Source organism: Caulobacter sp. GW821-FHT11E10, assembly GCF_058808375.1.
The window spans coordinates 274,459-329,970 of the sequence record NZ_JBXARP010000007.1 but is presented as its reverse complement, the minus strand read 5'-3'; the positions used below and the strand labels follow the sequence as shown (position 1 = coordinate 329,970).

The window sequence follows — 55,512 nt, the reverse complement described above, 5'->3', positions numbered from 1 at the left end:
AGGCGATCGACAGACCGAACACGATCTGGATCAGCCGCCGAAAGCCGCCTGAGGTTTCGCCGAACGCCAGCGACAGACCCGTCACGATGATCACGATCACCGCCACGATCTTGGCGACCGGCCCCTCGATCGATTCCAGGATCGACTGCAGCGGCGCCTCCCAGGGCATGGAGGAGCCGGCCGCGCGCGCTGGCAGCGCGTAAAGCACACTGCCAGCTGTGAGGGCCGCGCAGCCGAGCCGGTCGAGCATCGTGCCGGCCAGCAGCCGGCGTTTGCGGCGTGCGGCCGCATGAGGCGAGGTCATTGCAGGTCTCCTGGGGGTGAGAGCACGTAGTCGCCGTCGGCGAGCGCCTCGACGGCGGCCAGATCGATCAGGCGGCGCGGTCCGTCCCGTCCCGACAGGACCGCGACGATATCGACCGTCTCGGCGATCAGGGCGCGGGGGACGACGGTGGCCGCTTCCTGGATCAGCTGTTCGAGCCGGCGTAGTGCGCCGAGCGCCGAGCCGGCGTGAATGGTGGCCACCCCGCCTGGATGACCTGTCCCCCAGGCCTTGATCAGGTCGAGCGCCTCGGGACCGCGCACTTCGCCGATGATGATCCGGTCTGGGCGCAGGCGTAGGGTGGAGCGCAGCAGCTCGGTCAGGGAGGCCACGCCCTCCTTGCTGCGCAGCGCCACGGTGTTGGCCGCGAGGCAGCGCAGTTCGATGGTGTCCTCGATCAACACGATCCGTTCGCGGCGGTCGGCCAGTTCGGCGAGCAGCGCGTTGGCCAGGGTGGTCTTGCCGCTGGAGGTGGCGCCGGCGATCAGGACGTTTCGCCGGCCAGCGATCGCGGCCTGGAGCACGGCGGCCTGCCGACTGCTCATCACCCCGGCGGCGACATAGTCGGCCAGGCGCATGGCCCGGACAGCCGGCTTACGGATGGCGAACGTCGGGGCGACGACGACGGGCGGCAGCAGGCCTTCGAAGCGTTCGCCGCCTTCCGGCAACTCGGCCGAGATTCTCGGTGAGCGCGCGTGAACCTCGGCGCCAACGTGATGAGCGACCAAACGAACGATCCGTTCGGCTTCGGCGGCGCTGAGCACCGCCTCGGTCGCGATGAGCCCCTCGCCAAGTCGGTCGACCCAGAGCCGACCGTCGGGATTGAGCATCACCTCGATAATGTCGGGCTCGCCGAGCCAGGCGGCTATAGCCGGCCCGAGCGCCGTGCGCAGCATGCGCTGGCTGCGCTGCGCGGGTTCGCTGTTGAGGAGTTGGAGCGACACTGGGGAGCCTCGGCATGGGGCGGAGGCTTTCTAGAGAAGGCTGACCTTCCGGCGACGCAACAAGCCCCTTGGGTTCGGCGTGGGCTGGCGGGCAAAGACAGGCGATGGCGTAGGCGGGCCGGGTTTGCGAGGAGGCAGAACTACGGAGAGCCTGAAAAACGCCTATGGCTCAGCTTGCGAGGCAGGGCGTTGGCCGTGATGGTAACGGCGTGGTTGAGCGAATGGATTTCACCGACAAGATAAGGGCGCTGGTCATCACCGAGCTGGCCCTGGCCAATCGCGATCCGGAGCGGATCGAGCTGGTTATCGCCCGACTGACCGAACTGCTCGGCGCGGCGCTTGTTGTGGCCCATAGGGATGATCGAAGGGCGCTCGATCAAAGATGCTCCGCGCTCGAAGGCCAGATCCATCGCGAAGCCGTTCTCAAACTTGAGATGCTCAAGGCGCTCGGCGCCGACCGATGGGACGACGAGCCTCCGGCCTAGGGATCCATCAGATCATCAACCTGGGTTCCAGCGATGTCCTGCGACAGGGTCCTGCCCTTGGCGATCCGCCGTCCGAGCGCGGCCAGGAAGTTGTCATAGCGCTCACGCCCCTTGGCCTGCTGCGCCGCCAGCGCCGCCTCGGGGAGCGCCAAGGTGTTAGCCAGCCAGAACCTGACGAAGAGCCCGATGGCTTCGTTGGCGATGAGACCTTGCTGTTCGAGACGGTCGGCCTGCCGCGACAGGCGATCTAGCCGCCGGCTGAGCGCGGCCTCGAGTTGCTCGGCGCCATCGGGCGACAGGAACGATTCAAGCGCGGCCTCGACGACCAGCGCTTGGGAAATGCGCTTGCGGAGCGCGTAGTCCGCCAAGCGGCGCGCCAAGCTGGGGGGAAGGCGGAACGTGTGCTTGCTGCGCACCCTAGAGCTCCACACCATCGTCGGGATCGAGCGCGGCCAAGCGGGCGGTCCCGGACATGCGTTTGTCGACGCGAACACTCGCGGCGTCGAGATCCGCATTGGGACCGACATCCTCGAACGCGAACTCGTCGGTGAAGGTGGGGAGCTCATTCAGGGTCGGCGCCAGTTCGAGCGTGCGGGGCGCAGGTCCCTCGCCAGCGCCTTCAACCGGGGTTGACGGTCCGGCTTCGGCCAAGCCGTCTACCGGGATCGCAAGCCTTGCCCAATCGTCACGCCGCGATTCCGCCGCGCGCCAGGGCGATGGCGGCTGGAGGATTCGTCCAGCCAGGCGCGGATCCTCGAAGTAGCGGGCCTTGTGGGCGCGAATTGGCGGCGAGCCCGCGAGCATAACCACCTCCTCGTCGGCTGGCAGCTGCATGATCTCGCCAGGCGTCAGCAGCGGCCGCGGTGACTCCGCCTTCGAGACCATCAGGTGACCAAGCCAAGGAGAAAGTCTGTGGCCAGCATAGTTGCGCATGGCTCGCTCCTCCGTGGCCGTACCCAAGGCGTCGGAGATGCGCTTGGCGGTGCGCTCGTCATTGGTGGCGAAGCACACGCGCACATGACAGTTGTCGAGAATGGCGTTGTTGGGCCCGTAGGCTCGTTCGACCTGGTTGAGGGACTGGGTGATCAAGAACGCCTTCACGCCGTAGCCGGCCATGAACGCTAGGGTGCTCTCCAAGAAATCGAGGCGGCCGAGGACGGGAAGTTCGTCCAGCATGAGCAGGAGGCGCTGCCGGGTTGAGACGCCCTGCAGGCTTTCGGTCAGTCGACGGACGATCTGGTTGAGGATCAGTCGGATCAGAGGCTTGGTGCGGCTGACATCCGAGGGCGGTACGACCAGGTACAGGGAACAGGGACCGCCATCGACCAAATCGGCGATGCGCCAGTCGCACCGCGCTGTGACCTGGGCGACGACCGGATCGCGGTAGAGGCCTAGGAAGGTCATCGCGGTGGAGAGCACGCCCGAGCGTTCGTTGTCGCTCTTATTCAAAAGCTCGCGGGCGGCGCTGGCGACGACGGGGTGCGGCCCGGCCTCGCCAAGATGCGGGGTGCGCATCATCACCGCCAAGGTCTGCTCGATGGTGCGCCTGGGATCGGAGAGGAAGGTGGCCACGCCGGCCAAAGTCTTGTCCGCTTCGGCGTAAAGCACGTGCAGAATGGCGCCGACCAGGAGAGCGTGGCTGGTTTTCTCCCAATGGCTGCGCTTGTCGAGCGAGCCTTCCGGATCAACCAGAATGTCGGCCACGTTCTGCACGTCGCGCACTTCGTTCTCGCCGCGGCGCACTTCCAGCAGCGGATTATAGGCCGACGACCGCGCATCGGTCGGATCGAACAGAAGGACACGGCCCAGTCTCGCGCGAAACCCCGCCGTCAGCGTCCAGTTCTCGCCCTTGATGTCGTGAACGATGGCCGATCCCGGCCAGGTCAGCAGACTGGGCACCACCAAGCCGACGCCTTTGCCTGACCGGGTCGGGGCGAAACAAAGAACGTGTTCTGGGCCTCCATGACGAAGGTAGCCGTCTTTATGTCGGCCAAGCATCACGCCTTGGTCGACAAGCAGCCCCGCTTTTCGGATTTCGGCGGTTGTGGCCCAGCGCGCGGTCCCGAAGGTGCCGGCCCGGCCCTGTTCTCTCGCACGCCAAACGGACAACGCGATGGCGACGACCGCCGACAGCAGCCCGCCACTCGCCGCCACGAGAGCGCCCCGCAGGAAGACGGAGGGCGCATAGGCGTCGAAGGCGAACCACCACCAGAAGAACGCCGGCGGCGAATAGACGCCGTAGTCGCCCAGTCTGAACCAGGGCGGACCAAGCTGTGGCTGATGGCCGAGTGCATCGGCGGTCAGTTGGGTCGCCGCCCAGGTCGTCGCCAGGACGATCGCGCCCACGACAACGATCGGAACCCAGAGAATTCTGGCAGGCGACATGGCCGTCTCCACACAAGCGGAGACAGACCAATTGCGTCAGGCGGCAGGGACGCCAGGGCCAAAAAGCGCCCATCGCGCCCTGGCGTGCAAAGACAGGCGATGGCGAAAGCCCGTCCTTTGACCGCGCGCCGGTGTAGCGCTAACCGATGGAGACCTTGGTCGGGGAGCCTAGCGGCATGTCCAAGCGCTCGCGCCAAAACCCTGGGAGTCCTCGCACGACTTTTCCAACTCCCCGACTAGGATGGGCAATCTTTGAATTTGAGACGGCCGGAGGCATGATCGGTTCTCAGATCGCGCCCGAGGCGTCGCGGGCTTCCGGCGGCTTCCATGCGTTCTTAAGTCGGTAGGCGTCTTCGTAGGCGAAGCTCTCAACCCTCTGTAGGCCCCACTGGGCGTAGCGCCGCTGCGAGCATGCCCGGCCCACCCATTCACGCAAGTTGGCCGCTTTCTCACTCACGTACCCGTCGTGACCTGCAAGCTTCTCCAATTCGCGGGTCAGCCTATCGATCTGACCAACCAAATCCGGCCGGGGCCGACCGCCAAAGCCGGGCTCGGTCAATTTGAGAAGTTGCTCGACGATTTCATCGTATCGGTCAGCCACGTTTGATCTCCAAAGGAAACGGCACTCGAACACTAAACTTGAGTCGTCGCGGGCACAGGCCGGGTCGGATAGCCCAGGCACAGCGGTGCTGATTGGCCACGCAATTCAGATAGACACCACGCATTGCGTGGGTGTAGGCTTGATTGCGTGGAGAAGGTCATGGCAAGCTTGGAAGCCCCGTCGTCGCAGGATATCCGACTTTTTCGCGCCCAGCTCGACATGAGCCGTGCCGAGCTTGCGAGCCGTTTGGGGGCTGGCGTGCGCACCATCGAGGACTGGGAGGCCGGGCGGCGCACCGCGCCGGTCATGCTCCGCTTGGCGCTCGCGGCGTTGGCCCGGGAGGTTCCGCCCTGGAACCCCGCGCCCGCCTTGACCCCTGAAGCCAGTGTCGAAGAGGCCGAGCTGGCCGTCACGGCGATCCTGGCCCGGCTCGGCGACGAGAGGGCCTCGCGGTTTGTTGATCGCTACAAGGACTGCGTCAGGGCCGAAGCGACACCGGCCGAGCGAGTACTTTGCGGTCACCTGATCGGCTTTGAAGACGGCTACAACGTCGCCGACCTCTGCGAGACCTGGAACAGTTGGCCACAAAGGGGGTGGCGGACGAGCTACGTATTCTGGCCGACGATGCATGGCGTCACTCCGACCGTAGGCGTCGAGTGTCGACATGACGATAAGGTCAGGGAGTTGGCGATCTTCGTGGATCAGCATCGACCCGGTGAGAGACTCCCGGAGAAGCTCCGCATCGAGACGGCGCTGGTGACGCGAGGGGTGCGCGTCCTCTCGTTTAGCGCCGCCGACGTGCTGACCGATGGCGAGCGGTGCAAAGACACCATCGAAGTGGTTGTGTCCGAGATGGTCGACGAAGTCCTCTACGAGGACGGTCAAATCGCAAGTCCCTGGAAACGTCCGGAGCATCGATAGAGATCAGGACGCTCTGGCCTGACACATCGCCGATTCCCATGCCTGACGACGACCAGCCCCACCAAGTCTCGATCGAACCGGACCTCGCCGCCCTGGAGGCCATGGCCGCCCAGCTAGAGGCCAGCGGGCGCTACCGTCTGCTGCGCCGGTTCGAGTTCTGCAGCCTGCACACCGCCTTTGATCCCCAGACCCTCAAGCGCGGCATTTATCTCGACACCGAGACCACCGGCACAGACGGCCGGCGCGACGAGGTCATCGAACTGGCGATGATCCCGTTCGACTACGACCCGACCGGACGCCTCTGCGCGGTCGGCCAGCCGTTCGTGGCCCTCAACCAGCCGTCCAAGCCGATCCCGGCCGAGATCAGCAAGATCACGGGCATCACCGACGCAATGGTTGAGGGCCAGGCCATAGACCCGGTCACGGTCGCCGCCTTCATCGCCGAGGCGGTGTTAATCGTCGCCCACAACGCCGCCTTCGACCGCCCGTTCGCCGAGCGCCTGACCGACGCGTTCAAGTTCAAGGGCTGGGCCTGCTCAATGAGTCAGATCGATTGGAAGGGCCACGGGTTCGAGGGAACCAAGCTCTCTTACCTCGCTGGCCAATGCGGCTTCTTCTTCGATAGCCACCGAGCCGAGAACGATTGCTTGGCGGGTCTGGAAATCCTCGGCCGCCCTCTGCCCACCGGCCGCACGGCGCTCTCTCACCTGCTTGAGGCCGCCCGCACACCCAGCTGGCGCATCGTCGCAGAGCGCTCGCCGTTCGAGATGAAGGACAGGCTCAAGACCCGCGGCTACCGCTGGAACGGCGACGAGGCCGCCGGCCCGAAGGCTTGGTACACCGATGTCACCGAGGCCGACCGCGAGGCCGAACTCCTCTATCTCGCCCAAGAAATCTACGGCTACGAGCCCAACCTCAGCCCCAGGCGCATCACCGCCTTCGAACGGTTCTCCGAACGGGCCTGAGCGCCACCTGCAAGGTTACCAAATCCCAGTCGCGACCGTGGTGGGCAAGGTCAACCGCAGCGGGGCTCCATGGCTGTCGCCCATCATGATCGACGCCTTCTGCTTGCCGGTTCGCTTTCCAAACCAATGATCCGCGACCCTTAGAAGGTCGCCATTGGCTTCGCGATCAAAGAACCGGTCGATCAGCTCCTCGGTCAGCTCGGGATTCGGCATACCGTAGAAGTCGCCCGGCGTGTCCAGTGCATCCAGCGCCAGTGCCTCTTCAGCAAGCGGCCGCTGCAGCATCTTTCGCGGCGTTCCGAAGGTCGCCCCATGCTCGGCGAAGGCTTCCGGGAAGATCGGTGCCATGAAGTCCACTAGGTGGGTTTCCGTCTGAACCCACATGTGAAAACCCCCACCATCCGAGCTCAGCCGTCCCTCGTTCTGGCGCCCGAAGAAGGCGACGTCGGGCCGGTCTCCCCCGTTGACACACAGTCCAAATGCGCCGGCCACGACCTGCGCCCTGATCTTGTAATGCTTGTTGAGAACGAGCGCGCCGAAGGCGGCGAAGAAGATGCAGGCCCGTTCGGCAGACCCGATATCGCGGATAACCCCATGTGCGACCTGGTAGACGCGGTTGTACTCACTCAGCGGCAGCAGGGGTCTGGCCATGGCGGGCTCGGGACGGCGTCGAAGGGGCGACCCAGGCTTACCTGCGCTGCGGACCAAAGACCATGGCCGCATTCGACCGGGTCGCAAAAGCACCCAGGACGACCGCGCTATAGCGCGTGCTTCTCATCAACGAACAGGGGCCTTAGCCCCACCGCCGCCAGGCCAGCCTGATGCTCGGGCCAGATCGCCTGGGGCACCGCCACCCAGAGCAAGTCCCGGGGACGGGTGACGGCGACATAGCCGATCCGTCCGAGCTCGGTCCGGACCCCCGCAAGCAAGTGCTCCAGGTGCGGCTTGGTGACGATGTAGAGCACCGCGTCCAGGCTCTCGCCCTTGGCGCCATGGACCGTATCGATCCGCAGCTTCCTGACCAGGGCTGGATCGAGGGCGCAGACCGGGGCGGCCGGCAACGCCTTGACCGCCAATCGGCGATTGAGATTGTCGGCCGGTTTCAATCCGGACTGGGCTTCGATGGCCACGAGCAACGCCGCGGTCGTTACTCGCAGACGCTGGATCCAATCGGTGTCGGCCTGCAAGGTCGCCGACGGCAGACCCTCGCCCGACGAACGGGCAAACTTCCAGACGAGGCGGCGGACCGCAAGCAGTTCGCCATGCCGTCGCGGGTCGGCCAAGTGAGCCGCAAAGCCGCGCGGCGGATCGTCGAGTAAGGACTGTTCCAGGGCCTCTGCGACTAGAGCAAAGGCGCGATGGACATCGCCGCCGCCGTCCCGTGCCGCCGAGGCGGCCGCCAGCAGTCGCACCGCGCCGGCGCCGACCTCATCACCTTCGCCGGTCAGGGTGTCGACGAGCTTGGCGGCTCGGCACAGAACCGCGCTCTTGGCGGGATCCAGGCCGCAGGCGGCGATGGCGTGACGGAACCGGTCGATCACCACGTCGTAGCGTTCAGGGTCGCAAGGCACGGCAAAGGCGCCGAACGGTGGCGCGTGCGACGCCCGGTCGGTTTCGCCCTGCACTCCGCACAGGGCGTAGGCCACTGCGGTAATCTCCGGAATCGAGCGGTAGTTCTTGGAGAGCGGGCGCGGCGCAGGACTGTGAGCCTGCAGATAGGCGCCGTCAGCGCCGGCATATTCGTAAATGGCTTGGTTGGGGTCGCCGATCAGGGTCACGGTTGCGCCGTGCCGGGCAATAGCCGAGAGGATCGCCTGTTGGACGGAGCCGACGTCCTGGGCTTCGTCGATCAGGATCTGCGGATACCGGTTGGCGAAAGCCTTGAGCAGCCGCGGTTCGGCCCGAAAAGCGCGGCAGCACCAATAGCGGCCTAAGTCGTGGGTGTAGGCGCCGGTCTTACCCAGCCGCTCGACCAGATCCTTGGCCGCGTCGACGTCCAGGTCGATCTGCTTGTTGAACACCTCCAGATAGAAGACGAACCGCCCGCGCACTACTTTGACCCGGATGTTCTCGACGCTGACCGGTGGCCAGCCCTTGGCGGGCGGAGGCAGGGTAAAGCCCTTGAGGAAGGGCTCAGAGCCGTTGACCAGGAAGGCGGCCCGCTGCGCGCCCATCGCTCGATAGGCGTGCGGCCGCAGGACGTTGGCTGTGATGAAGGCGTCGATGGTGTCGATCTCGACGGGGCCCAACGCCGAGACCGCCTTGGCTTGGCACAACGCCGAATAGTCTCGGCGAAAGGTCTCGACGGCGACGTTGGAGAACGACAGTAGGGCTACGCGGCCATTGGGCCGGCCCAGCCGCTCACGCACGGCCAACAGCCGATGCACGGCGGTTCGGGTCTTGCCGCTGCCCGCGCAGGCCAGCACAGCCAGCGGATCAAGGTCTGCAGCGACGACCTCCTTCTGCTGATCAGAGAGGTCGATCATCGGGCCTGCATCTGACAGGCGTGGGCGATGGCGTCTTTGATGTAGCCCGGCACTACGCAGGCCGCGTCCTTGGCCAGGAAGGCCTGGGCGAGGGCCTGGCCGTAGCGGCCCTTCTGCACATTGTTCTGCGGCCGCTCGAACATGCCGCAGAACACCGCCCGCGCGCGGGCTTGACCCTCGGGCAGGTCAACGATTGCTTTGGCCAGGTCCGCGCCGATGCCCGGGTGGATGTCTGTTAGCGCCGCCATCATGGTGGCGACATTATCCGGTTCGAGGGCCAGGTCGTATTCCAGGGTCTTGAGGCCATGACAGACCTTCACCAGCGCGTCCTGGCGCTTGCACATACTTGCGGTGTTAGCCGACACGACAACCGCGTCGCCGGCGGCCGGATAGAGGGCTCTGCCCTCGGCGTCGATAGGGTCGGCGTCGGTGATAGCGGCGACAGGCACTCGCAGGGCCTTCTCGCCGAACAACGGCAGGAAGCAATCGAAGTTGAGGCCCTCAACGCTGATGACGCTGACCCCGTGGTCGCGCAACTTGAAGCCCGCCTTCTCGGCTAGAACGTTGACCAGCATCAGCTCCGCGGCCCCCTCAACGAAGATGATCCGCCGCGCGAAAAAGATCTCCGCTCGGGTCACGTCGAGATAGCGCTCAAGCTTCTCCCGCTTGCCCTTCTCGAACGCGACTGTGCGCGGCAGGAAGGCCTCGACATGGTCGCCCTGGTCGACCAGGCAGATCAGCGTCTTGAGTTCGGCGATGCTGGCGAAATTGGGCGAATGACTGGTGACGAAGATCTGCACGGGCTTTTCGCCCTCGACTGCGGCCTGGATGCCGGTCAGGTAGCGCAGAAGGACGGCCTGCAGCTGCGGATGCAGGTGGGCCTCCGGCTCTTCGATTACTAGGCCCCGGAAGGCGGCGCGGGTGTTCTTGGCCATCTCGCTGAGGACCACGGCCATAAAGATCAGGTTATTGAAGCCCAGGCCGTTCTGCTCGATGTCCAAGGCGTCGACGCTGATCGACAGGCGGGCGGCTAGACGCTGGAAATCGCTAACGCTGAGCCCTACGTCGAGCACCTGGGCCAACTGGTCGCCCAGCATGGTGGCGTGGCGGCCGGCGATCGCTTCCTGAGTCTTGATGATGGGCGGATGCTTCTTCAGCGTTTTGTCCAGCTCAACTAGGGCGGCGTTGATGCCTTCGCGGCCTTCGTCGTCAGCCAGGATTTGGATCAAGCGCGCCAGTTGGCTGCCGCGACTGGGTTTGAGCCCGTGAGACGCATCGCGCAAGGCTGGGAGATAGACCCCGCGCAGGTGGTCGGCCATGTCCGTGGTCAGGCTGTTTTCTTTGTGTTCGCCGCACCAGCGTCTTGCCTGCAGACGGCCGGTCTTGTCGGGCGAGCCGTAGCTAACGGAAAAATGAGCCCGCATTTGATCCCCGCCGGCGGGGCGGACCGCAGGCATGAACTCGGACTCGTCGTCCAGATCCAGGCCCGCGAACACATACTCGAACAGAATGTCGCCCTCGGCCTTTCCGCCTTTGGGCCGGTGGATGTCCTCGGTGGTCATGCGTGGATAGGGCTCGTCGAGGCCGCCTAGGAGCGCGCGCAGCGCGTCGACGACGGCGGTCTTGCCGGCATTGTTGGGTCCGACAAGGATGTTGAGGCCAGGCTGGAACTCCAGCGTGACGTCCTTCAGCTTCCGGAAGTTGCGGACCCGAAGTTCAGCCAGATGCACGCCGTTCTCCCCCCGCGCCCCAGGCTTCACATCGCGCGCCAGAGCGTCGATTCGCAGTATAAAGGACAGCGCCGCTGGAAAGGCGAGCCTAGGACGGTCGAACTCGCGCAGGTAGCGGACGGGTCTGCAACTCCGAGGGCACGAAGCACCTGAACCTTGCCAGTCTCATGCGCCCCTACGTTAAGGCTCAGGTTGGCGCGTCAGAGCGTCCTCAAGGCAGGTGATGAGGGCTTCGCCCGTGAAGGGCTTCTTCAGGAAGCAGGCCGCGCCGAGCTCGAGGCCGCGCTGTCGAGCGCGCTCGTCGACGAAGGCCGTAATCAGGATGACGGGCGTGGCGACGCCGCGCTCGGTGAGGGCGATCTTCAGGTCGAAGCCGCTGAGACCTGGCATTTGGACGTCGCTGATGACGCAAGCGCTGTCTCCGGCATGGTCGGAGGCGAGGAAGGCCGCCGCGGAGTCGAAGGTCGCAACCCTGTGGCCGAGCGAACGGATCAGCGCCTCGAGCGAGGTGCGGACCGCCTCATCGTCGTCGACCACCGAAATCAGGGGAGCTTGCGACACCACTACATCCTCTACGGACGTCGGGCCGCTCCAGGCGCAGGCGACGTCGACGCGGGCATAAGTGCCGCAAACCTGCTGGCCGTGAAATTATACTCGGGTCTATGGCGTTATGACGCAGCCGTCGCCTTCAACCCCAGAAGCTCGGCCAGACGCGCGAACTCAAGCATCGATTTGGCGCCCATCTTCCGCATCGCCGTGCTCCGATGGATTTTCACGGTGATCTCCGAAAGCCCGATCTCGAAGGCGATCTGCTTGTTCATGAGGCCGCCGGCGACCAGGCCCATGACTTGGCGCTCGCGGGCGGTCAGCGTCTCGTAGCGCTGGCGCGCTTCCTCGATCCCGGTGCGCTGCTGGCGCTGGGTCTCGTCCTTGGCGATGGCGGCCATCACCGCATCGAGCATGTCCTGGTCGCGGAACGGCTTGGCCAGAAAGTCGATGGCGCCGGCCTTCATGCCGCGAACGGTCATGGGGATGTCGCCGTGGCCGGTCATCAGCACCACGGGCATGCGGATGTCGGCCGTATTGAGCTGAGCCTGGAAGTCGAGGCCGCTCACGCCCGGCAACCGGATATCCAAGACGAGGCACCCTTTGTCATGCGCATGTCCGGACTTGAAGAAGTCCTGCGCGGTGGCGAACACGCGGGTTGCTAGGCCAACGGAGCGAAACAAGCTGTCGAGCGCGTCGCGGACAGCTGCGTCGTCATCAACGATGTGGACAGTGGGCTCTGACATTTGGCCTGATAGCTGGACCAACCGCCGAGCGCCGTCAATAAAGGCCCGCAACCTTTGGTGAGGATGATGTTGAAGGCCTTCGACGCCGCCGAACAGACGGGCGTTTCGCAGGAGGACATGCGTGCGATCACCAATGCGGTGCCGGCGCTGATCTCGTTTTTCGACGCCGACCACGTCTGTCGTTTCGCCAACGATTTTCACCGTGAATGGTATGGGCGCCCGCCGGAGGATCTGGTCGGCAAGGCGATGCTCGATTTCATCGGCCCAGAGCTGTACGCCGCCCGCCGACCCTTCCTTGATCGCGTCGCGGCCGGCGATCAGGTCGCCTTCGACGCCCAGGTACCCCACCGCGACGGCGGCATGCGCGACGCGGCCATCCGCTACATGCCCAAGATGGGCCCTTCGGGCTTCGAGGGATTCTACATTTTGGTATTTGATGTCGCTCGGCGAAAGCAGGAGCTGGCGGGCATGCTCGACCTCGCCCACGACGCCATCTTCGTGCGCGACCTGCAGGACAACATCACCTTCTGGAACCAGGGGTCTCAGGAGCTGTACGGCCACAGCCGGGAGATTGCTCGGCTCTCCAACGCCCATGATCTCCTTCAAACCCGCTTTCCCGCACCCCTCGACGAAATCAACAGCCAGCTCCTGGCCACCGACCAGTGGCAGGGCGAACTGACGCGGCGCCTGGCCGACGGCCGCGAAGTGGTGATCTCCACGCGCTGGTCGCTGCGTCGCGACGAGACCGGGACACCGGTCGAGATCCTCGAAACCGGCCGCGACATCACCGAAGGCCGCCGGGCCGAGGCGGCCCTGCGCCGTAGCGAATATCGCTTCCGCAACGTGTTCCACGCCATGAGCGTATCGTTCTGGGAGCTCGACTTCTCTGCTCTGGGCGGGATCCTCGGCCGGCTCAGGAGCGATGGCGTGACGGATCTGCGCGCCTACATCGCCGACCACCCGGGCTTCGTGCGCAAGATGATGGAATGTAGCCAGGTCGTGGACGTCAACGACAAGTCGCTGCAGCTGTTCAACGCCACTCGCGACCAGCTGGTCGGTCCCGTCGCCCGCTTTTGGCCGCCGTCGAGCGAACATATCTTCGCCGCCAGCGTCATGGCCTCCCTGGAACGCAAGTCCCACTTCGAGGCCGAGACCAAGTTCCGCACGCACGACGGCCGCGACTTCGACGGCCTCTTCACCTGCTGTTTCCCGCGCGAGCATTTGCAGCGGGGCACGACGCTGGTGGGCATCATCGACATCTCCGACCGAATTCGCGCCCAGGAAGATCTTCAGCGCGTGCAGTCCGAACTCGCTCATGCCGCTCGAATCTCGACCCTGGGCGAACTGACCGCCTCGATCGCCCATGAGGTCAATCAGCCACTCACCGCCATTGTCACCAACGGCGAGGCGGGCATGCGTTGGCTGCGGCGCGAAACCCCGGACCTGGAAGAGGTGCGCAAGGCGATCGACCGCATGATCGGAGAGGCCACGCGGGCGTCGGGCATCATCGGGCGGATCCGAACCATGGCCGTCAAAGGAGAACCCGAGAAGGCCAGGGTCGCGATCAACGGTCTCGTTGAGGACGCCACCCTCCTCGTTCGCCGCGAACTGGCGGCTCACGATGTGGCCTTGCAACTGCAGTTCGCGGCCGACCTGCCGGAGTTGGATGCCGACCGCGTCCAGCTTCAGCAGGTTCTGGTCAATCTGATGATCAATGGCGTCCAGGCGATGGGCGAGGCTGGCGGCCCCGAGAGAAACCTCACCATCCGTACCACGCTGGACGGCGACCGTGTCACGGTGTCGGTCAGCGACACCGGCCCTGGCGTTGCGCCCGAGCGCCGGGACCAGCTCTTCAACGCCTTCTACACCACCAAGTCCAACGGCATGGGCATGGGCCTGTCGATCTGCAAAACGATCATCGAGGCCCATGGCGGCGAGATCACGCTCGACGGAGAGGCCGCCCGGGGAGCGACCTTCCGACTGCGCTTGCCGGTCGCTCAGGCCGCGTCCGCTTCTGTCACCTTAGCGTTCGGGGAAACGTCAGGGTGATCAGGGCGCCGACGGGCGTGAACCGTCGCCTTATCGAGCCTCCGAGCTCATCGGCGAGCGCGTCGACGATCCGCCAGCCGCGGCCTGGCCGGGGCTCGCCCAAGCAGCCGCCGTTGTCGGCGACCCGACAGCGAACCTCCTCATTCTCGGTGAGATCGACACTCACGCGAATGGATCCCTGGCAGGCCAAATCGCCGTGCCGCACCGCGTTGGTGATCAGCTCGGAGACCACAAGGCCCACCTGCCAGCAGCGTTGCGCCTCGATCGCCACGGGCGCGTCGACGAACGTGAGACGGATCTCACGCTCCTCCAGCATGGTCCGAACCAGACTCGCGCAGAGATCCTGGAGATAGATCGACAAGTCTATGATGTCGGGGGTGACCGGTGGCTGCAGCGCGCGGTGGCTTTCGGCGTGGCGACGCAGGCGGGCCGCCGCGGCCGTCAGAGCTTCCCGCACTTCGACATTGGCGTTTCGCGCCGCCTCCCGCGCCAGGCTGGCCACGGCGAGGGCGTAATCATTGGCCACGCGATGGGCCAGTTCGTCCACAAACAGCCAGGCGGCGGCCGGTTCGTTTCTGGTCTGAGTGCTGGGGAACATGCGTGTCCGGCTCCACGTCAACCGCCCCTGTCGGACCGGCTGGGAGACCATCGCAGACGCGGCGGCGGCGATCTTGGATCCAAGCGCGTCGAATAGGATGGCTGCCCGCCGCGCTCAGCAGGCGCAAGGGCGAGGTGCGGTCCCAGCGCGCAGGTGACGCAGAATCGCGACGCTGACGAGGATGACCAGAGCGGCGGCCAAGGCAGCCAGACCCAGGGTCTGCCAAGGAACGTCGGCGACGAGGGCGACGCCGCGCCCGGCCAGGTAGCCCGGGATCAGGAAGACGCCGACCCACACCACGCCCGAAAGCGCGTTGGCGATATGGAAGCGCAAGACCGGCATGGCCATCATGCCGGCCATGATCGGAACAAAGGCGCGCAGCGGGCCGCCGAAGCGGCCGAGGAACAGGGTGGCGACGCCGTACTTTTGGGTGGCGGTGCGGGTTCTGGTCAGCAAGGTCTGATGGCGCGAAAGCCAAGGGTGGGCCAGCGCGCGAACACCCATGCGGCGTCCAAGGGCATAGGAGGCCGCGTCGCCCAGGATCGCGCCGGCCAGGGCGAAGACCACCACCTGGGTCGCATCCAGCACGCCGGTCGCCACCAACCCTCCGGCGACGACCAGCAGCACCGTCGCGGGCAGAAAGGCGCCGATCAGCACCATGGATTCGCCGAACGTGATCAAGCCGACGATGGGTCCCGCCCAGGCGCGATGTTCGGCGATGAAGCTCGAAACCGTATGGGTGAACCCGTCCATGATCTTGTCCTTGGGGTAAGCGGTCTTCGACCGCCGCCGGGGTGAAATGCGCGCTTATGGGTCTCTGATGAAGTCGAATAAAATCGTCCAAGTTGTTCGGCTTTTCCGAACATTGGCGCGAGGCCGGAGCCATGGTCCCAAGGTCTGGCTCAAGGTTCTTGAAGGATCGCGCGACCACCGGGACAGATGGCGTGGGACCTATGGGTTGGAGATCACACCCATCCGGCCAGACCGATAGTCGCCGACCGCGCGCTGCAGCTCCTCGGCCGAGTTCATGACGAACGGGCCGTAGCGAAGGATCGGCGTATCGAGGCGATCACCGCCCAGCACAAGGAGTTCCGTCCCCGCCGTCGCCGACAGGACGACGGGCTGGCCCGCCGTGAGGCGCGCCAGTTCGCCCTTCTCGACCGGCCGGGTGTCGCCGCCGACCAGGGCCGAGCCCTGCATGACATAGACGCCCAGTTCCTGGCTTGCCGTCGGCGTTACCAGGGAGTCGTCGGCGTCGAAGGATACGTGCAGGGCCAACGGCGCGCCAAACGTCTCGACCGGCCCAGTCACCGCGCCGACCTGGCCGGCCACCAGCCGCGCCCGCGTCGCGCCGCCTTCGGACGGCAGGAGCGGGATCTCGCCAGCGCCGATGTGACGGTAGGCGGGGTCAATGTGTTTCGAGCCGGCAGGCAAATTGATCCACAGCTGTACGCCGTGGGTGCGCTCGCCGGGCTTCATGGCCGCGATATCGGGTTGCTCGTCATGAACGATCCCGCGTCCGGCTCGCATCCACTGGACGTCGCCGGGCGACATGGTGCTGGCGTTGCCCAGGCTGTCCTTGTGCCTCATCCGCCCCTCGATCAGCAGCGTAAGGGTTTCGATGCCCGCGTGCGGATGGGCCGAGGCACCCTTGGCCTTGGCTGGGTCGAAGGCAATGGGGCCGAAGTGATCCAGGAAGATGAACGGCCCGACGCTTTCATAGCCCTGACCGGGGACGGCGCGCAGGACGTCTACCCCGTCGCCTTCGATGGTGTGGAAGGCGCGGTGGCGGCTTTGGATCTCTCGAACGGGTGACATGGCGGGCTCCTTGAGGAGCCTCAAGTGGCGTTGGCCAGCGGGGCTTTCACCGGGGAAAAAATCGAAGATCTTGTTCGAGATTTCCGCTCCTGGGATCAGCGCCATGACAGCGTGCGGCGGCGCCTGAAACGCTTGGCGAGCAGCCTGACCACGGTGACGAAGACGAGGAATTTCCAGATTTCCGCAAAGACGTTTGTACGGCGCATGATGCGGTCCTTTCGAGCAGCAGCCAGCGGCGGGGCGCCGCGAGGGCCGCCATCTGCCATTCACGGGACGCCGCAAAACAGCCGAATAAAGTCCCGGAAATCATTCGATGAAATCGAATGGCGGCCTAGCCGATCTTGATCAGGTTGTGGGTGATCAGGGCGCCGCCGAACTGTTGCAGCCGGCCACCCTCGGCGATCTTGCCAAGAATGGCCGGGAAGAAGCCGAGCGATGTGGCCAGCCTGGCGATCTCGCGGTTGGCGTTGTCGTCGTCGCCCGCCAGGAAGAGGACCCGATGGCCGCCGGCGAACTCCGGCGACGCGGCGAGCACGGCGGCCGGCAGGGTGTTGAACCCCTTGACCAGGCGCGCGCCGACAGCCGCCTCTGAGACGACCTGCGACGAGAGCCGCCCGCCAAGATCCATCGGCGTGAAGTTCGTGAAGTTGATGGCGTTGGTCGCGTCGACGACGATACGCCCTTTCCAGTCGGGAACCTGGCCAAGGATTGACGGCGCGGTGCCGAAGGGCGCGGCGAACAAAACAATCTGCGCTTCCAGCGCCTGATCAAGCTCCACCGGCGAGATGACGTCGCCCAGCTCCTGGACGAGCGGCTGCATCGAGCCGGCGCCCCGGCTGTTGGCGATCTGGACGCTCAGGCTCCTGGCGGCGAAGCGACGTGCGAGCGCCGAGCCGATCGCACCGGACCCGATGATGGCGATGGTCATGACGGAGGTTCCTTTCACAAGCGCGGCGAATGTGCGGATGCGCAGGGGCGTCGCCTTGGACGCCTCGTCGATATTTGACGCCCTCGGCGGGAACTGGCTTCCAAATCCGATCAGGGGACGGGCGCGCCTTGCCGAGCGGCAAATCCCTGGCCAAGTCTCGGATCGACGAATGCGTCGAACAAACACCGCATAACCCTTCGAGATTTTCGATGAGCGATCCGGGTAACCCAACCCTCGACCAACTGGCGATCCTGCTGGCCGTCGTCGACGGCGGCAGCTTCGGCGCCGCCGCCCGCCATCTCCGGCGCGCGCCCTCCGTCGTCAGTTACGGCGTCGCTAACCTCGAAGCTCAATTGGGCGTCGTGCTCTTCGATCGGGACAACAGCAAGCGCCCGATTCTGACCGACGCCGGGCGCGCCGTGGTCGCCGAGGCGCGTTCCATCATCGGCGGCGTCGCCGGACTGAAGGCCAAGGTTAAGGGGCTTGCGCTAGGCGTCGAGCCGGAAGTCCTGCTCGCGCTCGACGTCATGCTACCGGCCGAGCGTGTCGTCGACGCCCTGCGAGCCTTCACGGAAGCCTATCCCGCCGTGACCCTTCGCCTCTACACCGAGGCGCTAGGCGCGGTCACGCAGATGGTGGCCTCCGGACGGGCCAGCCTTGGGGTCAGCGGGCCGTTGGAGGTGAGCACGGGCGGGATCGAGCGCATCGGTATTGGATCGGTCCAGCTCGTCCCAGTCGCCGCTCCAGATCACCCGCTTGCACGGGCGGGACGCAATCCACCGGGCGCGGGCCGAGACCACGTTCAGCTCGTTCTGACCGACCGTTCAAACCTGACAGAAGGCCAGGATTTCGCGGTGGTCGGCAATCGCACCTGGCGCCTGGCCGACCTTGGATCAAAGCATATGCTTCTGCGCGAGGGCATCGGCTGGGGCAACATGCCCGAACCGATGGTCCGCGAAGACCTGGCCAATGGGCGGCTCGTCGCGCTCGATATGCCCGACGCGCAAGGCGGGCCCTATCGCCTCCAGGCCATCTATCGCAGCGACTCTCCGCCGGGGCCCGCGGCGCGGTTCCTGATCATGCGCTTCGAGCAACAGGCTGAGACGGCGGCGGACGCGTAGGCGCGGCGGCGGTTAAACCTGCGCCGCCTTTTCCATACCCGGGTATGAAGCGGCCAAACACCGGGAGGCCTCGGAGCAAGCGCGGGTGCAATGGCGACCCGGCCTTGGCCTGGAGAACAGTGACCCCAGACTTCGGAGCCCAAACGGGCGCGTCAGTAAGGGATCACCGCCATGTCCTTCCTTTCCATCGACACCGCCAACGCCGCGCCGGTTTCGGGAATGCTCGCCATGCAGATCCTGGACGAAGAGCGTCGCAGCTTCGCCGACCTGCGCGAAGTGCTCGAAGCGCTCGACCGGACGCTCGAGCCCGAAGCCGCGATGGCGCGCGCTCTGGTGGCCAAGGCCTCTGCGATCGTCTCCGTGGCCACAGGGCCGAGCGAAGACGGACTGGCAAGCGGCGGTCTATCGCCATGGCAGGCCAAAAAGTTGCGCAAGCACATTGAGGCCAACCTCGATGCGCCGCTGACCAACACCGAACTCAGCGCACTGGTCTCCCTGAGCTCAAGCCACTTTGGCAAGGCCTTCAAGGTCAGCTTCGGCGACACGCCCCATGCCTACATCACCCGTCGTCGCCTCGAGGCCGCCAAGACCATGATGCTGGCCGGTCGCGAAGCGCTGAGCCAGATCGCCTATCAGTGCGGCTTCGCCGACCAATCGCACCTCTGCCGTCTGTTCCGCCGCGCCACCGGCGCGTCGCCGAAGGCTTGGCGCCGTCAACACCTGTTGGCGGCCTGACTGCGGGCGATCTAGACAATCGTCCGATTGGGCGTTGAGCTAGGCAAATGACAATCCCAACCCCAAGCCGCTCAAGATCGTTCGAGAAACTGTCGCGGCCTCGGGGCGTGGGGCGATGAGGGTCTGGCGATCATTCTCTCATCGCGCCTCTGGCTATGAGCGGCTTCTTAGTGACGTTTTGCAGAGCGTGGACGAACGCGATGCCGAACTTCTGTGGCCGGTCGATCAAGGCACGCAAGTGCTTGTCAGTGACTACTCGGGCCAGCATCGGCAAGCGACCCACGAGGTCTATTCGTTCCTGATCACGACCTGGGACAAGCTGCAAGCATGGCTGCCGCTACGCGCCTCGTTTCGTGCGCAGTGGTTGCCCGATGGCCGGCGGCTGTCCTTCAAGCAATTGCGGGAGGGAATGCGACGGCGAGCCTATCCGCGCTTCCTCGAGCTGGTTGGAAAACTGCCCGCCAACCTAATCACGGTCATGATTGATAATCGGGTTGGCAGCTTCATCGAGGGCGGCCCAAGGGCGCTTGCGGAAGTCCTGGATGATTGCTTCTTGCCCGACCAAACCGACGCGGGGATCGAGAAGATCTACCGGTTGGCGCTCCTGGTCGCGGTGCTCCAGGCGGGTCTGCGTAACGAAGACCAGCCGTCCCTCTGGATCAGCGACCACGACGAAACACTCGACAGCTATGATCGACGCGAACGCTTCAGCCGCCTAGCCAGCTACCTGACGTTTGGTCTCACCGGATGGCGCAAGCCCGCGGATCAGAACTTCGTGACGACCGAGGCGCTCAACATGCCTGATTGGGTGGAGGACCTCGCCGCCATCCCTGATATCGCCGCCGGCGCCTGCGCCCAATTGAGCGATATCCTACCACTCTTCATGGGCGGCAAGGCTTGGACAGTTCCGATATCCCATGGCGAGAATCCGGACTGGCGCGCAACGCTCTTCGGAGACTGGCTCTCTGCTCCTCATGGCGAGCTTCGCCACGTACTTCTTCGCCTCGCGCCGGATGAGACGGGGGAAATACGAGCATCGGTCCAACGGTTTGTCCGGCGTCCGGCGGTTCTCCCATAGCTAATCGTCAGCGAGCGACGGATCAGCTGGGTTTGATCTGGTCGAACGACGACACGCCCAGTTGCTGGAAGAGCATCAGGCCATGGGGCACGCCCCAATGGGCGGTGATCCTACGGTCCTGGACCTCGACGATGTCCATGATCGGAAATGCGATCTGTCGCCCCGTCGGGGCCAGGCCCATGAACGTGGCCTTGTGGGTGCCACGATAGGTCTTGAACGACGTGACGCGGCCGTCGGCGACGACCTGCAGGTGGACCTCGGCTCGGAAGTCGGGGAAGGCGTCGCGGAAGGTGTGGTAGATCCGCCGCGCCCCGGCCTTGTCGGGCGAATAGCCCGGAAAGGGTGTATGGTCGACGAAGTCCTGGTGGAACAGTTCTTCGAAGAGCGCGAAATCTCCGCCGCTCTGTACCTCCCGGATCAGGCGACCCACGATGGCGCGCGCTTGGGCGTCCTGGGGCGTATCGGTCTTTGAAGACGCCGACGCGCCTGATGCGGCGACGAGGGCGGCCAGGCCGCCAAGGGATCCGACCATCGCGCGGCGGGCGGGATCGAACGCGAACGTGCCGGTCATAGGGTGCATCCTTCGAACACTGGGCGGCTGATGATCCAGGGCTAACCCGGATCGCCGCGCCCGTTCTTGGATCATCCGGCGGCGGATGGGCGACGCAGGGTGTCTGACCCGCGCCGCCCCGGAGATCCCTCGCCGCCGTTTATTCGGCCGCCACGGCTTCTGGCTCAGCGTGGGCGCCGGCGCCGGCGCTAACCCGCCCACCGGCCAGGCCGATCAGGAGGCCGGTGGCGACCGCCGAGGCCGCGGCCGCCCACATGGCGCTCGTCACGCCGGCGCGATCGACGATCAGGCCCCCCACCAGCGCGCCCGCGCCGATCGAAAGCTGAGCCACCGAGACGAAGAGCGCGCCGACATTCTCCAGGCGGTCGGGCGCGGCGTTGAACATCCAGGTCTGCATGGTGATCGGCAGCATGCCGAACGCCAGGCCCCAGGCGAGCACGGCGATCACCGCCGCGATCGGGTTGGCGCCGGTCAGGGCCAGGAGCGAGACCGAACCGGCGGTCAAGGCCGCCATGGCCACGACCGAGACCCGGACGTTGCGGCTGGCGATCCAGCCCCCGACGATATTGCCCAGGAAGCCGGTCACACCGTAACCCAGCAGGACCGCGCTGAGCGCGGCGGCGGTGACGCCGCTGACCTGATTGAGGAACGGGGTGATGTAGGTGTAGCCGGCGAACTGCCCGATGAAGATCAGGATCGCCGCAGCCGACCCCAGCTGCACCATCGGCAGGCGCATAACATCGGGCAGGCCGCGAAGACCCCGGCTCGATTGCGGCTTGATGCTCGGCAGGACGATGGACAGGGCGAACGCCACCACGCCGGCCATGACCGCGGCGACCACGAAGGCCGACCGCCACCCGAAGGCTTCACCCAGCAGAGCGGCCGCCGGCACCCCAGCCACCGTGCCCACCGACACGCCCGAGAGGATCAGGGCCGAGGCCTTGGGGCCCTCGGCGCCCGGACGCAAGCGCGGACCCAGCGAGCCGCCGATCGTCCAGAAGCCGCCGACGGCCAGACCGAGCAGAACGCGGCCGATGAGCATCGTGACGAAGTTGGGCGCCAGGGCGACGACGAGGTTGGACACTGCCAGAAGACCCAGAAGGAACAGCAGGACCTTACGACGATCGAACCCGGCCGCCAGGCCGATGGTCGCCGGGGCGGCGACGGCGGCGACGAAGCCGGGCGTCATCACCGACAGGCCGGCAACGCCTTCGGAGATCCCCATGTCCTGGGCGATCTTGGGCAGCAGGCCCACGGGCAGAAACTCAGTAGTGACCAGAGCGAAGGCGCCGATGCCGATCGTGGCGACGGCCAGCCAAGAGGCGGCCGGACCCTGATGGTCCGGGACGGCCTCGGAAGTTGAGGGACCCATGGCGGGACTCCGAATGAGCGCCCCCGCCAAGAAGGCGGGGGCGTCGGCTCAGCCGAACTTGACGAGGTTGTGGGTGGGCAGCGGACCGCCCGGGAACTGGGCGAGACGACCGCCGACTTCGGCCGAGCCGAGGTCGAGAGGATAGAAGCCCAGGCGTTCGATCAGCGCGCCGACCTGAGCCTTGGCCCGAGCGTCGTCACCGGAGACGAACAGGATCCGACGACCGCCTTCGCTGCGCGGATCGCCCGCGATCAGGCCAGGCTGCAGGTGGTTGAAGGCCTTGACGACGCGGGCGCCCGGAACGAGGTCGGCGAAGACTTCGCTTGAGGCCCGACCGCCCAGATCGACGGGCCGGAAGAGCGGCGCTTCGATCGGGTTGTTGGCGTCGATGACGATGCGGCCCTTCCAGTCGCCCAGGCCTTCGAGGGCCTTGGGCAGCTTGGACCAGTTCACCGCCACCAGGACGATGTCCGCGCTGGCGGCGTCCTCACGCGTGCCGGCCTTTATCGTGGGACCGAGGTCCTGGACGAGCCCGGCCAGGCTTTCAGGACCGCGGCTGTTGGCGATCGTCGCCTCGATCCCCGCGCGGGCCAAAGCCCGCGCAAAGGCCGAACCGATGGCGCCCGCGCCGATGATGCCGATAGTCATGATCGTAATCCTTCAGCTAGAGGGCGACGGGTTCAGGCGGTGAAGCCGCCGTCGGCGAGGATGTCGGCGCCAGTGACGAAGGCCGCTTCGGGGCTGGCCAGATAGGCGACCAGGCCGGCGATCTCCTCGGATTGGCCGTAGCGACCCACCGCGATGCCCGGGCCGACGATCGCCGAGATGGGGCCATCGGCGGGGTTCATGTCGGTGTCGGTCGGGCCGGGATGGACGGTGTTGACCGTGATGCCCTTGGGCCCCAGGTCGCGCACCAGGCTGCGGTTGAAGCCGGCGACGGCGCCCTTGGTCAGCGTGTAGACCGAGGCGGTCGGGAACGCCGCGTAGCGGGTCATCGAGCTGCCGATGTGAATGATGCGGCCGCCGTTCTTCATGTGGCGCACCGCTTCCTGGGTGGCCACGAAGACGCCCGTGACATTGACCGCGATCATGCGTTCGTAGTCGGCGAAGGCGAAGTCTTCGATCGGCGCGTTCACCGCGACGCCGGCGTTGTTCACCAGAATGTCCAGACCGCCGAACGTTTCGACGGTCTTGGCGACCGCGGCGCGAACGGCGTCAGGGTTGCCGGCGTCGGCTTGGACGGCGACGGCCTTGCCGCCGGCGGCGGTGATGGCGGCGACGACTTCGTCGGCCTTGGCGGGCGAAGCGCTGTAGGTCAGGACGACCTGGGCGCCGTCGGCGGCCAGGCGCTTGGCGATGGCCGCGCCGATCGAGCGCGAGCCGCCGGTGACGAGGGCGGTCTTGCCGGCGAGGGTTTGGGCTTGGGTGGTCATGGGAAAGCTCCGTGGTTTGATGGAGCGAATATTGCGATCCCCATTCCTCTGGATTAGGCCTAAGTGGCTTGGATTAGTCTCAAGTCAAACTTGAAGGTCGCGGCATGGAAAGCCTGGCGAATCTGGAATCCTTCGTGCGAAGCGCGGAGATGGGCGGGTTTTCGGCCGCGGCCCGGCGTCTGGGCCTTACGCCAGCGGCGGTGAGCCGCAATGTCGCTACGCTTGAGAAAAACCTGGGCGTAAGGCTCTTCCAACGGAGCACCCGCAAGCTGACCTTGACCGAAGCCGGTGAGCGGTTCCTCGGCGATATCGGCGGCAACCTCGACGCTCTGCAGGGCGCCATCGCCGCCATGTCCGCCGACCGGGACGCACCGGCCGGTGTTCTCAAGGTCAGCCTCAGCCCGACTTTTGGCGAGCGGTACATGTTGCCGATGCTGCCGGAGTTCATGGCGCGCTATCCGGCCGTGCGCATCGATTGGCAGATGGAGAACCGGCAGGTCGACCTGATCGCCGAAGGCTTCGACGCGGCCATCGGCGGCGGCTTCGAGCTGGGGGCGGGCCTGGTCGCTCGGACGCTGGCGCCGGCTCACATCATCGCCGTGGCCTCACCGGACTACATCAGGGGAAAGGATCCGATCGTCGATCCGTCCGGCCTGATCGCACTGGACGGCATCGTCATGAAATCGGCTCGAACCGGTCGGGTCCGCGAGCACATGATGCGCGACGCCCACGGTCGGGAAATGGTCGCGCCCCTTCGCGACACCATCGTGCTCAACGACCCGTCCGCCATGCGCAAGGCCGCTCTGCTGGGCCTGGGCGTCTCGTTGCTGGCAGTGCCCGATGTCCTGCCGTTCCTGGAGTCGGGAGAGCTCGTTCGCCTGGCGCCGCGCTGGTACGCCGACGCCGGTCCGATCTCGCTCTACTACGCCAATCGCGTTCTGCTCCCGGCCAAGACCAGGGCCTTCATCGACCACGTCGTCGAGGTGTTTCGCAAGGAGCGTTACGCTGAACGGTTCGCCGGGAGCTTGGGCTAGACAAGTACAATCGCCCGGCCGCCTTGGGCGGTCGGGCGATCATTGGCGGGTACGGGCGTCGTCTAGGGCTGAGCCAGGGGACGGCCCCCGAACAACGGCGACGAGCGCCGCTTTCGCAGGGCGTCGACGCTGATCGCGCCACCGCCGAACGCGGCGATTTGAAGAAGGCCGCCGGTCATGGCCAGGTTCTTTAGAAAGTGGATCGCCTGGTTCTGGTCACCGAGCGCTCGGTGGAAAACGAGCGCCGTCGCTAGGCAGAAGGCCGCCAGGATCAGCGCCATCAGGCGCGTCTGGAAGCCGATGAGGAAGAGAAGGCCGATACCGACCTCGACGATCACGGCGGCCGCGTAGCCGACCTGAGGCGCTGGCAGGCCGACCGAGGCGATGTAGCCGATCGTCAGCGCCGGAGCCGCGAGCTTCGTCGCTCCGCTGAAGAGGAAGATCACGGCGATCAGCAGTCGACCAAGCGTTGGCGAGAGGGGGGCGAGTTTTTCCATGGGTGTCCTCCGAGGAGAGCTGGACCGGCCGAGCACCGGTCCCCGATCAGGCGGCGATGGTCGCCGCGGCGGCGGGCGGCTGGGTGGCCAAGAGCTGCAGCTCCCAGGCGAAGGCCACGCCGCCGCCGCCGCCGTGCTCGGCGAGAACGGCGGCCACGGCCGGGACCGTGTCCTCGCGCGCCCAGTCGCGCTGCCATTCACCCATCACCGCCAGCCAGGTGATGGGCTGGCCGCCGGCGCTCGCCATGCGGCGAACCGCCATCTCATGGGCCTCGAGCGTCACGCCGCCCGAGGCGTCGGTGACGAAATAGACCTCGTAGCCCTCGCCCAGGGCCTGGATCACCGGCATGGCCAGGCAGATCTCCGTCCAGAGGGCGGCGATCACCAGCTTCTTGCGGCCAGTCGCCCTGACGGCGTCCACGACGCGCTGGTCCTGCCAGGTGTTGATGAAGGTGCGATTGATCGGCTTCTGACCGGGGAAGACATCCTGGATGCCCTTGATCAGGAGGCCGCCGCGTTCCTCGACCACCGTGCTGAGGATCGTCGGCACGCCGAAGGCCTTGGCCGTCTTGGCCAGGCCGACGACGTTGTTGATGATCACTGTCGGCTCGTGGCTGTGCAGATTGGCGAACTGGAAGGGTTGGTGGTCGATGAGCAGCAGGACGCTGTCTTCAGGCGACAGCAGAGCGTCGAGACCGGTCTTGGGCATGGGGATGATCTCCTCCTTGGGGGTGAGGTCATCTTGGCGAGCCAGGGCCGGACTTATCGACGATCCGAGCGGTGGTTTGTCGATCTCGGTGGGATTGTCGTCACAAACTCAGGTCGTTTCGCCCGTCGTCACCACTTGGTTCATCTCGACCTTCGGATAGGTGAAGGTCTGAACGACCATGCCCTTGTCGTCGAGTAACTCGACGGTGTCGCCGCCATTGTTGAGCGATAGAGGCTGGCCGGCTCGGGTCAGACTCCGTTCCGCGCCGTCGGCCAGGATGATGCTGGTGTCGAAGGTCCAATAGGCTCCGCTGAGATCCCGAAGCTGCCAGCCGGCCAGGCTCAAGGGTGCCCCGCTGACATTGCGCACGGTGATCTGCTCGTTCTGCAGGTCCGGCCCCTCGGGATCGGGAAGCAGGGACACCAGCCGCAAGGGCGGGGTCATGATCGACGGCGGAGCCAAGGGCGCGGCGCGACCGTCGAACCAGATCGGCGCGGTCCAGGCGCGGTCCTCATCTTCATGTTCGGCGTCGGGACCAGACGATTGCGTCACCCGGACGAGCACGTACTCCCCAGCCTGGCGCGCATAGACACCATCGAGCGTCCAAACGCCGTCGCCCTGAACCCGATAGGATTGCACCGGCCGGAAGGCCGGGTCGCCGCCTGGCATGTCCTGGAAGACATCGATCCGATAGGCCGCATTGGGCTCGTCAGGATCGCGCAGCTCAAGCGAGAGGCCATACTCGGCATCGGCTTGCGGCGCGGCGACCACATCACCCATGACGGCCTGGCCGGAGCGGAAGATCACCTTGAGGTTCTTGTCTTCCGACGCAAAGGTCCGCCTCGCCCTTAAGGCCGAGAGGATCGCCGGCTTGGTAAGGCTGGCGGCATAGACGCCGACCCGCGCGTCGCTGATCGTACCCCATGTCTTGTAGTGGTTGTCGTGGCCGACGCTGGGGCCCAAACGAAAACCGACATTGAGATAGGCGAAGTACTGGCGCTCTTTGCTCTCGGCGCGGTGCAGGCCGCCTTCCTCCATCGCCGGTGCGTTCAGAACTTCGATCAGCGAGACCGCAGGCCCCAGCCTGGCCACCCAGCTCTCGTCAGGGCCAAGCTTTGCGCGACCATAGTCCGATTCAAAGCGCTGACCGCCGCGCGGATGATTGAACTGCACGACGGGCATGGCCCCCGCGCTGTCGGGGTTTTCCGTGAGCCACCTTAGCAGGTCGGCGAAGTCCCCGCTCTTGGCGTCGATGACGCTGGCCGCATCCAGCACGTTGACGTGGTTGCCGGAGCTGATGGTCGAAAACTCTTGACCGTAGAGCGCGATGAACTGGCCGTCCTTGCTGGCCCTGGCCGCCGCGGACTTCAGCGATCCGGTGTCGCTCCCTTGATAAAGAGCCGGTCGGGTGGCGATGAGCTTGTTGTCCCGTCGATCGGGCGTCGCGCCCATCTCGGCGTCTTTGTGATTGTGTTCGGTGACGGCGAAGAAATCGAGACCGGCGCCCTTGGCCATGGTGAAGGCCTCGCGCGGGACACCGCTGCCATCACTGTAGCTGGTGTGGGCGTGAAGATTGCCGAAGAAGATCTCGTCAGCGACCGCCGGTCCCGCGCCGACGCCGAGCGCGCCCGCGATGATCCAAGCCAATCCCTTGCGCATGTCTCAGCCCCCCAGCCTGACCGTGAGCGTCTCGCGTAGCGCGAGTTTTGGCAAGTCGCAAACCAGCGTTGTGCGAAGGCCGGCCGGCCCATACCCGGGTATGGCATGGGCAAACCCGGGCGCGATTCAAACGATACGGCAAGACAAGTTCGCCGGACGCCGGTGTTTGGCAATCTGACTCAGCGATCGGACGCCGCCGCATCTCCCCTCCCGGCGGGAGGTCCTCGCAAAATCGGCGTGTCTCCCCCGAACGCCGGGCGCGTCGTCCAGATTCGACGGGCCAAATCGTGCCGGCGGCGACTCCTGTCCCCCGCCCCGCCGTCGGCACGCCCCACTCGTCGGCGGCTGGAAACGAACCGATGTCCAAGACAATCATCCTGATCCATGGCGCATGGCTCACCCCCAGCTCGCTCGAGCTGTTCCGTAAGCGCTACGAGTCCCGCGGCTTCACCGTCCTGGCGCCGGCCTGGCCGCTGATGGACGCGCCGATCGTGGCCCTGCGCGACCGGCCCGATCCGCGCCTCGGCGATCTCACCCTGGGCCGCATCGTCGACCACTATACCGGTGTCATCGCCAGCCTCCCCGAAGCCCCGATCCTGATCGGCCATTCCTATGGCGGGCTCGTCGTCCAGATGCTTCTGGATCGCGGCCTCGGCGCGGCCGGCGTGTCGATCGAACCGGCCCCGGCCGCCGGCATCAAGCCCGGCCTCACCGCCTTCGCCGCCGCCTTCCCGGTCTTCGCGGCCTGGGCCGGCTGGCGTCGGGTGCTGCGGATGAAGCGCGCCGCTTTCGGAAAGTACTTCGCCAACGACTTGCCCAAGGCCCAGCAGGATGAGCTCTTCGCCCGCGAGATCGTGCCGGCGCCTGGCCGGATCTACTATCAATCCGTCCTGGGCCTTGGCTCGGCCATCGCCTGGAAGAACCCCGAGCGCGCGCCGTTGCTGTTGATCAGCGCCAGCGGCGATAGGACGATCGAGCCCTCGATGGTCCGCCAGAACCTCAAGCGCTATGCCGCGTCGCCCGCGCTGACCGCCTTCAAGAGCTTTCCGGGGCGCTCGCACTTCCTGATCGCCGCGCCAGGCTGGGAGGAAGTCGCCGACTATGCCCTGGGCTGGGCGCAGAACCCGACCCCGTCACCCGTCGCCGCCGCGGCGCGACCGCTGTCGGGCGCGCTGGCTACCCACTGAACCGAGGCGCTCTTATGCTCCAGCGGCCCGCCCGGCGTTTCGCCGGCGGGCCGCCTTGCATGAAGCCGACCACGAACGACACCGATGTCGCCCGGCGCGGCGTCGAGCAGGTGATCCTGCCCTCGGTGACGCCTGCAAGATGTTGCGGCCCTTAGGCTCACCACGAGGGGTAGGGATCCTCGGCGCTTCTAGGTGCGCTGGGTTACGTCCGCCAACAACCCATCCAGTTCGCCCTGAAGAAGCTCCCGACTGTCTTCAAGTCTGCCGGCGATCCGCAACAGGACGTCCCAGAAGTCACGGACGGCCGCCTCCGCACATTGGCGGGCGCTTGGCAGATCCGCGCCGCGATCGCCCAGTTGGCGAATGAGATCCAGGTCGGCGCCACTGCCGGGTACGCCGGCGTAGCCGATCATGGGGTCCGTCGATTGCGGCAGTGCGCCGACGGACTTTGCGTGGCTGACGGCGGCCGCGCCGCCGAAGAAATAGGCGGCGAACCGGGTCGCGTCGTGTCCATCCTGCGGGAGGGCGAGCCCTGAACTCGTCAACGCCTTCGCCGTCTTGGGGTCGTAGTGCAGGCGGACGGGGACCTTGCCCATCTCTCGTTTGAGAACGACGGCATGGCCGGCCTCATGGATGCAGATCGTGTCCATCGTTCCCCCTGGACCAAAGTCGCGCGAGCCTTACCGGATGCCGGGTTGGTTAAGCGTTACTGTGATGGAGGCCGGAGGCGACGGGCGCAGGAAAATCGCCAGCCCCGCGCAAAGACCGATCCCGTAGGCCGTCAGGGCGATGAGGCCCATCACACGTCGCATTGACGAGGTCCTCGCAGGGATGAAGGCGGCGATCCGATCGGCCAAGCCGACAAGACCGCCGCCCGACGCCCGGTCAGCGGAAGAAGGCGACGAACTCGTTGATCATGACCTGGGGCTGCTCTTCGGGAACGAAGTGACCGCTGTTGTCGACCTTGACCAGCTTGAGGTCCGGGGCCTTCGGCGGAAGGGCCGCCTGCAGCCAGGGATAGCCGATGCCGCCCAGGGCCAGGACCGGCATCTTCAGCGGGCCGTATGTGGCCTCGTCGTCGATGTCCTGGGCGAAGCTGCGATACCAGCCGTTGCCGCCTCGGATGGCGTCGGCGTTGTTATAGGCGGCGAAGTAGATTTCCCGGTCCGCCTTCGAGATCGAGGCGTTGTCGCGCAGCATGTAGTTGAACGACCAGTCCTGGATCAGATGGTAGCGCCCCAGCAGCAGCGCCTCGGGCAGCTCGGGGACTTGGTTGAGCGCGAACCACCACGGCCACACCGGATGGGCGTCGTCGACCTTGGCGCCGAACGACCCCTTCGGCGGGATCATCGGCAGCCCCTTCCAGCCTTCGGACGGGTGGGGCGTGTCGAGCAGGGCCAGCTTGATCGTGCCCTGCGGATAGTTGGCCGCATAGGCGTAGGCGACCATCGCGCCGATGTCGTGACCGGCGATGTTGGCCTTCTCATAGCCCAGCGACCGGATCAGGCCGTAGATATCGCCGGCCATGGTCTTCTTGTCGTAGCCGCCGGCCGGCTTGGCCGACCCGCCCATGCCGCGGATGTCCACGGCGATGACCGTGTAGTGCTTGGAGAGCTCGGGCATGACCTTGTTGAACTCCCACCAGGTCTGCAGCCAGCCCGGCATCAGCACGAGCGGCGGCCCCTTGCCGCCGATCACGTAGTGGATGCGCGTGCCGTTGACGTCGGCGTAGGCGCTCTTGAAGTCGCCCAGGCGCCTGGCCAGGTCGGCGTCGGAGACCGCCGGGATCACTCGGTCGGCGGGCGCGGCGAAAACGGGCGTCGCGGTCGTCAGCGGCGCGGCGAACGATAGGGCCAGGGCGCCGGCCATCAAGGCGCGACGAAGGCTCGCGCCGGCGCGGCGCGTCGAAGTCGGATAGATCATGTCAGGTCTCTTCGGTTGGGGAGCGGGAGAGCGGGACTTAAGCCGCGCGGAGCTTGGCGAAGCAGTTGCGCAGCTCGTCGACGAATAGGGCCGGCTGCTCGAGGGCGGCGAAGTGGCCGCCCTTGGGCGGGTAGTTCCACCAGATCAGCTTGCTGTAGGCGGCTTCACCCCAGCTGCGCGGCGGCAGGTAGACCTCGCCGGGGAAGACGCTGATGCCGACCGGGATGTCGAGCGGAATGGCGGTGAACGAGAAGCTGCGGTTCTCCCAATAGGTCCTGGCCGAGGACGCCCCCGTGTTGGTGATCCAGTAGAGCATGATCTCGTCGAGGATCTCGTCGCGCGAGAGCACCGTTTCAGGTACGCCGCCGCTTTCGGTGGCGTCGACATAGTGGTCGTACATCCAGGCCGCCTGCCCAAGCGGCGAGTCCGAGAGCAGGAAGCCCGTCGTCTGCGGCTTGTTGGCCATCTCGTGGAAGTAGCCCGACCGGGTGTCGCTGTAGAGTTTCAGCGCGGCGATCGCGGCGGCCTCCTGGGGTGTTGGTGACGCCGGGAGCTTGGCGGGCAGGACGATCGGGAAGTTGAGGTGGATGGCGTCCAGGCCCGCGACGTGGTCGCGCGCCATGAGCGTGGTGACGATCGCGCCCCAGTCGCCGCCCTGGGCCACAAAGCGCCCGTATCCGAGCCGGCGCATCAGCGTCGACCAGGCGTGGGCCGTCGTCTGGTGCGTCCAGCCGGGCTTGCTGGGCTTGCCCGAGAAGCCGAAGCCCGGGAGCGCCGGGATCACTAGGTGGAAGGCCTGGTCCGCGGTTCCCCCGTGCGCGGTGGGATCGGTCAGCGGGCCGATGACCTTCATGAACTCCAGCACTGATCCGGGCCAGCCATGGGTCATGATCATCGGCTTGGCCTGCGGGTGCTTGGAGCGGATGTGCAGGAACCAGATGTCGAGCCCGTCGATCTTGGTCTTGAACTGCGGATAGGCGTTCAGCTCTCGCTCGATCCGGCGCAGGTCATACTTGTCGCGCCAATGGGCCATCAGCGCCTTCATGGGCTCGGTGCGAATGCCCTGGCTGCGATCGGGAACGATTTCCGGGTCCGGCCAGCGGATCGCGGCCAGTCGGCGCTTTAGATCGTCCAGATCGGCTTGCGCCAGCGTGACCTTGAAGGGAACGACGGCCTCGCCGGCGGGCGCCGCAGCCAGGCTTTGCGGCGCGGGAGCCAGGCCCGCAAGCGCGACCAGGGCCAGGCCTGAAGCCACCAGGCTCCGGCGAGAGACGAGGGGCTCGTCCCGAAGATGATCTGTGGAAGATGCGGACGACATAGCGGGCTCCCGGCGAGGATCGAGGACGGGCCGCCCTCCGCCAGGATTTGGCGCGAGCGGCGGTGTCCCTCCTTCGTGCCAGCCGCCGGATCGGATGTGTTGAAGACGCCCACGCGAACTGGGACGAGAGCGCGGTAATGACGGTTTCTGCGGGCTAGAGCCTGCGCCGGACGACCAGGCCCAGCGTGCGCGGGGGCGCGCTCGTCACCTGGGTTCGGCCAAGGGTCACGGCGTTGGCGTTGGCGGTCGACAGCGCGACCTCGTCGAACAGGTTGTCGACATAGGCAAGCATCGACCACCGACCATCCTGGCTCTCGACGCCGACACGCAGGTTGGTCAGGACGGAACTGGGAAGCCGTCGGTAGAAGGCGTTGGTAGGCCGAAACTCCGAGTAGGACGCGCCTGAATAGCTCAGGTCCAACTGGATTGATCCGGTGAGCCCGGCGATGGGGCGCTCGTAGCGGGCCGAGGCGGTCGCGGTGGTCTTGGGAATGTAGGGGATGCGATCATTCTTGCGGCCGGCGGCGACCACGGCGGCGTTGATCTGATCTTCGGAGAGCGCCGCGTCCAGGGCGGTCAGCGCGCCCGTCAGGCTAAGGCCCCTCGCGGGACGGATCCGAGCCTCCAGTTCAACGCCCGAGATCTCGGCAGCGCCCGCGTTGGCGGTGAAGCGGAAGAGGCCGTCGGGGCGCGAGCCCAGCGCCTGCAGATTGCTCCAATCGCTTCGGAAGGCCGAGGCCTGGAGGTCGGCGCGGCCGGTCAGGCCCTCCAGCCGGGCGCCTGCCTCGTAGGTCCAGACATGGTCCGACCGATAGGCCACCAGAGCGTCGGGCAAGCCCAGAACCTGGTTCACGCCGCCAGGCCGATACCCCTTGCTGGCCTGGCCATAGACCAGGGCGCCCGGCGTGATCCGATAGCTGGCGTTGAACCGCGAAACCCACCCCGTCTCGCTGGCGTCGTAGCGCGCATAGGGCGTGGCCGGGGCGTTGATCAGGTCCAGGCCCAGCGGCGTCTGGCCCGCGCTCTGGCGGTCATAGCGAAACCGCCGCGCGCCGGCTTCCAGGCGCAGGCGCTCACCTACCTGCCAGCCAAGGTCGGCGAAGACGGCGGTCTGACGCAGCTGCTCGGAGATCTGCCGGATGAAGCGGGGCACGCGGCCCTCGATGACCAGGCCGTTGGCCGGATCGACATCCATCTGGACGTTGCGGACGTCGCCCTCGCGCTCGGCGTGAAAGACGCCGACGGTCCAGGCGAGCGGAGCGGCCGCCTTGGAGCTGGCCCGCAGTTCGAAGCTGTCGCTGTCGGTGGCTTGGCGCGGCTGGATGACGTTGGGAATGAAGCTGGCGACATAGGTGTTGAAGGCCGCCATCGTGGCCGTCGGGCAAGGCGCGCCGCCGCCGCGCAGACGCGCGCACATCGCCGCGTTGTTCAGATAGGTCGCGAAGAACGCGCTGGCGTCGGTGTTGAACTGGTCGAGCCGGCGATGGCTGTGCGAGGCCAGCCCCGTCACCACCACGTCGCCGAGATCCCACTTGGCCGTGAGGCTGTAGATTTCCTGTTTGTCGAGATTGGTCCGGCGAGCCTGGGCGTCGTCCTGATAGTCGCCGGCCTCCAGGACCCAGGTTGGAAGATCGCCGCGAGCGTCCTGATAGTAGGCGGCCGCGTCGATCGTCAGGTCTTGCCGCGGCGTCCAGCGCAGGAGGACCCGCCCGCCCCACCGGCGCGCCTCATTGACATCTTCTTCGCGGCGCGCGCGGCTGTCGATATAGCCGCCGCCGCCTTCTTGGAAGCCGACCAGACGCAGGGCCAGGCGCGCATCGATCAGGGGGAGGTTGAGCATGGCGAAGGCGCGTTCGCCAAGCTCGCCGCCGGCGCGGTGGTAGACATCGACCTGGCCGGCCGCGTCGGTCGAGAATGTGGGCTTGGCGAACAGAATCTTCACCGCGCCGGCCATCGCGTTGGAGCCATAGAGCGTGCCTTGCGGGCCCCGCAGCACCTCGATCCGCTCGACATCGAAGAGGGCCAGGCCCGGCGCGGAACCGCCCGCGTCGTTGCTGGCGCCGACCGATCCGGAAACCGCAACCTCGTCGTAGTAGAGCCCGACCGTTCCTTCGCCGATCCCCTGAACGCCGCGCACGGCCAAGCGCAGATTGGATGGGCCGCCATTGAGCACTGTCAGGCCGGGCGCCAGACCATTGAGACTGGCGATATCGACCACGCCACGGCTTTCAAGATCGTTCGCCGTCAGGGCCGAAACGGCGGCGGGCGTTTCGCGGAGCAGGGTTTCGCGCCGGCTGGCGGTGACGACGACTTCATTGACGCGGTCGCCTTGCTCCTCGGCCTGCGCAGGTGTCGCCAGGTGAGGCGCGGCTAGGGCCCCGGCCAGCAGCATCAGGTTCATCGCCTTCATTGGACGGCTTGTCCCCGAGCGCCGCGCGGCGCGATGGTCACGATGATCAGCACGCTCAGCGCCAAGGCGGCGACCATGACCCCAGCGATAGCGAAAGGACCTTGCGCCTTGAGCAGAGGCAGCAGGGCCAACGGCGCCAGGGCCGCGCCCAGACGATTGAAAGCCCAGGAGAGAGCCACGGCGAAACTGCGGATGCGGGTTGGGAAGACCTCGCCGGCCAGGATGTAGAGCATCGGCACGTACATCAGAGCCACGAGGTTGAACGCGAAGCCCGACACCATCAGGACGATGGGGCTGGCCCCCCAAGCAAAGACGATGATCGCCACCGCGATCAGGCCGGCGCAGAGGCTAAGGCCGAGGCGGCGATCGATCTTGTCGATGAAGGGCGTGGCCGCCAACGAACCGATGGGCGGCCCGAAAGCCGCCACCCCGACATAGAGCAGGGTATCGGACAGCTTGAAGCCCTTCTCCAGCAGGATGGGCGCACTGATGATCGGAAAACTGATCAAGGCCCAACCGCTTAGGAAGTAGAGCCCGAACATCACGCCCCACACCAGGCGCGAAGGCTCGGAAAACGGCGGCGCGGCTTGCGGCGTAGCCGGCCGGTCGCCCTTTCTGAACCGCACCAGCGGCGGAGACTCCAAGAACCGTCCCATGACGGCGTCGGCCTTGTCCTGCCGGCCGGTCGCCAGGAGCCATCGCGGCGATTCCGGCAGGGTGGCGAACGCCAGGGCCAATAGGGACGCGCCGCCGCCGCCAATCACGAACGCCCAGCGCCAGCCTTCCAGGCCAAGCGGCGCCAGCGGCGTCAGCTCCCGGACCAGGAAGATGGCCAGCGGCGCGCCAAGGGCGCCGACCGCACTCACCAGGATCAGGATTGGTCCCCTGCGCGCGGCTGGCAGGATGTCGGTGAGGTAGGCGAACATGACAGGCGGATAGGCCCCCATGGCCATGCCGCCGATCACGCGCAGGATGGTGACCCCCAGAAGACTTGGGGCCATCGACGCGGCCAGTGATGAGGCCCCCAGGAGCGCCATCAGCGCGATCAGCACGCTGCGCCGACCCAGACGGTCGCCGGCCTTGCCAAACACGGGCGCGCCGAGCAGGGCCCCGATGTAGATCGACGACAAGAGCCACGGCAGCTGGCTGGCCGTAGCCGGATCGGGATGCGCGCCGAAGACCGCGGACAGCACGCTCGTCAACGCCACTTCCCAGAGGTCGAAACTGAACCCCAGAGCGCAGATCGTGATGATCGCCACGTGCAGCCGCGACAGCGGAGCCGAGGGCGTTTGGTCCTCGGCTTTCAGGTAGGTCTCGGCGATCGACATGCTTACTCGCAAACCAGCGTCCAACGCGGCCATACCTTGCGCTCTAGTTCTACTGGTCAAGACGAGAGACGGGGCGCGCGCTAGCTTCTTCGTCGACTGTCCGCAGCCAGATCTGTTCTCGCCGCCAGTGATTGGGCGAACGGCCCAGATGGATACGGAAGAGACGTGACAGGTGCGACTGGTCCGCCATGCCGCAGGCCAAGGCGATCTGGCAAAGCGGATCGTCGCTTTCGACCATCAAGGCCTGGGCGCGTTCCAGCCGGCGGCGCGTGACATAGGCTTGCGGCCGTTCTCCGAAATTGACCTTGAAGGCTTCGGAAAAATAGCGGTCGCTCAGATGGGCGATGCGGGCCAGATCAAGCGTTCGGATCTTCTCGTGAAGGTGGGTTTCGACAAACTCCGCCACGCGCTTGGCCTGCCAGGGCGCCAGGCCACCGGAAGCCGGCGGCGCCAGGAGGGCCCCGCGCAGAAGGTCACGCGCCTGGCTGATGTGGTCGCGGACGGGCTTGTGTTCGTCGCCCAGGTGTCGGGTCGCATCGACCAGCAAATCGATGACGACGGTCAGGCGGGATGGGGGCGCCTCATCGCGCCTCATCCTCGGCTCAAGCTCCAAAGCCATGGACGACATCGTCCCCTCCTTCGCGTTCGACCGGCGCCCTTGTCGGTCAAATGCCACGGTGCGGCGCGGCTCGAGCGCAGGCCAGTCAAGACCTGCAAAGAGTTGTTGCGGGCGCTGCGCAACAGGCCCTCATAGCCTCCGCCACCGTTGCGCCAGGGTGCGACACAGGCATAGTTGGCCGACTGTCAAACGGAGCTGGCCATGCTTTCGGAAGGCGGCCAGGAGCACTGCTTTGGCCCTTATCGACTTTCCGTCGCCCAGAAGGCGCTGTTCGAGGGCGGCGGCGCGGTGCGGCTCGGCGGCCGGGCCCTGGACATCCTCACGCACCTGGTGAGCCGCGCCGGCGACGTCGTCAGCAAGGAAGAGCTGATGGCCGCCGCGTGGCCTGGCCATTATGTCGAGGAAGCCACCCTGCGGGCCCATATCGCCACGTTGCGCAAGGCCATCGGCGATGGCCAAGACGGCGCCCGCTACATCGCCAATATCCCAGGTCGGGGCTATTGCTTCGTCGCCCCCGTCGCCGAACGCGCCGCCCCGGTTTCGGACCCGACGCCGGCCCCGATTTCGGCGGGAGGCGCCAGAATTCCACCGGCTCTGCCGCGAATGATCGGCCGGAGCGCGGCCGTCGACGCCCTGGCCAGTCAGTTGCGCGATCGTCGTTTGGTGACGATCTGCGGTCCTGGCGGCATAGGCAAGACGACCGTCGCCGTCGCCGTGGCGCACCAGATCGTGCCGCGCTACGCCGATGGCGTCCATCTCATCGACCTGGCGCCGGTCGCCCACCCCGAAGCGGTGGTCAGCGCGTTCGCCGCCACCCTTGGCCTCAACACCGCGACCGGAGAGTCCAGCGAGGGGCTGGCCCGGGCCTTGGCGGGCAAGCAGATGCTGCTCCTGGTCGATAACTGCGAACACGTGGTGGAGACGGTCGCGGCGATCGTGGAGGAAATTCTGCGTGGCACACCGCACGTCGATGTTCTGGCGACGGGGCGCGAAGCGCTCGGCGCCGACGGCGAAACCGTCCATCACCTGCCGCCCCTTCAGACACCGCCATCGAGCGATTTCATCGGTCCAGACGATGCGCTGCAATTTGCTGCGGTCGAGCTCTTTGTCGAACGGGCCCAGGCCGGCGACGACGCCTTCGTGCTGTCGGCCGCCGAAGCGCCCGTCGTCAGCGTACTGTGTCGCCGGCTGGACGGCATTCCCCTGGCGATCGAGTTGGCCGCCGCGCGGATCGGCCAGCTGGGGGTGACCGGCTTGGCCGCGGAACTGGACCAGCGGCTTTTGACTCTCACTCAGATCAGGCGCTCGGCCCAACCGCGACACCGCACCCTGACGGCGATGCTCGATTGGAGCTACGAACGACTGGACGCGGCCGAACAGGACCTGCTGCGTAGACTCTCGGTCTTCTCAGGAAGGTTCACCGCCCGCGCCGCCGCCATGGTCTGCGGGACCGATCCATTCGACGGCGCGGTCATGGAGACCCTGCAGAGCCTGCGGGCCAAGTCGCTGGTGGCCGCCGAAACGGGCGGCGGGGCGGTGTATCGTCTGCTCGATATGACCCGTGCGTATGCGGCCGCCAAGCTGGAGGCGCAGGGCGAGGGGGACGATGTTCGACGGCGGCATGCCGCGCTCTGCCTGGACATCCTCGGCCGCGCCGAACGCGGTTGGCCTGAGCAGCTGCGCGACGACTGGATGGCCGAGTACGCGCCCTGGATCGACGATATCCGCGCCGGCATCGACTGGGCTTTCTCGGCCGGCGGCGACGCGGTCACGGGGATCGAACTCACCGCCGCCTCCGTGCCTCTGGCCTGCCAGCTATCCCTGATGCGCGAGTTTCGCGGGCGGGTGAACCGAGCGATCGTCGAACTTGAGCGCCTGCCGTTTCCCCTTCCCATTGCCGAGGTCCAGCTCAACACGTTCCTGGGCACGGTGTCCTTCCATGAGTCTGGTTCGGGCTCGATGATCACCTCGGCCTACGCCAAGACCGTGAGCCTTTCGGAGACCCTGAACGATCCCAACCACGACAAATCGGCCACGCTCGATCTCTTCCAATGGGCTTTCAGCCTGGGCGACTACCCAGCGGCGCTGAAGGCGGCCGAACATCTGGGCATGCTCGGTCGCGCCAGCTCAGATCCCATGCTGCAGCTGACCTCCGACCGGCAGATCGCCCAGGCCAGCCACTTCCTCGGGGACCACACGCGAGGTCGGACCTACGCCGAGCGCGTCCTCAACCATCCGACCCAGGGCATCCGCCTTCCGGTCGGCAGTCCGATGCAGTTGAACCGCAAGGTGTCCATGCGGATCATCCTGTCGCGGATCCTCTGGATCGAGGGGTTAGCGGATCAGGCCATGGCGATGGCGCTCGAGGCTATCGAACTCTCCGCGTCCGATCTTTCCCTGGCGCTGTCGCAAACCCTGGCGCTTGCGGCGTGCCCGATCGCCATCTGGCGCGGCGACATGGAGCTGGCCCTGCAACTGACCGAACGCCTTCGCCATCACGCGCGCGCTTCGGGGACGGAGTATTGGGCTAGCTGGGCCGAAGCCATTCTCCACACTCTCAAGGCCGATCCGCAGGACAGCCGGCTGCACGTCAACAGCCACCTGCTGGGCGCAAAGCAGCTCGACGGCTTGGGCGCTCTGGACTGGCGATATGCGAGCGCCGAATCGTTGGAACGGGTTGAGCGCGGTGTTGTGGGATGGTGCGCTCCGGAAATCCTACGCGCCGAAGGGCAGATCGCCCTAGTCAGCGGCGGCAGCGACGCCCGCCGTATCGCCGAAGGCTATTTCGAGCGTGCTCTGGACCTAGCCACCCGGCAGGGCGCGCTATCTTGGCGTCTTCGCGCGGCGACGAGCCTGGCGCGCCTCTGGGCGCAGGACGGTCGTGGCAAGGAGGGACTGCAGATGCTGGCCCCGATCTGCGATCAGTTCACCGAAGGGTTCTCGACCGCCGACATCCTGGCCGCCAAGTCGTTGCTCGAGACGCTCCGTGTGGCGGCATGAGGCGGACAGGTCGATGATGACGACAAGACCCGGCGCCGCGGTTGAGGATGCGCTCAATTTTGGCCCGTTCAGCCTTCGGCGCTCCGCCAAGACCCTGCGCGAAGGGGACAATCCGGTTCACCTCGGCGAGGCGATCTTCGCCATCCTTGCGGCGCTGGTCGAGCGCGCGGGCGAGCAGGTCACGCCGGATGAGTTGATCGTCTACTCTGGTCGCGCCGGCGATGGCGGCGCGGAAATGATCGAGGCCTATGTCCGGATCCTGTGCCGGCGCCTGGGTCTCGATCCCAGCGGGCGCGCCTACATCACCCGACGCTCGACGGGCTACTGCTTTGGCGCGTTAGTGAGCCGACAGAGCGTGCCGTCGACCCCGTCGCTGCGGGTGGTGAAGACCAGGAACAACCTGCCAGGACCCGGTGACCGTCTGGTGGGGCGCGACGAAGACATCCGCAACATCGCCGAACTGCTGGATCAGGCGCGCTTCGTGACCGTGGTCGGGGCGCCCGGCGTGGGAAAGAGCGCCGTCGCCGTCGCGGCCGCAGAAAGTACCAGCGCGCGCTTCGTCGACGGGGCGTGCTTCGTCGACCTCGGAGTCGTCAAATCACCGGACGGACTGGCGAACGCGGTGGCTATGGCCCTGGGTGTCGGCAGTCTCTCGGAGGACCCGTCCCCCAGCATCTTGGCCCATCTGCGCGACAAGCAGTTTCTTCTCGTGCTCGACGACTGCGCGGGAATCGCCGAGGCGGCGCCGTCATTCGCCGACCGCTTGCTGGAGGCTTGTCCTGGCGTGCGTTGCCTCACAAGCGCGCCGCGACCTTTGGGGGCCCCCGACGAGCGCGTCTATCGCCTCCAGGGTCTTTCCGTCGAGACGGGCGACGCATCGCCCGCCGCAGCGCTCATGAAACAGCGACGGATCGAACGCCTGATGGCGCCCGATCTGTCGGACATGGACTTCTATCCCTACGGCCGTCTGGTCGAGGCCTTGGCCGGCGCGCCGCTCGCCATAGAGCTTGTCGCCGCCGCATCGCCCGAGCACGTCGATGCGCTGGCTTCCCGCATTCCAGCCTACGGCAAGGACGGGCTGGGCCTCGATGTCGTCCTTGGATGGGCATTGTCGGCGCTTGATGAATCCGAAGCCGCCTTTCTGCGCCAACTCGCCAGCTTCAACGGTTTCATCAGCCTCGCAGCCGCCCAGTCCATGGCTCAGATTTGCGGGGTCTCGGACCTGGGCGCCGTCATGGGACGGCTGGCGGGGATGCACCTGGTCACCCGCGATATCGTCGACGGCGTCCTGCTCTATCGACTTCACGCCGCTGTGCGGGACTTCGCCCTTTCCGGTCTCCAGAGCGAAAATGACTACGCGCTTGTCCGTCGTCGCCATGCCGAGGTCTGCCACGAAATCCTCAAACGCGCCGAAGGTGATTGGGATGAGCTTGGTCAGCGTCAGTGGGTGGAGCGCTACGGCTATGTCATCCACGATCTAAGGTCAGCCATCGACTGGTGCATGGGCATTGGTGACCGCCCGCTCGGGGTGGCGTTGACGGCCGCGGCCGTTCCCTTGGCGGTGCAGCTGTCTCTGACCGCGGAGTTCCGCGGGCGCGTGAAGCTGGCGCTAGACGTCAGCGATGGCTGGCGGCGTAGCCCGATCCTGCAGATGCGCCTCAACACCGCCTATGCAAACCTCGCCCAGCTGACCTGGGGCACCGGAGCCGAAGCGACGGCCGCCTTCTCCAAGGCTCACGAATTGGCCGAGCGGGTCGGCATCGCCAGCGAGCAGGCGTCGACCCTTCTGGGGGTCTGGTCCTGCGCCTTCGGCAAGGCCGACTACCCGGCCGCCGCCGAGTTCAGCAACCGTCTGAGCATGGTGGCCAAGGTCTCGTCCGAACCCTTCATCACCCTGCTGGGCGATAGGACCTCGGCCCAGGCCCAGCACTTTCTCGGGCGTCACGATCGGGCGCGGATCCTGGCCGAGCGGGTCATCAACTATCCGCAGCGCTCCATTCCCCTGTCGATGTCGATGCCGGGCGTGAGCCGGCAAGTCTCGATGCGCATCATCATGGCCCGGATCCTGTGGATCCAGGGGCATCCGGACCAGGCCGAGGAGATGGTCGAGGCGGCGATCAGCCATGCCGCCGCCGACCTGGGCATCGCCATGTGCCATGCACTGGCCTTGGCCGCCGCGCCGGTCGCCCTGTGGCGGGGGGACGAGGCCCGAGCCCAGACCCACATCGACCGCCTCCTGGACTTGTCCAGCGCGGGTCAGGCCAACTATTGGCGCAGCTGGGCCCAGCGCTTCGAGGAAGTGCTGCGTTGGCGCCAGACCGGCGTCGCTGTGGCGCCGCCCCAAGACGCCAAGCAGGCGGACGCCATGGCGACCTTCGCCGCGGTGTTCATTACGCCGGGTGTCCTGGCTCGCGTTGAGGCGGGTCTGGTGGGCTGGTGCGCGCCGGAGGTTTTCCGAGCCGAAGGCGAGCGCCTCCTGGGTCAGGGCGACCATGATGGCGCCGAAACAAGCTTCAAGCGTGCGCTCAACCTGAGCCGTCGTCATCGCGCGACCGGTTGGGAGTTGCGCGCCGCCAACAGCCTGGCGCGGCTCTGGAACAGTCAGGGCCTGGCCGATGAGGCCGAGGCGCTTCTGGCCCCGATCGTCGAAGGGTTCAGCGAAGGGCACGCCACGGCCGATCTGCGAGCGGCGCACGAGGTTCTCGCCAAACTCAATCGCGGCGGTGTGCGAAACCACAAGGATGGCCGCCCTCCTCGGGGTTGAGGCGGTGTGAGGAGGGCGGCGGGTCCTGGGTTTTGGGGGAGGAGGACCCGTCCTTGAGGACGTCTCCACAGTCTCATTTCAGCGGCGATGGCGCTTGGACGCTCAGCGTCGATTTGACAGGTTCGGCGGTGCTTTAGTGAGGCAGAGGGTGGGGCTCCGCATCCTGATCGTCTATGCGACCGGCTCGATCCGCCAATGTTCGCAGAGCTTACCGGCGCTAACGCGATAGGCCTGCAGGGCTTCAAACGCGATCCTGGTTCCAGTGGGCGGCAAGTCGCCCAGAGGATTAAGGTGGGTTCCCGTGATCTGAGCCAGAACCATAACCCGACTACCTTCAGCCATCATGTCCAACGGGCGCCAGATCATGTCCGGAAAGGCCGAGCGAAGGCCGCCCAGATAGCGTTGGAGTTCGCAGACGTCGAATTGGCCGTCGTTTGGTGATCGACAAGATGTATCGACCAGCTCGACCAGAGCGTCGAGCGCCCCTTGGTTGACGAGATCGTAGTAGCGGGAAATGACGCTCTTGTTGACTTCGATCGACATTTGCAAATCCTTGCATAGCGCGATCTCAGAGTGGGCGAAGCCGGCTGGGCGGCCTTGAATATTACCCTCCGCGTTGGAGCCCATCAGCGGTACTTGCCGCGCCGGAACATCAAGCAGCGCCCGCGATCTTCAAGACGCCAACAAGCCGGGGACTTTGGGCATGATGCTGAGCTAGTGGAATGGGCGCCGACAGCACCGGACCAATTACGGGGTCAGCGGTTCGATATGGCAGCTCCCCACCACTGGCTGCAAAACAAGCAAGCCAGAGCCTGGACCCGTTCACTCTTGGGGACCGCGCTCGGCACGGTACACCTGGATCTTCAGCGGTCCTGGTCGATCGAAGATCGAAACATCGCCGGCCACCTTGCCAAGGACGACGATGCCGGGCTGGGGCACGCGGCCCCGGCGGTAGTAAATCACTAAGTCGTCCGAGCCCCACAAGCCGAGCGTGCCGGGCTCGAAATCCAACTTACGTGGGGCCTGCGGCAGCGGTGCAGGCAAAGTCCCCGTCTTCTCCTGCCTCAGGTGGTCGCGCATCTCGATCGTCATCGGCAACCGCCGCGCGAAAGCGCGCGCGGCGGCGTTGTCGGTCAGGGTGGCGGTGACCTCGCCCCACGGCGACAAGATCTGGATGCGCTCTTGCGCCATGGCGTGTCCCATTGAGACGAGGGCGAGGCTGGCGGCGGCCAGGACGGTGCGACGCATGGCGGGTCTCCCTGGATTGAGGACCGGTCGCCCTAGGCGGCCAGGTGTTGCCGGAAGAAGCGGGTCAGCTTGGCGAACGGGATCATGTCCACGCGGTCGTAGAGGTCGACGTGACCCGCGCCCGCCACCCAGACAAGCTCCTTCGGCTCGGCGGCGCGACGGTACGCTTCGGCGCTGAACTCCTTGGAGTGGGCCTGGTCGCCGCTGATGAACAGCAAGGGGCGCGGCGAGATCGTTTCAAGGTCGTTGAACGGATAGAAGTTCATGAACTTGATGTTGCTCGTCACCGTCGGCTTGGTGGTGCGCTCGCGCGACGCGCCGGGCGGCGTCACCTCGCCGCGCGGGGTGCGGTAGAAGTCGTAGAACTCACGCTGGATGGGATCGGTGTCGGCCGTCAGCTGCAGGGTCGTGCCGCCGGCGACCTCGACCGTCCCGCCTTCGAACTCAGCCCAGCGCTTCTGGGCCGCCGCGGCGATCATCTGCTTGCGCTGCTCGATCGAAACGGTGTGGTTCAGCCCATCGCGATTGGCCGCGCCCATGTCGTACATGCTGACGGTGGCGACCGCCTTCAGGCGTGGGTCGATCTTGGCCGCGCTGAGGATGAAGCTGCCACTGCCGCACACGCCGATGCCGCCAATGCGCTCGCGGTCGATGAAGGGCCGCGTGCCCAGGAAATCCACCGCGGCGCTGAACGCCTCGGCATAGAGGTCCGGCGCGACCGCGTTGCGCGGCTCCCCCTGGCTCCCGCCCCAGAACGGCAGGTCGATGGCCAGGGTCACGAAGCCCTGCTCGGCCATCTTGGTGGCGTAGAGCGTCGCGCTCTGCTCCTTCACCGCGCCCATCGGATGGCCGACGACCAGCGCCGGGGCCTTGGCGCCCGGGGCGAGGCCCTTGGGCGTGATGAGGTTGCCTGCGACTGTCGTCTGGTACTGAGTCTTGAAGGTGACCGGTTGGAGGGTCACGCGATCGCTCTTGTAGAAGTTGTCTGCGCCGTGGGTCATGTCCTGAGCCTTTGCGGATGCGGGGATAAGCGAGGCGGCGGCGAGGGCGGCGACGCTCGCGCCGACCCCCTGGAGGAGAAGTCGACGGTCCAGCGCCGATGGGCGCGCGAGGGCCGGAAGATTGTCTGGGCTTTGCATGAAAATCTCCGTGGGGTCAGAGTCTGGCGAGACGGCGCGGGACGCTGAGGGCGGCGAACCCCGCCGAGGCGCAGAGCAGAAGGGCGCTGATGAGGAAGGTCGCGCGGTGGCCGCCGGCGTCGAACAGCAGTCCGCCGCATGCCGCGCCGGCCGTGATCGCCAGCTGGATCACCGCGACCATGAGGCCGCCGCCCGCGTCGGCGTCGTCGGGAAGGGTTCGCGCCAGCCAGGTCCACCAGGCCACGGGCAGGGCCGTGCCCACGAAGCCCCACCCGATCAGCATGGCCATCGTCGGCAAGGCGCTTGGGCCGACGACGATCAGGCCAAGGGAGATCACGGCCATCAGCAGCGGCGCGACGAGGAGCACCGCTCTCAGGCTCGCGGCCACGAGGCGCCCGATCACGGCCGTGCCGGCCAGCCCGGCCAGGCCCATCAGCAACAAGGCCAGCGAGAGCGGCGAGGCGCCAAGCCGGGTGACGCCTTCGAGGAAAGGGCGCAGATAGGTGAAGAGCGCGAACTGGCCCGCGAACAGCAGGCCCATCGCCACCATCCCCGCCTTGGCATAAGGCCGGCGCAGGACGCCGACGACGCTCGGCGTCGCGCCGAATGATGACGGCATCTTCGGCAGGGCGAGCCATTGCCAGGCAAAGGTCACAGCCGCGAGCGGCACGACCAGGAAGAAGGCGCCGCGCCAGCCGATGAACTGCCCGAGGAATGCGCCCAGCGGCGCGGCGACCAGGGTGGCCACGGCGTTGCCGCCGTTGACCAGGGCCAGGGCGCGAGGGACCTCGTCGTGCCGGACCAGGCGCATGACGGTCGCCGCCGACAGCGACCAGAAGCCGCCGATGACGACGCCGACCAGGGCGCGGCCGACCATGAAGAGCGGCGCGTTGGGCGCCAAGGCCACCAGAAGTCCCGAAATCACCATGACGCCAGTCAGCCCGAGCAGCACGAGCCGTCGGTCCAGCCGCGCGACCCGGCCGATCGACAGACTTGTGAGCACGGCGAACAGGCCAGATACGGCGATGGCCTGGCCAGCCATGCCCTCAGTCAGCCGCAGGTCCGCGGCGATTGGGGTCAGCAGGCTGACCGGCATGAACTCCGAGGCGATCAAGGTGGCCACGCACAGCGTAAGCGCCAGGACCGCGCTCCAGCGGCTGCGGTCGGCCGGCACGGTGTCAGAGCGGGTTGAGACGGTGTCGAGGTTCAGGCTGGCGGCGGTTTCCATGGCCAGCAAGATAGGGGCTGGGGGGAGGCGCAATAGCCGCCACCCGTTTATCGCGGCGTTGAGCCCCGCTCATCATCGCCAGCCAGTCAGAGGCCGAGCGGGCGCTCCTCTCGGATAAGGTCGATCAGCAGGCGCAGCCCGGTCGGCAGCTGCCGGCGGCCTGGGTAGTAGATGTAGAAGCCGGGTCCGTTCGAAGCCCAGTCGCCGAGCACCGTCCGCAACGTTCCCCGAGCGACCTCCGCGGCGACGCACGGCTCGGGCAGATAGGCCAGCGCCGCCCCGCCCTTGACCAGATCGATGGCGAAGGCGGTGTCGTCGATCGTGACCTGGCCAGGAACGTCCACCGCCAGCGCCTCATCGCCGCGCTCGAACTCCCAGTGGTAGATGCTGTCGTCGCCCAGCCGGATGCGCAGGCAACGATGCCGCGTTAGGTCCGAGGGATGCTGGGGCGCGTCGAACCGAGCCAGGTAACCGGGCGAGCCAACCACCACCCAGCGGATGTCGGCCGACAGGCGCTGGGCGACCATGTCCTCCGGCACGGTGCCGCCGTAGCGGATGCCAGCGTCGGCGCCGGCCGCGACCACATCCACCAAGTGGTTGGCGATCACGACGTCGATGGCGATGTCCGGATAGCGCTCGACAAAAAGCGGCAACACCGGGGCCAGCAGCAGCGTGCCGGCGTGTTCGAGAACGTTGAGCCGGATCCGCCCTGCTGGTTCGGCGCGAAACCGGTTGAGCGTATCCGCCGCCGTCTCGATCGCCTCGAAGGGGCCCAGGATCGACGCCTGCAGGTGCTCGCCCGCCGCGGTCAAGGTGACGCTACGGTTGGTGCGGTTGAGCAGGCGAACCCCGAGCCGGGCTTCGAGACCCTTTAGCGAGTGGCTGAGCGCCGAGGCGCTGACGCCCAGCTCCAGCCCCGCCCGGCGGAAGTTGCGGTGCCGAGCCAATGCCAGGAAGTAGCTGAAGTCTGCAAGATCGGTTCGGCTGAGCGGCATGCCGTAGACTGGCCCGTTATGGCGGCCCGTGGCAATGTTGATGAAGTATCTTCAACAGTCTGAGCCGATACCAACGGCCTTTGCCTTGGACACCCATATGGGCGCGAGGCCTCGCCTACTCTAATCGCGGACGTTCAGCGGAGCGAGCGGCCCCCGTCCATTGAGACTCTCCACCGTTGCCCGGGCCTAGGCCGCTATTCGCATCCCCGCGGTGACCGAACCTGTGCGTTCCCAAACCACTGACTGCTTGGCGAAGCCCGCGATCCAGAGCTGGATATCCGGACCGGACTTGGCTGCGCTCTGGCACACGACCTGGGAAATTCGCTCCTGCTGTTTGCGCAGGTGGCCCGAGAGCAGCCGGTCGCGAGTGATGTAGCCCGTGTTCACGCCGGGCAGGGAGTGGTTCATCAGCAGGTGGGCGTCTAGCTCGGAAACCTCGGCGATCTGCGCGACCGTCCGGAAGGTCTGGCGCAGGTCATTGCCCCACTTGGACAGAACGATCCGCTTTTCTTTGTGCTCAACGATGTGGCCGCTCGCGCTGTCCGCCGGGAAGAGCCAGAACTCGGCCTGCTCGGGATGCAGCATTCGGCCCCAACGCATCGCCCGGATCACGCACCGCATCATCGCTCGCGACAAGGGGATATCGAAGGCCTTCTTCGCGCCTCCCTTCGGGCGCGGCACATGCAGGATCCTCTTGCGGAGATCGATGTGCTCAATCCGGACCTTTTTGAGCGCGGTTGGGCGCGAGCCGGAAAGCAGGACGAGCAGATGATACTCGCGGCGTATGGGGCTCTCCAGGGCGTGCGCCTGGCGCAGCCAGCCCACCAAGTCCTGGTCCCCCATGCCGGTGTCGCGACGGACCTCGACGTTCCAGTCGATCGCTTTGACAGGGTTCACGCCGGGCAACGCGGGGTTGGTCTTGAGGGCGTGATTGTAGATCGCTCGCAAGCTGCGCATGGCGCCGTTGGCGATGTAGGGTCCGTTCAGCTCGCTGATCCGCTCGTGGCGCTCGACGACCATCGACGGCGTTTCGCCCAGGCGAGCGAGCGGTCGGTCAAGCCAATCCGCCATCAGTCGCTCGATATGGTCGCGGTAGTTGGCGATCGTTCCGGGATCGCGTCCCTTACGGAGCAAATGGCGATCAAGATAGTTCTGCCAAGCCGTCCGTAAGGTGACCGGTCCGCTCTTGGACTTCGCTTCCCCGCCAGGTTTTTCGCCCCGCGCGATCTGGCCGAGAAAGTCTTTGGCCTTGTTGCGAGCGTCGCGGCTAGAGAGCTCGCCGAACTCGCCCAGCTTGGCCTGAGCACGAAACTCGCGAACGCCGTGCTTCCAGTGCTCGCCCTCCGCCATGAAGGTTTTTCGGCGCTTGCCGACCTTGAGCAGGAAGCCGGACAGCTCCGTGTCGCGGACGAGATACTGCCCTGTCTCGGCGTAGGGGAGTCGGGCGATCGCCTTGTCTGTGAGAAGAAGCTGTTCGGACGCCATGTTCAGACCCAGAATTTTAGTCGGGGTTTAGTCGGGGGAAGTGCTCCGTGTGAGTTTCTCGAGGTCCATGTACGCTAATGTACGCTAGATCGCGAAAATCATCATAATTACAATGACATACAACGCTTGCGGAGGCAAGTAATGTGGCTCTAGAGGGCGCTGGAGAAGGCCCTACTACATTCTACGAATCTGAGGGTCGGACGTTCGAATCGTTCCGGGCGCGCCATTTTCTCCCCCGTTGTTTACGAAGCCTAAGCAACCGTCGCGGATCATCCGGGACCGTGGCGTGTTATCGTACGTGTGGCCCGGATCGCGGATCAGCGCGCGTTCGCCCTTCCGCCCGCCCCATCTTCCGCGCGGCCGCCAGCGTCGATCAGACGGTGTTTCGGTTCGCGATACGGCGAAAACGACGCCGAGTCGGCTTAACTCACGATTTAGCGATTTATCATTCACGCTCCTGGCGTGTTTTTTGGCGCGTCTCGCCAATCATGGTTCTTTGAACCTGCCTAGCCTCCTTCCTGTGAAGACCCCACGCCCCGCGACCGGTTCGATCGCCTGGCGAGCCAGACCACAGGAGCACCGATGGCTTTCCCCACCGCTGTAAACGACCAGATCACCGACTCGGTGACCCAGGCCAACGTCAAGGTTCTGGGCGACGCCCCGGCCATGGCGATCGGCAGCCTCTACCAGGCCACGGCCCAGGCGCTGGCCAACGCGGCGCACAACGCCGCGAACGCCCAGTCGCAGAGCTACGTGACGGGTCAGGCGGCCACCACGATGGGGGTGGCGACGCTGTACTCGCTGGACACGGCCGCCGACGGCAAGGCCACCGCGGCGATCCTCGGCGCGACCCCCAGCATGCTCCGCTGACCCTGGTCGGCGCGCCTTCCCCGTCCTGAGGTCGTCATTCGGCGGCCTGGACTTCCGGTTCATCCACCTCTCGAAAAAAGGAAAACAGCATGGCCTTCCCGACAGCCGTCAATAGCCAGATCACCGACGCCGTGACCCAGGCCAACGTCAAGGTCCTGGGCGACGCCCCGGCCGTGGCGATGGGGAACCTGTACCAGGCCACCGCCCAGGCGCTGGCCAATGCGGCCCACAACGCCACCAACGCCCAGCAGCAGAGCTACGTGACGGCCCAGGCCGCCACGACCATGGGCGTGGCGACGCTGTACTCGCTCGATACGGCGTCCACCGGCATGGCCACCAAGGACATCCTGTCGGCCTGACGGCGTACGCCTGATTGAGCCCGTCTGATCGGGGCCGTAGCGGCCTCGATCCGAGCCAAGCTTCCCGAGGGGTGCGCCGATGGCCTTTCCGACCGCCGTCAACAGCCAGATCACCGACGCCTTGGCCCAGGCCAATGTCGAGGTGCTGGGTTCGGCGTCCGCCCTGGCCATGGGCAATCTCTATCAGGCCACGTCCCAGGCGCTCGCCAACGCCGCCCACAACGCCACGTTCGCCCAGCAGCAGATGTACGTCACGGCCCAGGCGGTCACGACCGCCGGCGTCGCGCTGCTCTACTCGCTGGGCGGAGCTTCGGACGGCCGGGCGATCCGCCAGATCCTCAAGTGACCACGAGATCTGAACGACCCCAGATCTGAACGACTGACGGCGGGTTCAGGCCCGCCTCGCTTCAAACCGAGAAGGAAACGAAAGCATGGCTTTCCCTACGGCTCTCAACAGCCAGATCACCGACGCCGTGACCCAGGCCAACGTCAAGGTTCTGGGCGACGCGCCGGCCATCGCGATGGGCAACCTGTTCATCAGCACCAGCCAGGCGCTGTCGAACGCGGCCCATAACGCCACCAACAATCAGCAGCAGAGCTACGTGACCATGCAGGCCTCGACCACGCAGGGCGTGGCGACCCTGCTGTCGGTGGACACCGCCTCCACGGGCGTCGCCACGGCGCGGATCTTCGGCTGACGCGCGGCTAGAGGGAGGGGGGCTTGGCCACGCCGACACAGGGCATGGCGCGCGTCGTCGACGCCGTGGTCAGCGCCCAGGCGCTGACCATCGGCCCCGCTCCCGCCGTGGCCATGGGCATGACCTATCAGGCCATGGCCAACAGCATTTCCATCGCCATGACCAACGCGGTCGCGGCGCAACAGAACGGCCAGATCATCGGCAACGCGGTCCTGGTCCAGGTCCTGACCCTGATCGTCACCAAGGGAGCCACCGGCAAATGAGCGACGGCACGACGAACGACCAGATCGTGGATTCGGTCACCACCGCCAGCCTGCTGGTCGGCGGCCAAGCGCCTTCGCAGGCCTTCGGCATGCTCGACACGGTGATGGCCGAGACGCTGGGCATGGCGATGCACAACGCGGTCATGCGCCAGCAGGCCTCGGGCACCGTGAACGCGGCCGCCGTGACGGCCGCCTGCGCGCGGATGCTGCAGGTTCCGACGCAGTTCGGCGCGCCCTCGCCGCCCGTCCCGCCGGCCCCGCCGACGCCGCCGGGGATCCAGCCGATCCAGCCGTCGCCGCCGCCCTCGCCGCCCTCTCCCAACGGGGTCAGCGAGGCGCTGGCCCGGGCCAAGGCGGCGATCAGCGTGATCCTGAACGGGGTGACGACGGGAACCCAGGAAGAGACCGAGGCCAAGCAGGCGCTCGCCTCGCTCAACCAGGCGACCGCTCCGCCAGCTCCGCCGGCGCCGCCCGCGCCTCCCACGCCACCGCCGCCGCAACCGGCGCCGCCCACGCATTAGCCCCGCTAGCGCCGCTCGGCCCGATGGCTGCGGCGCCCGCGACCCAAAGGAGATCCCATGGCGAACCCGATGTTGGTGAACCCCCAGGTCGTCGACCTGATCAATCAGGTTCACAGAGCGACCCTCTATGAGGATCGCATCACCCGCAGCGGCGCGGGCAAGGCCTACCAGTCGGTGGCCCAGTCCAGCGCGATCGCCGTCCAGGACGCGACCGACGCGCTGCGCAACATCTCGACCATCGCGACCACCGCCGCCGGCGTGGCCGTCGCCCAGCTGCTAGCCACGGGCAACAGCCAGTATGTGGACGCCTTGAAAGAGATCCAGCAGATGGTGACCAGCGCCACCGACGACTACGCCAAGGTGGGCGCGGCCGCGACGCAGATCATCAGCCAGTTCCCCACCGAGTGAGGCGGCCATGACCCTCTTCATCGGTGACCAGGTCATTCAGTCGGCGGACAATTTCTCCGACCAGGCGCGAGCGGCGCTGAGCTTCATCGACGGCGGCCGCGAGTGGACCAACTGGGCGATGACGGTCAGGACCGCGCCCTACGCCTTCTCCGATGAGAGCGCGTTCCTGGACGCCGTCCAGCAGGGTCTGCACGGTTCGCGGTTCGTCCTATTGCCCACGCTCGGCCTGATGGTCAGCCCCGTGAAGCTGATGACCATGGGGGGCTCGGAGCTCTCCGTGCTGCAGGACGTCGAGAAGGCGCGGGCCGGTCCCAAGGAGGTCGCGCGGGCGCAGCGGATCCTCGATCACCACGACCTGCGGACCAGCACGGACATGGCCAAGGTCGAGCCGTTCCTGGCCGACCTCGGCGTCCCCGGCAAGCCCGTGTTCCAGGCCATGGGCTTCTCGGACCGCCTGGCCCTGCTGGATCTGATGGCGTGGATCGACCCCGACGACTCGCCGCCGGTCTTGACCGACCTCGACCGCGAGGCCGCCGCCTTCGCCGCCGACGAGGCGCGCACGCCGCTGGAGTTCATCGACTATCTCCACGTCTACAAGGACCTGGCCAACAAGCCGAACGCCAAGACCGGCGCGGATGACCGGCTGAAGAACGCCCAGAGCGCGATCCACGCCTTGCTGCCGCTGCTGTTCTGGGGGCTGGACTGTCCGCAGGTGCCGGGGCTGGTGGCGCCGTCCGAGGTCGCCCAGGCGGTCAAGATGTGGGTCGTCACCGGCAAGGCCGTGGGCTTCCCCAGGCTGTCGGCCGGGGTGCGCGAGGTCGTGGCCCACACCCACTATCACGGCCAGGCCGGACAGGCCGCGCGCGAGTATCTCAAGGGCTATCTGAAGGCCTCCCGGGACCTGCTCGACAGCGCCGAGATCAGCCGCGGGCTGATGGGCCAGGACGGCGCCACCTGCATCTTCCCGATCGCTTCGCACCTCTGCGAGGCCTGGCTGAGGCTGGATCCCCAAGGGGTCATCTCGCTGACCTCCTTCCGGTTGAAGCGCCGACGCAAGGCGACCGACGACGATTTCAAATTTTCCGACGGACCTGAACTGGAGAAAGCATCATGAAGCGCAAGAAGGGCAATAAGTCGGGGCTCCTGCCGGCCCACATGGGGGGGGCGGTCGTCCACTCCGAACACGTGGTGGCCCATACCGACGACATCATTCACAACGCCGAGCTCCGCTCGGTCGCCAGCCAGGCGGCCGCCCAGGAACGCGCCGCCGTGGCCGAGGCCAAGGCCAACGCCGCCGTGGCCGCCACCGACCACTAGTCCAAACCGATTACAGCGGCGCCGTCCCCAGGGGCGGCGCGGCGGAGGCCCTCCATGCCCATGAGCGACCAACTGCCCGACGCCGCGATCAAGCATGTCGTCGTGCTGATGCTGGAGAACCGTGGTTTCGACCACATCATGGGCTGGCTGTATCCGGCTGTTCCGGAAGACCAGGACGCACCCTACACGCTGGTTTCCCGCGACGACGACGAGCGGCCGTTCATCGGGCTCTCGACTCTGACGCCGCAGCAGGTGCAGGCGCTCAAGAACCCGATGCCCCCGGGCGGCGGCGACCCGGTCGGGCCCCGGGGCGGCGCGCGCTCGCCGAAGACCCCCTCGTACAATACGGGCGAGAGCTTCGCGCACATCATGAACCAGATGTGGGGCGTCGCTGAGTCGGAGGAGATCTGGTTCAATCGCGCGAAGCGAGAAGCCCTGCTGAACATTCTCAGCAACAACGGTCAGCTGCCGCCGCCGATGACCGGCTATCTCCTCGACTACGACCTGGATGTCTTCCACCACGCCGGAAAGCATCTCGCGCCGGACGAGCTCAACGAGGTTCTGGACACCTATCTGCCCCCGCAGATGCCTGTCCTGAGCGGTCTGGCCCGGTCCTACGCGGTATCCGACGAATGGTTCTGCTCGGTGCCCAGCCAGACCAACACCAATCGGGCCTTCTCGATGGCGGGAACCTCGCGGGGCATGGTCAACAACAGCTTCTACGATCCGCCCAACTGGAGCCTGGCGTTCGTCAAGACGGTCGCCAAGATCACGACCGGTGAATACAAGAGCCATGCCGACGCGCTGCCGATCTCGACCCGCAGCATGTTCGAGGTCCTGCAAGAGGCCAATCTGAGCTGGAAGGTCTATTGGCAGGCCGAATGGCCGCCGAGGATGGGTACGGGCACGGCGAGCTGGCAATATACGCGCACCATGCTGCCGCTGCTTGAGGACAAGCAGTTCGACTCGAACTTCGTAAAGTTCGACGCCGGCAACCTGATGAGCCAGTTCTACCAGGACGCCCGCAACGGCTCGCTTCCGGCGGTCAGCTGGATCGAGCCCCTGTGGGGCGGCGGTCAGGGCTGGGTCCGCGCCAAGACCACCTCCCCGCCGCGCGGGGTGGGAAACGACTTCCACCCGGTTTCGGACACGACCACCGGCGAAGACTTCGTCATGAACGTCTACCAGGCGCTGTCGGCCAAGAAGGAGAGTTGGGACCAGACGCTGCTGATCATCACCTTCGACGAGAACGGCGGCACCTACGACCACGTCGTTCCGCCCGGCGCGCTTCCAGCGCCGCAGCCGGGGAATGGACCGCCGATCCCGCCGCCGAACCCGGCGGTCCCTCCGCCCGGGAACCAAGCCTGTCCGCTGCCGCATCCGCCCGTCGACCGGAAGGACATCGACCCCGACACGCGCACCCAGTTCGGCTTCAAGTTCGATCAGCTGGGCGTCCGGGTGCCGACCATACTGGTTTCGCCCAGGATCCCGAAGAACGTGCTCTTCCGGTCGACCGAGCAAGGCGCCGTCTACGACCACACGTCGATGATCGCGACCATTCTCAAGCTGGGTCAGGTTCCGCCGGTCAACTGGATGCTGGGCGAACGCGTCGCGAACGCGCCGACGTTCGAGGGGCTGATCACCCAGCCGGCGCAGGACGGCGGCCCGCCGCCTCCGGCGCTGAACTATCCGGCGCGGCCGCTGAGCGTCGCCGAGGAGCGCTCCAACGGGGCCGACCTGCTCTTCAACAAGCCCTACAAGCTGCAGTACGTCGGCGACATGTGGCAGGACCGCGTGGGGTCGGTCTATATGGGCAAGTCTGGTTCGGGAAAGATCCCGACCTACTACTATCCGACCCTGACCACCTCGCCGGCCGAAGCGATCACCTTCACCTTCCGGGCCACGGGCGGGGGCGAGGAGTTGGCGCCGATCACCAACATGTCGGTGCTGCGGATCGCCACGACCGAGCACTCCTATGTCGGCTGGATCCTGATGACCGCCTCGCACGGCAACAACTGGGTCTATTATTCCGGGGACCGCAACCACGGCTCGGCCTGGCAGGTCCGGCTGTTGGGCAGTCGCGAACGCGGCGATGGGGTCAAGGAGGGCGACCTCGTCTATTTCGTCAGTCAGCTGCCGACAGCGCCGCTGGCCGACCCTTTCCAGCGCCTCATGCCTCCGACCAAGGACAGTCCTTACCTGACGACCAAGGCCGGCGAATGGGGCTTGTGGAAGGTCGTCGCCGCCTAGAGCCCGACGCGTTCCAAGCCACCGCCCCCGACGTCGCCGGCCTGGCGGCGGAATTCTCGGGGCGAGCGACCGACGATCTTGCGGAACGATTTCTCGAAGTGGCTGAGATCGGCGAAGCCGACGCCGAAGGCCACGTCCGTGATCTGACGACGCGGCTCGGCCACCAGGATTTCGCGGGCCTGGTGGATGCGGATGCGCAGCAGGAGTTGCTTGAACGAGATCCGCAGCTCGGTGCGGAACAGGAAACTGAGGTGCGAGGGGCTGACGTGAACCCGCCGGGTCAGGTCCTCCAACGACAGCGGATCGCCGTACCGCTCGCCCATCAGCAGCAGCGACTTCTGCAAGGCCTCGTGCAGATCGGAAAGCGCCGGCCGGTCCAGCCGCAGGGCCCGGGCCACCCAGTCGTCGGCCGTGTCGATGCTGGTCGGGCTCCGGACCGTCGCTCCAAG

55 protein-coding genes (2 of these 55 cut by a window edge) are annotated in these 55,512 nt (G+C 66.4%); 21 read left to right on the top strand and 34 right to left on the bottom strand.

All coding sequences use genetic code 11. The annotated features are described in order from the left end of the window. On the bottom strand, positions 1-250 hold the 5' portion of the coding sequence (locus AC1RRV_RS17075; RefSeq protein ID WP_492860855.1) for a TrbC/VirB2 family type IV secretion system protein. 62 nt of this gene lie to the left of the window's left edge; 250 of the gene's 312 nt are visible here — the first part of the coding sequence; it begins with the start codon at positions 248-250; the stop codon falls past the left edge of the window. A 50-nt stretch (positions 251-300) separates the two neighbouring features. Further along, positions 301-1,218 (bottom strand): P-type conjugative transfer ATPase TrbB, encoded by a 918-nt coding sequence (gene trbB / locus AC1RRV_RS17070; RefSeq protein WP_492860854.1) that lies wholly within the window; start codon positions 1,216-1,218, stop codon positions 301-303. A 269-nt stretch (positions 1,219-1,487) separates the two neighbouring features. Here trbB and AC1RRV_RS17065 point away from each other — a divergent pair, with 269 nt between their 5' ends. Beyond that, the gene (locus tag AC1RRV_RS17065; RefSeq protein WP_492860838.1) at positions 1,488-1,751 is read left to right on the top strand and encodes a hypothetical protein; all 264 of its coding nucleotides are present in this window, start codon (positions 1,488-1,490) and stop codon (positions 1,749-1,751) included. On the opposite strand, the gene AC1RRV_RS17060 is transcribed toward AC1RRV_RS17065, so the two are convergent. The 3 genes from AC1RRV_RS17060 to AC1RRV_RS17050 form a co-directional block, all read right to left on the bottom strand. Continuing rightward, a complete protein-coding gene (locus tag AC1RRV_RS17060; protein ID WP_492860837.1) occupies positions 1,748-2,119 on the bottom strand; it encodes a CopG family transcriptional regulator in 372 nt (123 codons plus the stop codon). The genes AC1RRV_RS17065 and AC1RRV_RS17060 overlap by 4 nt on opposite strands. A gap of 49 nt (positions 2,120-2,168) precedes the next feature. Continuing rightward, a complete protein-coding gene (locus AC1RRV_RS17055) occupies positions 2,169-4,136 on the bottom strand; it encodes a conjugal transfer protein TraG (RefSeq protein WP_492860836.1) in 1,968 nt (655 codons plus the stop codon). Between the two features lie 286 nt (positions 4,137-4,422). Continuing rightward, positions 4,423-4,737, bottom strand: coding sequence for a hypothetical protein (locus AC1RRV_RS17050; RefSeq protein ID WP_492860835.1), 315 nt, complete (start codon positions 4,735-4,737; stop codon positions 4,423-4,425). A 147-nt stretch (positions 4,738-4,884) separates the two neighbouring features. Between AC1RRV_RS17050 and AC1RRV_RS17045 the strand changes: the two genes are divergently transcribed. Continuing rightward, a complete protein-coding gene (locus tag AC1RRV_RS17045) occupies positions 4,885-5,658 on the top strand; it encodes a helix-turn-helix domain-containing protein (RefSeq protein WP_492860834.1) in 774 nt (257 codons plus the stop codon). A gap of 38 nt (positions 5,659-5,696) precedes the next feature. Continuing rightward, entirely contained in the window at positions 5,697-6,623 is a 927-nt protein-coding gene (locus AC1RRV_RS17040) for a 3'-5' exonuclease (RefSeq protein WP_492860833.1), read from the top strand. 15 nt (positions 6,624-6,638) lie between these two features. Here AC1RRV_RS17040 and AC1RRV_RS17035 read toward each other — a convergent pair whose 3' ends face one another. The 5 genes from AC1RRV_RS17035 to AC1RRV_RS17015 all read right to left on the bottom strand — a co-directional run bounded on the left by AC1RRV_RS17035 (position 6,639) and on the right by AC1RRV_RS17015 (position 12,152). Continuing rightward, complete coding sequence (locus tag AC1RRV_RS17035; protein ID WP_492860832.1) at positions 6,639-7,274, bottom strand: DUF2026 family protein; 636 nt, start codon at positions 7,272-7,274, stop codon at positions 6,639-6,641. Positions 7,275-7,381: 107 nt separating this feature from the next. Further along, on the bottom strand, positions 7,382-9,109 hold the full coding sequence (locus AC1RRV_RS17030) for a UvrD-helicase domain-containing protein (protein WP_492860831.1): 1,728 nt from the start codon (positions 9,107-9,109) through the stop codon (positions 7,382-7,384). After that, entirely contained in the window at positions 9,106-10,839 is a 1,734-nt protein-coding gene (locus AC1RRV_RS17025; protein ID WP_492860830.1) for an ATP-dependent nuclease, read from the bottom strand. Before AC1RRV_RS17025 ends, AC1RRV_RS17030 begins: the two co-directional genes overlap by 4 nt. Before the next feature lie 180 nt (positions 10,840-11,019). Next, complete coding sequence (locus tag AC1RRV_RS17020; protein ID WP_492860829.1) at positions 11,020-11,400, bottom strand: response regulator transcription factor; 381 nt, start codon at positions 11,398-11,400, stop codon at positions 11,020-11,022. A 107-nt stretch (positions 11,401-11,507) separates the two neighbouring features. Next, positions 11,508-12,152, bottom strand: coding sequence for a response regulator transcription factor (locus tag AC1RRV_RS17015; RefSeq protein ID WP_492860828.1), 645 nt, complete (start codon positions 12,150-12,152; stop codon positions 11,508-11,510). 45 nt (positions 12,153-12,197) lie between these two features. Between AC1RRV_RS17015 and AC1RRV_RS17010 the strand changes: the two genes are divergently transcribed. Next, positions 12,198-14,180, top strand: a complete 1,983-nt coding sequence (locus AC1RRV_RS17010; protein WP_492860827.1) for a PAS domain-containing protein — start codon at positions 12,198-12,200, stop codon at positions 14,178-14,180. Here AC1RRV_RS17010 and AC1RRV_RS17005 read toward each other — a convergent pair. The 4 genes from AC1RRV_RS17005 to AC1RRV_RS16990 all read right to left on the bottom strand — a co-directional run bounded on the left by AC1RRV_RS17005 (position 14,149) and on the right by AC1RRV_RS16990 (position 17,524). After that, entirely contained in the window at positions 14,149-14,778 is a 630-nt protein-coding gene (locus tag AC1RRV_RS17005) for an ATP-binding protein (RefSeq protein WP_492860826.1), read from the bottom strand. The two genes, AC1RRV_RS17010 and AC1RRV_RS17005, sit on opposite strands and share 32 nt — an antisense overlap. Positions 14,779-14,892: 114 nt before the next feature. After that, on the bottom strand, positions 14,893-15,531 hold the full coding sequence (locus tag AC1RRV_RS17000; protein ID WP_492860825.1) for a DedA family protein: 639 nt from the start codon (positions 15,529-15,531) through the stop codon (positions 14,893-14,895). A 198-nt stretch (positions 15,532-15,729) separates the two neighbouring features. Continuing rightward, positions 15,730-16,596, bottom strand: a complete 867-nt coding sequence (locus AC1RRV_RS16995; RefSeq protein ID WP_492860824.1) for a pirin family protein — start codon at positions 16,594-16,596, stop codon at positions 15,730-15,732. Positions 16,597-16,927: 331 nt separating this feature from the next. Next, positions 16,928-17,524 carry an NADPH-dependent F420 reductase gene (locus AC1RRV_RS16990; protein ID WP_492860823.1) on the bottom strand — a complete coding sequence of 199 codons (597 nt, stop codon included), beginning with the start codon at positions 17,522-17,524 and terminating at the stop codon, positions 16,928-16,930. 209 nt (positions 17,525-17,733) lie between these two features. Between AC1RRV_RS16990 and AC1RRV_RS16985 the strand changes: the two genes are divergently transcribed. The 3 genes from AC1RRV_RS16985 (at position 17,734) to AC1RRV_RS16975 (ending at position 20,458) form a co-directional block, all read left to right on the top strand. After that, positions 17,734-18,645: a LysR family transcriptional regulator gene (locus AC1RRV_RS16985; protein WP_492860822.1), complete on the top strand. Its 912-nt coding sequence runs from the start codon at positions 17,734-17,736 to the stop codon at positions 18,643-18,645. A gap of 228 nt (positions 18,646-18,873) precedes the next feature. Then, the gene (locus AC1RRV_RS16980) at positions 18,874-19,380 is read left to right on the top strand and encodes a helix-turn-helix transcriptional regulator (RefSeq protein ID WP_492860821.1); all 507 of its coding nucleotides are present in this window, start codon (positions 18,874-18,876) and stop codon (positions 19,378-19,380) included. 187 nt (positions 19,381-19,567) lie between these two features. After that, positions 19,568-20,458, top strand: coding sequence for a hypothetical protein (locus AC1RRV_RS16975; protein ID WP_492860820.1), 891 nt, complete (start codon positions 19,568-19,570; stop codon positions 20,456-20,458). Positions 20,459-20,480: 22 nt separating this feature from the next. Here the strand turns inward: AC1RRV_RS16975 and AC1RRV_RS16970 are convergent, their stop codons facing one another. From AC1RRV_RS16970 to AC1RRV_RS16955, 4 genes are all read right to left on the bottom strand, one after another. After that, positions 20,481-21,029: an ester cyclase gene (locus tag AC1RRV_RS16970; RefSeq protein ID WP_492860819.1), complete on the bottom strand. Its 549-nt coding sequence runs from the start codon at positions 21,027-21,029 to the stop codon at positions 20,481-20,483. A 139-nt stretch (positions 21,030-21,168) separates the two neighbouring features. Beyond that, on the bottom strand, positions 21,169-22,401 hold the full coding sequence (locus AC1RRV_RS16965; RefSeq protein ID WP_492860818.1) for an MFS transporter: 1,233 nt from the start codon (positions 22,399-22,401) through the stop codon (positions 21,169-21,171). A 48-nt stretch (positions 22,402-22,449) separates the two neighbouring features. Beyond that, complete coding sequence (locus AC1RRV_RS16960; RefSeq protein WP_492860817.1) at positions 22,450-23,049, bottom strand: NADPH-dependent F420 reductase; 600 nt, start codon at positions 23,047-23,049, stop codon at positions 22,450-22,452. 32 nt (positions 23,050-23,081) lie between these two features. Continuing rightward, positions 23,082-23,834: a 3-oxoacyl-ACP reductase family protein gene (locus tag AC1RRV_RS16955; protein ID WP_492860816.1), complete on the bottom strand. Its 753-nt coding sequence runs from the start codon at positions 23,832-23,834 to the stop codon at positions 23,082-23,084. A 104-nt stretch (positions 23,835-23,938) separates the two neighbouring features. Here AC1RRV_RS16955 and AC1RRV_RS16950 point away from each other — a divergent pair, with 104 nt between their 5' ends. Further along, positions 23,939-24,868 carry a LysR family transcriptional regulator gene (locus AC1RRV_RS16950; protein ID WP_492860815.1) on the top strand — a complete coding sequence of 310 codons (930 nt, stop codon included), beginning with the start codon at positions 23,939-23,941 and terminating at the stop codon, positions 24,866-24,868. 62 nt (positions 24,869-24,930) lie between these two features. Here the strand turns inward: AC1RRV_RS16950 and AC1RRV_RS16945 are convergent, their stop codons facing one another. From AC1RRV_RS16945 to AC1RRV_RS16935, 3 genes are all read right to left on the bottom strand, one after another. Then, positions 24,931-25,365, bottom strand: coding sequence for a DoxX family protein (locus tag AC1RRV_RS16945; RefSeq protein ID WP_492860814.1), 435 nt, complete (start codon positions 25,363-25,365; stop codon positions 24,931-24,933). Positions 25,366-25,411: 46 nt separating this feature from the next. Further along, positions 25,412-26,074, bottom strand: coding sequence for a hydrolase (locus tag AC1RRV_RS16940; RefSeq protein WP_492860813.1), 663 nt, complete (start codon positions 26,072-26,074; stop codon positions 25,412-25,414). 108 nt (positions 26,075-26,182) lie between these two features. Further along, positions 26,183-27,733, bottom strand: a complete 1,551-nt coding sequence (locus tag AC1RRV_RS16935) for a CehA/McbA family metallohydrolase (protein WP_492860812.1) — start codon at positions 27,731-27,733, stop codon at positions 26,183-26,185. A 359-nt stretch (positions 27,734-28,092) separates the two neighbouring features. On the opposite strand from AC1RRV_RS16935, the gene AC1RRV_RS16930 reads away from it, so the two are divergent. Next, positions 28,093-28,920 carry an alpha/beta hydrolase gene (locus AC1RRV_RS16930; RefSeq protein ID WP_492860811.1) on the top strand — a complete coding sequence of 276 codons (828 nt, stop codon included), beginning with the start codon at positions 28,093-28,095 and terminating at the stop codon, positions 28,918-28,920. 188 nt (positions 28,921-29,108) lie between these two features. Here the strand turns inward: AC1RRV_RS16930 and AC1RRV_RS16925 are convergent, their stop codons facing one another. From AC1RRV_RS16925 to AC1RRV_RS16900, 6 genes are all read right to left on the bottom strand, one after another. After that, entirely contained in the window at positions 29,109-29,570 is a 462-nt protein-coding gene (locus tag AC1RRV_RS16925; protein WP_492860810.1) for a hypothetical protein, read from the bottom strand. A gap of 235 nt (positions 29,571-29,805) precedes the next feature. Continuing rightward, positions 29,806-30,843, bottom strand: coding sequence for an alpha/beta fold hydrolase (locus AC1RRV_RS16920; protein ID WP_492860809.1), 1,038 nt, complete (start codon positions 30,841-30,843; stop codon positions 29,806-29,808). Between the two features lie 37 nt (positions 30,844-30,880). Further along, positions 30,881-32,098, bottom strand: coding sequence for an epoxide hydrolase family protein (locus AC1RRV_RS16915; protein WP_492860808.1), 1,218 nt, complete (start codon positions 32,096-32,098; stop codon positions 30,881-30,883). 217 nt (positions 32,099-32,315) lie between these two features. After that, positions 32,316-34,571, bottom strand: coding sequence for a TonB-dependent receptor (locus tag AC1RRV_RS16910; RefSeq protein WP_492860807.1), 2,256 nt, complete (start codon positions 34,569-34,571; stop codon positions 32,316-32,318). After that, the gene (locus tag AC1RRV_RS16905) at positions 34,568-35,899 is read right to left on the bottom strand and encodes an MFS transporter (protein ID WP_492860806.1); all 1,332 of its coding nucleotides are present in this window, start codon (positions 35,897-35,899) and stop codon (positions 34,568-34,570) included. The genes AC1RRV_RS16910 and AC1RRV_RS16905 overlap by 4 nt, the downstream gene beginning before the upstream one ends. 49 nt (positions 35,900-35,948) lie before the next feature. After that, entirely contained in the window at positions 35,949-36,494 is a 546-nt protein-coding gene (locus AC1RRV_RS16900) for a helix-turn-helix domain-containing protein (protein WP_492860805.1), read from the bottom strand. 312 nt (positions 36,495-36,806) lie between these two features. Here AC1RRV_RS16900 and AC1RRV_RS16895 point away from each other — a divergent pair, with 312 nt between their 5' ends. Together AC1RRV_RS16895 and AC1RRV_RS16890 are read left to right on the top strand one after the other, a co-directional pair. After that, a complete protein-coding gene (locus AC1RRV_RS16895; RefSeq protein WP_492860804.1) occupies positions 36,807-39,518 on the top strand; it encodes an ATP-binding protein in 2,712 nt (903 codons plus the stop codon). Continuing rightward, entirely contained in the window at positions 39,400-42,282 is a 2,883-nt protein-coding gene (locus AC1RRV_RS16890; protein ID WP_492860803.1) for an ATP-binding protein, read from the top strand. The genes AC1RRV_RS16895 and AC1RRV_RS16890 overlap by 119 nt, the downstream gene beginning before the upstream one ends. A 171-nt stretch (positions 42,283-42,453) precedes the next feature. Here AC1RRV_RS16890 and AC1RRV_RS16885 read toward each other — a convergent pair whose 3' ends face one another. The 6 genes from AC1RRV_RS16885 to AC1RRV_RS16860 all read right to left on the bottom strand — a co-directional run bounded on the left by AC1RRV_RS16885 (position 42,454) and on the right by AC1RRV_RS16860 (position 48,377). After that, positions 42,454-42,825 carry an ester cyclase gene (locus tag AC1RRV_RS16885; RefSeq protein ID WP_492860802.1) on the bottom strand — a complete coding sequence of 124 codons (372 nt, stop codon included), beginning with the start codon at positions 42,823-42,825 and terminating at the stop codon, positions 42,454-42,456. Between the two features lie 279 nt (positions 42,826-43,104). Further along, positions 43,105-43,530, bottom strand: a complete 426-nt coding sequence (locus AC1RRV_RS16880; protein WP_492855632.1) for a cyclophilin-like fold protein — start codon at positions 43,528-43,530, stop codon at positions 43,105-43,107. A 32-nt stretch (positions 43,531-43,562) separates the two neighbouring features. Then, the gene (locus AC1RRV_RS16875) at positions 43,563-44,531 is read right to left on the bottom strand and encodes an alpha/beta hydrolase (protein ID WP_492860801.1); all 969 of its coding nucleotides are present in this window, start codon (positions 44,529-44,531) and stop codon (positions 43,563-43,565) included. A gap of 154 nt (positions 44,532-44,685) precedes the next feature. Next, positions 44,686-45,897, bottom strand: coding sequence for an MFS transporter (locus tag AC1RRV_RS16870; RefSeq protein ID WP_492855629.1), 1,212 nt, complete (start codon positions 45,895-45,897; stop codon positions 44,686-44,688). 86 nt (positions 45,898-45,983) lie between these two features. Continuing rightward, on the bottom strand, positions 45,984-46,892 hold the full coding sequence (locus tag AC1RRV_RS16865) for a LysR family transcriptional regulator (RefSeq protein WP_492855628.1): 909 nt from the start codon (positions 46,890-46,892) through the stop codon (positions 45,984-45,986). Between the two features lie 186 nt (positions 46,893-47,078). Beyond that, the gene (locus AC1RRV_RS16860; RefSeq protein WP_492855627.1) at positions 47,079-48,377 is read right to left on the bottom strand and encodes an integrase arm-type DNA-binding domain-containing protein; all 1,299 of its coding nucleotides are present in this window, start codon (positions 48,375-48,377) and stop codon (positions 47,079-47,081) included. A gap of 582 nt (positions 48,378-48,959) precedes the next feature. Between AC1RRV_RS16860 and AC1RRV_RS16855 the strand changes: the two genes are divergently transcribed. The 10 genes from AC1RRV_RS16855 to AC1RRV_RS16810 all read left to right on the top strand — a co-directional run bounded on the left by AC1RRV_RS16855 (position 48,960) and on the right by AC1RRV_RS16810 (position 55,063). Next, positions 48,960-49,247, top strand: coding sequence for a RebB family R body protein (locus AC1RRV_RS16855; RefSeq protein WP_492860800.1), 288 nt, complete (start codon positions 48,960-48,962; stop codon positions 49,245-49,247). 89 nt (positions 49,248-49,336) lie between these two features. Further along, positions 49,337-49,606 (top strand): RebB family R body protein, encoded by a 270-nt coding sequence (locus tag AC1RRV_RS16850; protein ID WP_492860799.1) that lies wholly within the window; start codon positions 49,337-49,339, stop codon positions 49,604-49,606. Between the two features lie 79 nt (positions 49,607-49,685). Further along, positions 49,686-49,952 (top strand): RebB family R body protein, encoded by a 267-nt coding sequence (locus AC1RRV_RS16845; protein ID WP_492860798.1) that lies wholly within the window; start codon positions 49,686-49,688, stop codon positions 49,950-49,952. 85 nt (positions 49,953-50,037) lie between these two features. Continuing rightward, positions 50,038-50,304 carry a RebB family R body protein gene (locus AC1RRV_RS16840; RefSeq protein WP_492860797.1) on the top strand — a complete coding sequence of 89 codons (267 nt, stop codon included), beginning with the start codon at positions 50,038-50,040 and terminating at the stop codon, positions 50,302-50,304. 23 nt (positions 50,305-50,327) lie between these two features. Beyond that, the gene (locus tag AC1RRV_RS16835; protein WP_492860796.1) at positions 50,328-50,567 is read left to right on the top strand and encodes a RebB family R body protein; all 240 of its coding nucleotides are present in this window, start codon (positions 50,328-50,330) and stop codon (positions 50,565-50,567) included. Next, complete coding sequence (locus AC1RRV_RS16830; RefSeq protein WP_492860795.1) at positions 50,564-51,088, top strand: RebB family R body protein; 525 nt, start codon at positions 50,564-50,566, stop codon at positions 51,086-51,088. The genes AC1RRV_RS16835 and AC1RRV_RS16830 overlap by 4 nt, the downstream gene beginning before the upstream one ends. A gap of 57 nt (positions 51,089-51,145) precedes the next feature. Next, positions 51,146-51,496 carry a hypothetical protein gene (locus AC1RRV_RS16825; protein ID WP_492860794.1) on the top strand — a complete coding sequence of 117 codons (351 nt, stop codon included), beginning with the start codon at positions 51,146-51,148 and terminating at the stop codon, positions 51,494-51,496. Positions 51,497-51,503: 7 nt separating this feature from the next. Next, positions 51,504-52,610: a hypothetical protein gene (locus tag AC1RRV_RS16820; RefSeq protein ID WP_492860793.1), complete on the top strand. Its 1,107-nt coding sequence runs from the start codon at positions 51,504-51,506 to the stop codon at positions 52,608-52,610. Beyond that, positions 52,607-52,813 carry a hypothetical protein gene (locus AC1RRV_RS16815; RefSeq protein ID WP_492860792.1) on the top strand — a complete coding sequence of 69 codons (207 nt, stop codon included), beginning with the start codon at positions 52,607-52,609 and terminating at the stop codon, positions 52,811-52,813. Before AC1RRV_RS16820 ends, AC1RRV_RS16815 begins: the two co-directional genes overlap by 4 nt. 60 nt (positions 52,814-52,873) lie before the next feature. Next, the gene (locus AC1RRV_RS16810; protein WP_492860791.1) at positions 52,874-55,063 is read left to right on the top strand and encodes an alkaline phosphatase family protein; all 2,190 of its coding nucleotides are present in this window, start codon (positions 52,874-52,876) and stop codon (positions 55,061-55,063) included. On the opposite strand, the gene AC1RRV_RS16805 is transcribed toward AC1RRV_RS16810, so the two are convergent. Further along, positions 55,060-55,512 carry the final stretch of a helix-turn-helix domain-containing protein gene (locus AC1RRV_RS16805; protein WP_492860790.1) on the bottom strand. The gene runs 1,149 nt beyond the window's last position, so 453 of the gene's 1,602 nt are visible here — the last part of the coding sequence; the start codon falls outside the window, past its right edge; the stop codon is at positions 55,060-55,062. The two genes, AC1RRV_RS16810 and AC1RRV_RS16805, sit on opposite strands and share 4 nt — an antisense overlap.

What these genes read in the sequence shown, in the direction of transcription:
- AC1RRV_RS16875 (WP_492860801.1), bottom strand. Translation starts at nt 44,531, where the DNA reads ATGACCCACGGCGCAGACAACTTCTACAAGAGCGATCGCGTGACCCTC.
- trbB (WP_492860854.1), bottom strand. Translation starts at nt 1,218, where the DNA reads ATGCTGCGCACGGCGCTCGGGCCGGCTATAGCCGCCTGGCTCGGCGAG.
- AC1RRV_RS16905 (WP_492860806.1), bottom strand. Translation starts at nt 35,899, where the DNA reads ATGTCGATCGCCGAGACCTACCTGAAAGCCGAGGACCAAACGCCCTCG.
- AC1RRV_RS16940 (WP_492860813.1), bottom strand. Translation starts at nt 26,074, where the DNA reads ATGCCCAAGACCGGTCTCGACGCTCTGCTGTCGCCTGAAGACAGCGTC.
- AC1RRV_RS16820 (WP_492860793.1), top strand. Translation starts at nt 51,504, where the DNA reads ATGACCCTCTTCATCGGTGACCAGGTCATTCAGTCGGCGGACAATTTC.
- AC1RRV_RS16930 (WP_492860811.1), top strand. Translation starts at nt 28,093, where the DNA reads ATGTCCAAGACAATCATCCTGATCCATGGCGCATGGCTCACCCCCAGC.
- AC1RRV_RS16950 (WP_492860815.1), top strand. Translation starts at nt 23,939, where the DNA reads ATGGAAAGCCTGGCGAATCTGGAATCCTTCGTGCGAAGCGCGGAGATG.
- AC1RRV_RS17005 (WP_492860826.1), bottom strand. Translation starts at nt 14,778, where the DNA reads ATGTTCCCCAGCACTCAGACCAGAAACGAACCGGCCGCCGCCTGGCTG.
- AC1RRV_RS16830 (WP_492860795.1), top strand. Translation starts at nt 50,564, where the DNA reads ATGAGCGACGGCACGACGAACGACCAGATCGTGGATTCGGTCACCACC.
- AC1RRV_RS17000 (WP_492860825.1), bottom strand. Translation starts at nt 15,531, where the DNA reads ATGGACGGGTTCACCCATACGGTTTCGAGCTTCATCGCCGAACATCGC.
- AC1RRV_RS17030 (WP_492860831.1), bottom strand. Translation starts at nt 9,109, where the DNA reads ATGATCGACCTCTCTGATCAGCAGAAGGAGGTCGTCGCTGCAGACCTT.
- AC1RRV_RS16870 (WP_492855629.1), bottom strand. Translation starts at nt 45,897, where the DNA reads ATGGAAACCGCCGCCAGCCTGAACCTCGACACCGTCTCAACCCGCTCT.
- AC1RRV_RS17065 (WP_492860838.1), top strand. Translation starts at nt 1,488, where the DNA reads ATGGATTTCACCGACAAGATAAGGGCGCTGGTCATCACCGAGCTGGCC.
- AC1RRV_RS16885 (WP_492860802.1), bottom strand. Translation starts at nt 42,825, where the DNA reads ATGTCGATCGAAGTCAACAAGAGCGTCATTTCCCGCTACTACGATCTC.
- AC1RRV_RS17010 (WP_492860827.1), top strand. Translation starts at nt 12,198, where the DNA reads ATGTTGAAGGCCTTCGACGCCGCCGAACAGACGGGCGTTTCGCAGGAG.
- AC1RRV_RS16985 (WP_492860822.1), top strand. Translation starts at nt 17,734, where the DNA reads ATGAGCGATCCGGGTAACCCAACCCTCGACCAACTGGCGATCCTGCTG.
- AC1RRV_RS16920 (WP_492860809.1), bottom strand. Translation starts at nt 30,843, where the DNA reads ATGATCTATCCGACTTCGACGCGCCGCGCCGGCGCGAGCCTTCGTCGC.
- AC1RRV_RS16980 (WP_492860821.1), top strand. Translation starts at nt 18,874, where the DNA reads ATGCAGATCCTGGACGAAGAGCGTCGCAGCTTCGCCGACCTGCGCGAA.
- AC1RRV_RS16880 (WP_492855632.1), bottom strand. Translation starts at nt 43,530, where the DNA reads ATGCGTCGCACCGTCCTGGCCGCCGCCAGCCTCGCCCTCGTCTCAATG.
- AC1RRV_RS16935 (WP_492860812.1), bottom strand. Translation starts at nt 27,733, where the DNA reads ATGCGCAAGGGATTGGCTTGGATCATCGCGGGCGCGCTCGGCGTCGGC.
- AC1RRV_RS16825 (WP_492860794.1), top strand. Translation starts at nt 51,146, where the DNA reads ATGGCGAACCCGATGTTGGTGAACCCCCAGGTCGTCGACCTGATCAAT.
- AC1RRV_RS16840 (WP_492860797.1), top strand. Translation starts at nt 50,038, where the DNA reads ATGGCTTTCCCTACGGCTCTCAACAGCCAGATCACCGACGCCGTGACC.
- AC1RRV_RS16855 (WP_492860800.1), top strand. Translation starts at nt 48,960, where the DNA reads ATGGCTTTCCCCACCGCTGTAAACGACCAGATCACCGACTCGGTGACC.
- AC1RRV_RS16960 (WP_492860817.1), bottom strand. Translation starts at nt 23,049, where the DNA reads ATGACTATCGGCATCATCGGCGCGGGCGCCATCGGTTCGGCCTTTGCG.
- AC1RRV_RS16900 (WP_492860805.1), bottom strand. Translation starts at nt 36,494, where the DNA reads ATGAGGCGCGATGAGGCGCCCCCATCCCGCCTGACCGTCGTCATCGAT.
- AC1RRV_RS16845 (WP_492860798.1), top strand. Translation starts at nt 49,686, where the DNA reads ATGGCCTTTCCGACCGCCGTCAACAGCCAGATCACCGACGCCTTGGCC.
- AC1RRV_RS16910 (WP_492860807.1), bottom strand. Translation starts at nt 34,571, where the DNA reads ATGAAGGCGATGAACCTGATGCTGCTGGCCGGGGCCCTAGCCGCGCCT.
- AC1RRV_RS16815 (WP_492860792.1), top strand. Translation starts at nt 52,607, where the DNA reads ATGAAGCGCAAGAAGGGCAATAAGTCGGGGCTCCTGCCGGCCCACATG.
- AC1RRV_RS16965 (WP_492860818.1), bottom strand. Translation starts at nt 22,401, where the DNA reads ATGGGTCCCTCAACTTCCGAGGCCGTCCCGGACCATCAGGGTCCGGCC.
- AC1RRV_RS17055 (WP_492860836.1), bottom strand. Translation starts at nt 4,136, where the DNA reads ATGTCGCCTGCCAGAATTCTCTGGGTTCCGATCGTTGTCGTGGGCGCG.
- AC1RRV_RS16860 (WP_492855627.1), bottom strand. Translation starts at nt 48,377, where the DNA reads ATGGCGTCCGAACAGCTTCTTCTCACAGACAAGGCGATCGCCCGACTC.
- AC1RRV_RS16955 (WP_492860816.1), bottom strand. Translation starts at nt 23,834, where the DNA reads ATGACCACCCAAGCCCAAACCCTCGCCGGCAAGACCGCCCTCGTCACC.
- AC1RRV_RS16850 (WP_492860799.1), top strand. Translation starts at nt 49,337, where the DNA reads ATGGCCTTCCCGACAGCCGTCAATAGCCAGATCACCGACGCCGTGACC.
- AC1RRV_RS16990 (WP_492860823.1), bottom strand. Translation starts at nt 17,524, where the DNA reads ATGACCATCGCCATCATCGGGTCCGGTGCGATCGGCTCGGCGCTCGCA.
- AC1RRV_RS16970 (WP_492860819.1), bottom strand. Translation starts at nt 21,029, where the DNA reads ATGACCGGCACGTTCGCGTTCGATCCCGCCCGCCGCGCGATGGTCGGA.
- AC1RRV_RS17035 (WP_492860832.1), bottom strand. Translation starts at nt 7,274, where the DNA reads ATGGCCAGACCCCTGCTGCCGCTGAGTGAGTACAACCGCGTCTACCAG.
- AC1RRV_RS17040 (WP_492860833.1), top strand. Translation starts at nt 5,697, where the DNA reads ATGCCTGACGACGACCAGCCCCACCAAGTCTCGATCGAACCGGACCTC.
- AC1RRV_RS16945 (WP_492860814.1), bottom strand. Translation starts at nt 25,365, where the DNA reads ATGGAAAAACTCGCCCCCCTCTCGCCAACGCTTGGTCGACTGCTGATC.
- AC1RRV_RS16810 (WP_492860791.1), top strand. Translation starts at nt 52,874, where the DNA reads ATGAGCGACCAACTGCCCGACGCCGCGATCAAGCATGTCGTCGTGCTG.
- AC1RRV_RS16925 (WP_492860810.1), bottom strand. Translation starts at nt 29,570, where the DNA reads ATGGACACGATCTGCATCCATGAGGCCGGCCATGCCGTCGTTCTCAAA.
- AC1RRV_RS16995 (WP_492860824.1), bottom strand. Translation starts at nt 16,596, where the DNA reads ATGTCACCCGTTCGAGAGATCCAAAGCCGCCACCGCGCCTTCCACACC.
- AC1RRV_RS16865 (WP_492855628.1), bottom strand. Translation starts at nt 46,892, where the DNA reads ATGCCGCTCAGCCGAACCGATCTTGCAGACTTCAGCTACTTCCTGGCA.